Origin of the sequence: Azohydromonas aeria (assembly GCF_009760915.1) — a bacterium.
Classification (GTDB): domain Bacteria; phylum Pseudomonadota; class Gammaproteobacteria; order Burkholderiales; family Burkholderiaceae_C; genus Azohydromonas; species Azohydromonas aeria.
In genome coordinates this window covers 112,831-169,884 of record NZ_VIDQ01000002.1, presented here as the reverse complement: position 1 = coordinate 169,884, position 57,054 = coordinate 112,831, and the positions used below count along the sequence as shown (strand labels likewise).

The window sequence follows — 57,054 nt, the reverse complement described above, 5'->3', positions numbered from 1 at the left end:
AACAAGGTATCGAGGTCATCGAACGCCAGCCCGGGCCGACGTTGCAGATCAGCATTTGCCACTGCCGGGCCGGTGCCGCCGGGGCATTTGTCTGCATGAGCCGCGCCGGGCATCCCGCCTGAGGACGGGCTGCATTGCAATGTGAAGCGCGTGTGGCACGCTGACCATGGCCATGCTGGCTGAACCGCCTCCTGACTTTGACCGTGATGACCAAAGGCTTCAATTTGGCTGTTGCACGGTTCGGGAACTGCATCCCATCCGAGTCGGTGCACTTCAAGCTGTGTGCTACAGGCTTCACTCAGCCCATGAGCACCTGCAGCGGAGTGAACAAGCCATCGGAAGGTGGGGCCTCGTGCAGGGCCTCCGCGGCAATGGCTTGCAGACGCTGGCGCAGCCACATGTGCGCGGCATCCAGGTCGTGATGGCGATTCCACTGCATCACCAGCTGCAATTCCGGAATTGCAAAGGGCGGCGGCAGCACCCGCAGGGGAAGCATGCGGGCGTACATGCGCGCCAGCCGCGTGTGCATGGTGGCGATGCGCTGCGTGCCCACCACCAGCAATGGCAGTGCGTTGAACGTACTGGTTGTCGCCACCACGTTGCGTGCAACGCCATGCTTGGACAGGAACCAGCTCTCGAACGTGTTGACGCGCTGGTCGCCAAACTGCGCAGCGACATGGCGCGCTGCCATGTAGTCTTCGAACGATAACGTGTTCGAGCGTAGCTGGTATCCCGTCCAGACGACACAGCTGTAGGTTTCGTTGAGCAGAGGCTCCTGCGGATGGTCGGGGCTGGCGTTGACGGTGGGATAGATGGCGAAGTCGACTTCGCCGCGCTCCAGGCGCTGCAGGTTGTTGGAGCCCAAGCTCACGATGTCGAGAGAAATGCCTGGGGCTTCGGACTCAAGCAACTGTGCCAGCGGTGTCAACAGCACGGTAGTCGCGTAATCCGAGGCGTTGAAGATGAAGCGGCGCTGGGCGCTCGACGGATCGAACTCCGCACTGGCAGCCAGCGTAGCCTGCGCGCGCAGGAGGATGTCGCGCACGGGCTGGCGCAAGCTCTGCGCCAGCGGCGTGGGTTGCATGCGGCGCCCGACCTGCACCAGCAACTCGTCGCCGAACTGCTCGCGAAGCCGTCCCAGCGCGCTGCTGGTGGCCGACGCCCCGATGTGCAGGCGCTCGCTGGCTCGGCTGATGCTGCAGGTTTCCAGCAGCGCGTCCAGCGTGACGAGAAGGTTGAGGTCGAAGTGTCCCAATCGCATGTCGTCATTCTTGCAGCACGGCGCCTGGCTCGACGAAATAAGCTCGGAACTCCGATGACTTGGACGCCTCAGGCCGTCTCAACGGGCAAGAATTTAATCCTATTCGTGCAACGCGGCATCAGCTGATCTGCAGTGAGAAAGTTGCGCTTGCAATTTCTTTTGATGGAGATGTTTCGTTCATCGCTTCGGCTGCTACGGCCTGCAAACGCTGACGCAGCCACATGTGCGCTGCGTCCAGATCGTGATGGCGGTTCCACTGCATCACCAGCTGCAGGTCTGGAATTTCGAATGGAGGCGGCAGGATGCGCAACGGCAGCATTCGCGAATACATGCGGGCCAGCCGCGTGAACATGGTGGCGATGCGCTGCGTGCCCACGACAAGAAAAGGCAGCGCGTTGAACGAGCTCGCCGCCACCACCACATTGCGTCCTACGCCGTGCTTTGACATGAACCAGCTCTCGAACGAACTCACGCGCTGCTCGCCAAGCTGTGCCGCGACGTGGCGTGCAGCCATGTACTCGTCCAAGGTCAGCGCATCGCCCTTGAGGTGATACCCCGTCCACACGACGCAGCTGTAGCTTTCGCTGAAAAGTGGCTCCTGCGGGTGCTCGGGACTGGCAATGACGTTGGGATAGATGGCGAAGTCGACTTCGCCGCGCTCCAGGCGCTGCAGGTTGTTGGAGCCCAGGCTTACGATGTCGATGGTGATGCCTGGGGCCTCGCGTTCGAGCATCTGGGCCAGCGGCGTGAGCAGCACCGTCGTCGCGTAGTCCGACGCGTTGAAGACGAAACACCGCTTGGCCGACGTGGGGTCAAAGGCGTCGCTGGCAGCCAGCGTGGCTTGTGCGCGCAGCAGGATGTCGCGCACGGGCTGGCGCAGGCTCTGCGCGAGTGGCGTGAGTTGCATGCGCCGCCCGACCTGCACCAGCAGTTCGTCCCCGAACTGCTCCCGCAGCCGTCCCAGCGCGCTGCTGGTGGCCGAGGGACCGATGTGCAGTCGCTCGCTCGCGCGGCTGATGCTGCAGGTCTCCAGCAGCGCGTCCAGGGTGACAAAGAGGTTGAGGTCGAAGTGGCCGAGTCGCATCCTGCCATTTTGACAGTAGAAACCCTGATCTTACGATGCCATCGAAAGGTCGCATCAAGACAAACTGATTCCCAGCGGGTCCGTGCATTTTTAGGATTGCGCCACATCAAGGGAACAGGCAGTGCAGACATGACGCAAAGCAATTCTTCGTTCGGGTCTGGACGGCTGTTCTAAGCGGCGCAAAAGCCGATCTTCCTGACTTCGGGTGCGGACCGCGCACCCACCGTTTTCCCGTTGTCCCAGGGCGACCCTGAATAGGCCGCTTGGGCGAAGCCATGCCCGTGCCGATGTTCGGCCGGAATTCCCAGACGCCCAAGAGCGTCCTTTCAAAAAGCCGAGAAGGAGACACCAAGTGATGAACCATGTGCCGTGCCAAGGGGCCGGGCCCCAAGTCCCGCCTGTACGACCCCGCGCGCTGGCCCTGGCCGCGTTGATCGCCATCGCCGGCACGCCGGCGCTGGCCTTCGAGGTGGATACCGGCAATCCGGACCTCAAGGTGCTCTGGGACACCACGCTGAAGTACAGCAGCGGCTATCGCCTGGAAAACCCTTCCCAGTCGATCGTCGGTGGCCAGAACTACGACCCGGCCTCGCCCAACTACTTTCCCAATACCGACGACGGCAGCCGCAATTTCAAGCGCGGCCTGGTCTCCAACCGGCTCGACGTGCTCAGCGAGCTTGACGTCTCCTGGCGCAACCTCGGCTTCCGCATCTCCGGTGCAGGCTGGTACGACACGGTGTACCAGCGCGACCACAACGCCAACGACTCGCCCGGCACCGCGAACCCCTTCTCGGTTCCGTACAACCAGTTCACCGACGCCACGCGCCGTCTGCAAGGCGGCTATTCGGAGGTGCTCGACGCCTTCGTCTTCGGCAAGTTCAAGTTCGGCGACATGTCCAGCACCGTGCGTGCGGGCAAGCACACGGTGCTATACGGCGAGAGCCTGTTCTACGGCGCCAACGGCATCGCGGCGGCGCAGGCTTCGATCGACGTCATCAAGGCTGCGAGCGTGCCCAACGCGCAGTTCAAGGAATTCATGATGCCGGTCAACCAGCTCTCCGGGCAGTTGCAGATCAACCCGGACGTGACGGTGGGCGGCTACTACATGCTGGACTGGAAGCCTGACCGGCTTCCGGCCTCGGGCAGCTACTTCTCCGCCATGGATTCGCTCGCCACCGGCGGCGAGCGGCTGATCGTCGGCTCCTCGCCCGCGGGCAACGTCGCCTTCTACCGCCAGGGCGACCTGCGCGCGAAGAAGTCGGGCCAGTTCGGCCTGCAGATGCGTTTCCACGTCGGTGAGGTCGACTACGGCCTGTACGCCGTGCAGTGGAACGACCGCGGCCCCTCGGGGCTGTACCTGCATCCCTCCGCCGCGCCGGTGGCCAGCGCCGCCGGACTGCAGATCGGCAACTACCAGTGGGCTTTCCACGAAGGCATCCGGGCTGTGGGCGGCAGCTTCAACACCACGCTGGACAACGTGAACATCGCCGGCGAAGTGTCCCTGCGCAGCAACACGCCTCTGGACAGCGACGCGCAGCTCGATGTCGCAGGCGCCAACAACAGCAGCAATCCGCTGTACGCGGTGGGCCGCTCGGCGCATGCGCAGATCAACTGGATCGCCAGCCTGGGCCCGAGCTTCCTGGCGCGCGAGGCGGATTTCGTCGGCGAACTGGCCTGGAACCGGCGCCTTTCCATCACGAAGAATGCCGCGGCGCTCAACCCCAACGCCACGCGCGACGCCACCAACATCCGCTTCGTGTTCGAGCCCAAGTACCGCCAGGTGCTCCCCGGGCTGGACCTGAGCGTGCCCGTCGGCGTGGGTTATGGCATCGATGGCAACTCCTCCGTCGTGGGGCCGTTTCTGGGCAAGGGCACCGGCGACGTGAGCATCGGCATCAACGGCGCGTACCTCGGCGACTGGCGCTTCGGACTCAACGTCACGCACTACTTCGGCAGCGCCGGTCCCTTCATCGAAGCCGGACACCGCACGTTCAAGCAGGCATTTGCCGACCGCGACTACCTGTCGTTCTTCCTGCGTCGCACTTTCTGATCGCCCACAACCCCTACTGGAGACAAGCATGTTCAACATGAAGTTGCTGCCCCTGGCCGCCGCGCTGGTGGCTGCCGCCGCCACGCCTGCAGTGCTGGCCGCCGTCAGTGCGGAGGAAGCCGCCAAGCTCAAGACCGAGCTCACCCCACTTGGCGCCGAGAAGGCCGGCAACAAGGACGGCTCAATCCCGGCCTGGACGGGCGGCTACACCACGCCCATCCCGGGCTTCAAGAACGGTGGCAAGCGTCCTGATCCCTTCGCGGCCGACAAGGTGACCTATCAGGTCACGGCCAAGAACATGGACCAGTACGCCGACAAGCTCACCGAGGGCACCAAGGCGATGCTCAAGAAGTACCCGGATACCTTCCACCTGGACGTGTATCCCACGCGCCGCACCGCTGCGGCGCCGCAATGGGTGTACGACAACACCGCGCGCAACGCGGTGAAGGCCGAGCTCAAGGACCTGATCCCGGTCAACGCCTACGGCGGTATCCCGTTCCCTATCCCGAAAAACGGGGCCGAGGCCATCTGGAACCACACGCTGCGCTGGCGCGGTGAGGCCTGGCACGTGGCCGTCAAGGGCGTCCAGACGACGGGTGACGGCAAGCACGTGGTCACGGCCATCGCCTCGGGCGACTTCCAGATGCCGTACTACTTCAAGGACGGCAGCCCCGAGAAGTTCGACGGCCAGTACTGGTCCATCCGCCTCATCAATTCCGGGCCGCCGCTGCGCGCTGGCGAGGGCGTGGTGGGCCGGCAGAACGTCGATGGCGACAAGACGCAGGTGTGGACCTACATCACCGGCCAGCGCCGCGTGCGCAAGGTGCCCAACGCCTGCTGCGACACGCCGACACCGGCGAGTTCGGGCATCTCCATGTTCGACCAGACCGACGTCTTCGACGGCCGCCTGGACCGCTTCGACTGGAAGATCGTCGGCAAGAAGGAAATGCTCATTCCCTACAACGGCAACAAGCTGCTGACCACCAGTGAGGCCGATGCCCTGATGGCGCACCATATCAACCCCGCTGCCATGCGCTGGGAATTGCACCGGGTGTGGGAGATCGAGGCCACCGTTGCGCAGGGCAAGCGCCACCAGGCACCCAAGCGCCGTTACTACCTCGACGAGGACACCTGGACTGCCGTGCTGGCTGACCACTGGGATGCCAAGGGGCAGCTGTGGCAGGTGGGCTTCGCCAATCCGATCGTGATGCCGGACCTGCCGGCCACCACTTCGCCGCAGATGTTCGGCTTCTATGACCTGATCTCCGGCGCCTGGTACTTCGACTCCGCGCTCAACGACGCGGCTGAGCAGTACAAGATCGTTCCCCGCTACGCCGACGGCACCTTCACGCCCGAGGCGCTGATGGGCGAATCGGTCCGTTGAGCAGGCAACGGAGATCGATGGCATGAAGGAATCGACCAAAGCTAGGCGCCGGATGGTGGCGATGGCGGCGCAGGCCGCAGCGCTGCTGGCGCTGGCCAGCACGGCGGCTGTTGCAGCGTTGCCAGCGCCGCTGGAGCGTCCGGCACAAGCGTTGCGCCAGCCCGGGCGCGGCGTCACATTGGGGCTGGCGCAGGCCGGCAGCCGCATCGTGGCCGTGGGCGAGCATGGCGCAGTGCTGCTGTCGGACGACGCGGGCCGCCGCTGGCGCCAGGCTGCGGTCGTTCCAGTGGGCGTCACGCTCACGGCCGTGCAGTTCGTGAACGATCGCCTGGGTTGGGCCATCGGCCACCAGGGGGTGGTCCTGCGCACGACCGACGGCGGCGAGCACTGGACTCGGCAGCTCGACGGCGTGCAGGTGGCGCAACTGCTGCTGCAAGACGCCCAGACCCAGGGCGGCACCAAGGCCGTGGCCGACGCGCAGCGTGCGGTGGAGGAAGGCGCCGACAAGCCGTTGCTGGCGCTGCACTTCAGCAACGAGCGCGAAGGTCTGGTTGCCGGCGCGTTCGGTACGCTGCTGGCCACCCGGGACGGCGGCGCGACTTGGCACTCCCTGACGTCGCGGCTGGACAACCCCCGTGGTGCCCACCTCTATGCCATCGATCGTGCCGGCGACGACGTGCTGCTCGTTGGCGAGCAGGGCCTGGTGCTGCACTCCGTCGATGGCGCCCAGCGCTTCGAGCGCATCACCACGCCCTACGGCGGCAGCTTCTTCGGCGTGGGCCGCGACGCGCAGGGCGCGTGGTTGGTGGCCGGGCTGCGCGGCAATGTGCTGCGCAGCAGCGACAGCGGCCACAGCTGGAGCGCACTGCAAGCACCCGCGCCGGTGAGCGTGACGGCGCTCTCCCGCGACGCGCAGGGCGGACTGTGGCTGGCCAACCAGGCCGGCCAGCTTTTGCGGCCCGACGCTGCAGCGCCGCGGCTCAAGGCCGTGGCTGACACGGCGGCGCAGCAGCCTGCCTCGCTGCTGCTGCTGGCCGACGGCACGGTGCTGCTGGCCGGCTGGAGCGGCATCACCCGCGTCGAATCTCCTTCCCGCTGATTCTCATGAAACCGCCCATTCCTCTTGATGTCAGCGAGCAGACGATGACCTTCGACCGCCGGTCGGGATCCATTGTCGAGCGCGCCCTGTTCAACCACCGGCTGCTGGTGCTGGCGCTGTGTGCGCTCGTGACCCTGGTGCTGGGCTGGCAGGCCACGCGGCTGCAGCTCAACGCCAGCTACGAAAAGACCATTCCCACCAGCCATCCCTACATCGCCAATTGGCTGGCGCACCAGGGCGACCTCAAGGGCCTGGGCAACGCCGTGCGCGTGGCCGTGGCCAACCCCAAGGGCGACATCTACGACGCCGACTACCTCGAGACACTCAAGCAGCTCAACGACCGCGTCTTCCTCATTCCCGGCGTGGACCGCGCCGCGATGAAGTCGCTGTGGACGCCCAACGTGCGCTGGACGGGTGTCACCGAAGAGGGCCTGGAAGGCGGTCCCGTCATTCCGGACGACTACGACGGCCAGGCAAGCAGCCTGCAGCAGTTGCGCACCAACGTGCAGCGTTCCGGCGAGATCGGCCAGATCGTGGCACTCGACGGGCGCTCCAGCGTAATCTTCGTGCCGTTGCTTGCCCGTGACGCACAGGGTCAGTCGCTGGACTACGTCGCGCTGTCGAATGCGCTGGAGTCGCTGCGCACGGAGTTCGAGGGCAAGGGCGTCGAGATCCACATCACCGGGTTTGCCAAGATCGTGGGTGACCTCATCGGCGGCCTGCGCCAGGTGCTTGTGTTCTTTGCCGTGGCCATCGCCATTGCGGCGGCCATGGTGTTGGCCTACACGCACTGCGTGCGCTCCACGGCCCTGGTGGTGCTGAGCTCGCTCATTGCGGTGGTGTGGCAACTGGGGCTGTTGCCCACGCTGGGCTACGCGCTGGATCCGTATTCGATGCTCGTTCCGTTCCTGGTGTTCGCCATCGGCATGAGCCACGGTGCGCAGAAGATGAACGGGATCATGCAGGACATCGGTCGCGGCGTGCCGAAGTGGATCGCCGCACGCTACACGTTCCGCCGCCTCTTCCTGGCGGGCCTCACCGCGCTGGTGGCCGATGCCGTGGGCTTTGCGGTGCTGCTGGCCATCGATATCCGTGTGATCCAGGAACTCGCCATCGCCGCTTCCATCGGTGTGGCGGCGCTGATCTTCACCAACCTGATCGTGCTGCCGATCCTGCTGTCCTACACCGGCGTGAGCGCCAAGGCGGCCCAGCGCAGCCTGCGCGGCGAGAAGGCCTTCATCCAGGCCGACGGGCACGAGAGGAGCGGGCTGTGGCACACCCTGGAGCGCTTTACCGAGCGGCGCTGGGCGCTGCCGACACTGCTGGTGGCCGCCGTGCTGGGCGTGGCCGGCTGGGCCACGAGCCGCCACCTGGCCATCGGCGACCTGGACCCCGGTGCGCCCGAGTTGCGCGCGGACTCCCGCTACAACCGTGACGTTGCCTACGTCAACGCGCACTACGGCGCCAGCAGTGACGTGTTCGCGGTGATGGTCCAGACGCCCGACGGCGGCTGCGCCAGCTATGACACGCTCATGCGCGTGGATGCGCTGGAAGCCCAGCTGCAGCAGATCCCCGGCGTCGAGTCCACCAACTCGCTGGCCCGGCTGAACCGGCTGGTGCTCTCGGGGCTCAACGAAGGGCACCCGCGCTGGTACGAGCTGATCCCCAACCAGGCCATGCTCAACATGGTCACCGGCAACGCCCCGCGCGGTCTCTACAACGACACCTGCAGCCTTCTCACGGTCACGGCGTTCCTGCAGGACCACAAGGCCGCCACGCTCACCGGCGTCGTGGATGCCGTGCGTGCGTTCGCTGCCGACAACGACAGCGACAAGGCCCGGTTCCTGCTGGCTGCCGGCAGCGCCGGGGTCGAGGCCGCCACCAACATCGTGGTGCGCGACGCCTGGCAGCGCATGCTGCTGCTGGTCTATGCCGCTGTGGTGGCGCTGGCCTTCATCACCTTCCGCTCCTGGCGTGCGGTGGTGGTGGCGGTGCTGCCCCTGGTGCTGACCTCCGTACTCGCCGAGGCGCTGATGGTCGCGCTGGGCATGGGCGTGAAAGTCGCGACGCTGCCCGTCATCGCGCTGGGCGTGGGCATCGGCGTGGACTACGCGCTCTACATCCTGAGCGTGATGCTGGGCGAACTGCGCCGCGGCGCGACGCTGTCCGAGTCCTATCGCGTTGCGCTGCACTTCACCGGTCGCGTCGTGCTGCTCACCGGCCTGACGCTGTCCGTGGGCGTCGTGACCTGGGTGGCCTCGCCCATCAAGTTCCAGGCCGACATGGGTCTGCTGCTGGGCTTCATGTTCCTGTGGAACATGCTCGGCGCTCTGCTGCTGCTGCCGGCGCTGTCGCACTGGCTGCTGCGTCCGCTGGTGCAGCCCGAGGCCCGCGCCGCTTCCGCTGTCCCGGCTGTGCCGGCATCGGCTTGAACCGCAACATCAACGTCATGACTGAATCTCTGACCTGTGCCGTCGGTCCGTTGCGCCCTCACCATTTTGGGGTGAGCGTGCCGAACCTCGATGCGGCGCTTGCCTGGTACGAACGCATGCTTGGCTTCTGCGTCGAGCAGCGTCTCTTCATCGAAAAGATTCCGGCTCGTGTCGCGTTCGCGCGCCGGGGCGACTTTCGAATTGAGTTCTTCGAGGTCGAGGGTGCATCGCCGCTGCCAAGCGACCGGCGTACTCCCAACCAGGACGTTCGCACCCATGGCAACAAGCACCTGTGCTTCGAGGTCCCCGACGTTCCTGCCGCCGTGGCCGCACTGCGTGCGGCTGGAGCCGACATTGCCTTCGAGGCCCGCATCGACGGCAATCCCACGGCCTTCGTGCGCGACTGCGCCGGCAACCTCATCGAGTTTCTCCAGCCCTTCGAGTCCCGCGCCGCCTGACGACGGCAGATCCTGACTTTTCTTTCAACGACCCACACCAGGAGCAACCCATGGCTATCCAGTACATCAAGCAAGGCAAGCCCGCCGAGGTCAAGGCCGACCTTAACGCACAGGTGCGCAGCACCGTCGAGGGCATCCTCAAGGACATCGAGACCCGCGGCGACGCGGCGGTGCGCGAGTACAGCGCCAAGTTCGACAAGTGGTCTCCCGAGTCGTTCCGCCTGAGCCAGGCCGAAATCGAGGCCTGCATCGCCGAGGTTTCGCCCAAGGCACTGGAGGACATCAAGTTCGCGCAGACGCAGATCCGCCGCTTCGCGCAAGTGCAGCGCGACTCCATGAAGGACGTGGAAGTCGAGACGCTGCCCGGCGTGGTACTGGGTCACCGCAACATCCCGGTGAACTCGGTGGGCTGCTACATCCCCGGCGGCAAGTACCCGCTCATCGCCTCCGCGCACATGAGCGTGCTCACTGCCAAGGTCGCCGGCGTGCCCCGCGTCATCGCCTGCGCCCCGCCGTTCGAGGGCCGTCCCTGCCCGGAAATCGTGGCTGCGATGCACCTGGCCGGCGCCGACGAGATCTACTGCCTCGGCGGCGTGCAGGCCGTGGCCGCCATGGCCATCGGTACCGAGTCGATCACGGGTGTGGACATGATCGTCGGCCCGGGCAACGCCTACGTGGCCGAGGCCAAGCGCCAGCTCTTCGGCCGAGTGGGCATCGACCTCTTCGCAGGCCCCACCGAGACGATGGTGATCTGCGACGACACGGTAGATGCAGAGTTGGTGGCGGTGGACCTGATGGGTCAGGCCGAGCACGGCCCGACGTCGCCGGCCTACTGCATCACCTCCAGCAAAAAGATTGCTGAGGAACTGCCCGCGGCCATCGACAAGGTGCTCGCCCGCCTGGATACGGCACCGGTGGCCAGCGTCTCCTGGCGCGACTATGGCGAGGTGATCCTGTGCGACACGCAGGAAGAGATGCTGCAGGAGGCCGAGCGCCTGTGCTCCGAGCACGTGCAGGTGATGACGAAGGATCCGGACTGGTTCCTGCAGCGCATGACCCGCTACGGCGCCCTGTTCCTGGGCCACCGTACCAACGTCAGCTACGGCGACAAGGTCATCGGCACCAACCACACCCTGCCGACGCAAGGCGCGGGCCGCTACACGGGCGGCCTGTGGGTCGGCAAGTTCATCAAGACCCACACCTACCAGCGCGTGCTCACCGATGACGCAAGCGTCATGGTGGGCGAGTACTGCTCGCGGCTGTGTGGTTACGAGCACATGAGCGGCCATAAGGAACAGGCCGACATCCGGGTGCGCCGCCTGAAGTCGGCAGCCTGATACGAGAGGAAGCGGACCATGGCAAACCTGAACGGACACGTGGCGGTGGTCACCGGCGGCGCCGGTGGCATCGGCGAGGCCATCTGCATGGCCTTGGCCCAGGCCGGCTGCACGGTGGTGGTGGGCTACAACAGCTCCAGGGACGGAGCTGAGGCGCTGGTCAAGCGCCTGGCGCCCAACCCCGTGCCGCACGTCGCCCTGCGCGCCCCGGTCACGGACAGCGCCGCCATGGCTTCGCTGGCTCGCGAAGTGCAGCAGCGCTTCGGCTCCTGCGATGTCTTGGTCAACTGTGCCGGCACGACGCGCTTCGTGCCGCATGATGACCTCGATGCCCTGGACGATGCGCTCATCGACCAGATCCTGGCCACCAACGTGCGAGGTCCCTTTGCCGCAGTCCGAGCACTGCGGGCGCTGCTCCAGGCGCCGCGCGCGCCGGGCAAGACGGCGCTGGTGGTCAACATCTCCTCCATCGCTGCCGTGACGGCCATGGGCAGCAACGTCATGTACTGCGCGTCCAAGGCGGCGGTGGACAACATGACCAAATCGCTCGCTCGCGCGCTGGCACCTAGCGTCCGTGTGCTCTCGGTCTCGCCGGGCCTGGCCGACACGGAGTTCGTCAAGAGCATGGACCCCCTCTGGCGCGACGAACAGGCCGCGCGCACGCCGCTCAGGCGCCTTGCCATGCCCGAGGAGGTTGCCGCCGCGGTCGTGGCCGCGGCCACGCACCTGACTTTCACCACCGGAACGGTGATTCCGGTGGACGGCGGCCGCCCGCTGGCCTGACCGCCATAACGACACCGGAGACGATATTCATGAAGCTCGCTACTTACAAGGACGGCAGCCGCGACGGTCGCCTGGTGGTCGTCTCGCGCGATCTCGCCCGCGCCGTCGACGCCGGCGCATCGGCGGCCACCATGCAGTTCGCCATCGAGCACTGGCATCGGGTCGAGCCCGAGCTGCGCGCGCTCTACGACGCGCTAAACGAGGACCGCGCGCCCGGGGCCTTCGACTTCGACGCAGCGCGCTGCATGGCGCCGCTGCCGCGCACGTACCAGTTCGTCGATGCCTCGGCCTTTCTGAACCATGGCCACATCATGGAGCAGGCCTACAACTTGAGCGTGAAGAAGACGCCGGGCATACCGATCCTGGTACAGCGCCAGAGCGACGACTTTGCCGGCCCCTGCGACGACTATCCATTCCCCACCGAAGACGACAACGGCGACTTCGAAGGCGAGTACGCCGTCATCGTCGGTGACATCGCGATGGGCAGCAGCCCGGCGCAGTGCGAGGCGGCCATCCGCCTGGTCACGATCCTCAACGACGTGAGCATGCGCACGCACCTCTTTCGCGAACTGCAGATGGGTTTTGGCCTCATCAACGCCAAGCCCGCTACCGCCTTCGCGCCCGTGGCAGTCACCCCCGACGAGCTCGGCAGCGCTTGGTCCGATGGCCGTGTTCACCTGGACATGCGCGTGCAGCGCAACGGCGAGTGGTTCGGCAACCCCAACGGCCGCGAGATGGACTGGAGCTTCGGCGAGCTGCTGGCGCACCTGGCCTACAACCGCAACCTGCGTGCCGGCGCGATCCTGGGCTCGGGCACCGTCTCCAACCGAGGCCATCGCGAGGTCGGCTCCGCCTGCCTCGCCGAGCGCCGCGCGGTCGAGAAGATCGACACGGGCGACTCCAGCACGCCTTTCCTGCGTTTCGGCGACCGGCTGCGCTTCGAGGTGATCGATGCGCAAGGCCAGTCCGTCTTCGGAGCGGTGGACCACCGCTTCGTTCCCGTTTCCGAGAAGAACTGAAGTCATGAGCTACGACATCGTCGCAATGGGCGCAGGCCATAACGGCCTGACCGCCGCCGCTTACCTTGCCAAGGCCGGCAAGAAGGTCCTGGTCCTCGAGCGCAAGTCCTACCCCGGAGGTGGCGTGTCCACGCGCCAGCTCAACACGCCCGGCTACTGGCACGACGAGCACTCCAGCGTGCACATCATGATCCAGGGCAACCCGATGCTGCGCCAGGACGAGCTCGGACTGCTGAGCCAGCACGGGCTCAAGTATCACTACTCGCCGGTCCCGCACGCGACGATCTTTCCGGACCAGTCGGTGCTCTACACCTACAAGGATCTCGACAAGACCTGCGAGTGCTTTGCCAAGGTCTCGCCCAAGGATGCTGAAACCTACCGCGATTTCGTGAAGGTAAGCCAGCAGGTACTGCAGATGTTCATGCCGGGGCTCTACGCGCCGCCGCCGCCCCTGGGCGAGCTCGTCGCCATGCTGGACCGCAGCGAGGAAGGCCGGCTGATGCTGGACTACATGAACCGCGACTGCCTGGACCTGGTCAACCAGCTCTACGAGAGCGACAAGATCAAGATCCACCTGCTGCGGCTGGTGAGCGAGAACCTGCAATGCCCCAACGAGCTGGGCACGGGCATGGGCGTGCTGCTGATGCCCGGCATCATCCACACCTATGGCGTGTCGCAGCCCATCGGCGGTAGCGGCAAGCTCACAGAGGCGCTGGTGCGCTGCATCGAGTCCCACGGTGGTGAAGTGCGCTGCAGCGCCGAGGTCTCGAAGATCCTCACCCGGGACGGTCGCGCGATCGGTGTGCGCATGGCCGACGGCGAAGAGATCATCGCCAAGGACGCGGTCATCGGCGCCATCCATCCCCATGTCGTGCGCAAGTTCGTGGACGGCGTGCCCGAGCCGGTCCTCAAGCGCGCGGAGCGGGCCACCCTGGCCCCGTTCTCCATCATGGTCAGCCATTACGACCTCAAGGAGAACTGCAAGTTCTACGCGGGCGAGGAGGTTGGCTACGCCACGATGCTGGAGTTCATGGCCACGGACCGTCTGGACGACATGGTGGCCGACTTCGACGATCTCAAGCGCGGCCTGATCACGGAACGCCGGCTTTGCGCTGGGGGCGACGAGAGCATCGGCGACAAGACGCGCGTGCCGGCCGGTGCAGGCATGTTCCATGGCATCACGTTCGCGCCCTACAAGGTCACCGACCCGCGCTGGAAGGACCGGCACTGGGACGAGTTCAAGGAAGAGATCGGCGACCTGTCGCTGGCTCACTACCGCAGGTTCATCAGCAACCTCACGAGCGACAACATCATCGCGCGCACGATCGTGAGCCCGGTGGACCTGGAGCGCTCCAGCCCCAACAGCATGATGCGCGGCGACCTGCACGGGGTGGCGCCGTACTTCTACCAGAGTGCCGGGCACCGTCCCACGCCGGACCTGGGCCAGTTCACCGTGCCGGGCGTGGAGCGGCTGTACCTGGCGGGCCCGTCCCAGCATCCGGGCGGTGGCGTCTACGGTGCCGGCCGGGCCACGGCGATGAAAATGTTCGAGCAGCTCGGCATGGACTTCTCGTCGGTGGCAGCCGGAGCACGCCAGGACACCGGTGTGCCGGCAACCATTGCCGCAGCGCGCAAGGAAGGGCTGGTGCTGCGCGGTCCGGCCAACGAAGAGCTGATGCACGTCGAGTCGCTGGAGCGCCAGGGCACCGAGCTCGTCATCAAGGGCAAGAGCTTCGGCACCATGCCGATGGAGGCGCGCCTCGATGCGGCATCCGCCCGGGCGGGCTTGAAGATGCTGGGTGTCTCCAAGCTGGCGTTCCTGGCCTCGCTCCCGTTCCGCAAGGGAGGCGACGCATGAGGCGCGAGCAGTTCGACGATTACGTCCGCCGCTTCAATGCCCGCGACACCAGCGCCTTCGACGACTACCTGGCCCATGACGTGCGCGTGCAAAACGGCGGCCTGCACTACGAAGGCGTGCAGGCCATGAAGGACCACTACGGCCGGATCTGGTCGTCGATGAAGGAGACGCTCACCGTCAAGCGCTTCGTCGCGGACGAGGAAACGGCGGCGGTGGAGCTGCACACCCATTTCGAGGTCGAGCGCGACGATCCGGCGTCCGTCTTCGGGCCGGTGCTGGCGGGCGAGACCTTCGACTACACCGGCATCGTGATGTACCGCATCCGCGACCTGCGCTTCGCCGACATCCGCGTGTCGTACCTGGGCTTCGAGCGCACCCTCGACGGCGTACGCCGGTCGATGGGAATTCCGCACTGAGCAAGCGCCACAGACCACACAAGGATTTTCGATGACTCACGTTGTAGTGACGGGCGCCGAAGGCTTCGTCGGCCGGGCGCTGGTACAGCGCCTGCTGGCTCAAGGGCTGGCAGGCCAGCCGCTGTCGCGGCTGACGCTGCTGGACCTGGGCTTTGCCGGTCCGCATGCCGACTCCCGCGTGGTGCAGCTGCCCGGCAGCATCGCCGACGCCGCAGTGCGCCGCGAGGCGTATGCGGTGCCGGTGGACGCGGTGTTCCACCTGGCCAGCATTCCTGGCGGCGCGGCGGAGAAGGATTACGCCCTGGGGCGCAGCATCAACCTTGATGCCACGCTTGGGCTGCTGGAAGACCTGCGCGGGCAGCCCGTGCCGCCGCGCTTCGTGTTCGCCAGCACCGTGGCCGTGTACGGCGAGAAGCTGCCTGCGGTCGTGGACGAGGCCACGTTGCCGGCGCCGGGCCTGACGTACGGCGCCCACAAGCTCGCCGGGGAGTACCTGGTGGCCGATGCATCCCGCCTGGGCTGGGTGCAAGGCTGCTCGCTTCGCCTGCCCGGCGTGGTGGCGCGCCCGGGCGAGGGCACGGGAATGCTGTCGGCGTTCATGAGCCTGCTGTTCTGGCGGCTGGCCGCGGGCCACCCGCTGACGGTGCCCGTGTCGCGCGACGGCGTGGCATGGTGGATTTCGGTCGGCCGCTGCGTGGACAACCTGCTGCACGCCGCCACGGTCGATCCGGCGCGATTCACCGCGCGTCGCAGCTACCAGATGCCGGTGCTGCGGCTGACAGTGGGCGAGGTGGTGGACGCCCTGGCCGCACGCTTCGGCGCTGACCGCCAGGCGCTCGTCACCTACGCGCCCGACCCCTTCATCGAGCGCCTGTTCGCCAACTATCCGCCGCTGGCAACGCCGCAGGCGCTGGAGTTGGGCCTGCAGCACGACGGCAGCGTTGACGATCTTGTCGTGCGGGCTCTCGCCTGCTGAACACCTTTCATTGACTGGAGACGATTCATGAACATTCTCGGCCTGGAGCAACTGGTCTTCGCCGTCACCGACATGGCGGGGGCACGCCAGTACCTGCTGGACTATGGGCTCGACGAGGTCGAGTTCAACCCCGAGGTTGGCGGTGCATGGGCCGCGCTGGATGGCACGGGCATCGTGCTGCGCCATCCCGACGACCCGCAACTGCCGGCCAACGCGCTGCCCGCCCCGTGCCTGCGCGAGACGGTGTACGGTGTAGCGGACGACGCCACGCTGGCCGCCATCGAAGCCAACCTGCGTGCTGATCGCGAGGTGCGTGCGGATGCGGATGGCACGCTGCACTGCACGGATGACGGCGGCTTCGCGGTCGCTTTCCGTGTCAGTCGGCGTCGCCCGATCCAGGCGCGCTTCCTCGGCTTCAACGTGCCGGGCCAGCCTCCCGGGCGCGCCCCCAACGACTGCGCAGCCAATCCCGACGAGGTGATCAAGCCGCGCACCTTGTCGCACGTCGTCTACTTCGTGCCTGACGTGGCGAAGGCGGAAGCCTTCTATGCGCGGCTGGGCTTCGTCGTGACGGATCGCTTCAAGCACCTGGGGCCCTTCATGCGGCCCGCGGGCATGCAGGAGCACCACACGCTCTTCATGATCGAGAGCGCCAACGATCACATGGTGGGTTGCAACCACTTCACCTTCCACTTGGGGTCGGCCGCCGAGGTGTTGCAGCACGGCTGGAGGTTCGTGGCCAAGGGCTACAAGAGCTTCTGGGGCCCGGGGCGCCACATCATGGGCAGCAACTTCTTCTGGTACTTCAACAGCCCCTTCGGCGCCGTGATGGAGATCGACGCCGACATGGATCTGCATGACGAGCAGTGGATCGCGCGCGAGATGGAACCGGGTGCCGACAACTCGCAGATCTTCCTGTTCGAGGCCCGCCCGAAGTGGGCGCCGGGCGGCGAGTCGGAGTGATGTCCGCGGCCGAAGCTGCCACGCAGGTGCAGCAGGTCCTGTGCCGCCTGGACGAGATTCCTGACGGGGGCTCGCGCGGGCTGCTGCGCCAGGGGCTCGATGACCGGGTGTTCGTGGTTCGCCAGGGCGGAGAAGTGTTTGCCTGGCTCAACGACTGCCCGCACCAGCATCGCCCGCTGGAGTACCGGCAGGACCGGTTCCTCTCCGGCGACGGAAGCCGCATCGTGTGCTATGCGCACGGCGCGCACTTCGACATCCGCAGCGGCCACTGCTTCGCCGGTCCCTGTGAAGGTGAGCACCTCGTGCGGGTGCCGACGCAGGTCAAGGACGGCGTGGTGTGGCTGCTGAGCGACGTGCCCGCCGCCGGCGGCCGCGAACGAATCTGATGAAACAACGGGAGTTGTGATGTTCCAGTACTTTCCCACCAACTACGTGTGGAGCCTGTCCACCATGATCGCGCTGACGCACGGTGGCGTCATCGGCGAGGTGGACGCGATGTGCGCGCCGCTGCGCGACGCGGCGACGGCCGGGGACGATCCCGGCACGCTGGCCTTCTACGAGGCCTGGAAAGGCGGCGGCGACAAGCTCGTCGAGCTGGCCGAAGAAGACCGTCTGCGCGGTCACCATCTCTCGGCTGGCGAGAAATACGCCCGTGCGGCGCTGTACTACGGCATTGCCGAGCGCATGCAGGCTCACGGGTTCGAGCACCGTCTGGCGCTGTACAAGCGCTCGCTGGAGCTGTTCGCGCTGGGCCGGCAATACGGACGTGAGAACTGCGAGCGGGTGGAGATTCCCTATGGCGAGCAACACCTCGCCGGTCTGTTGGTGCGCGCCGAAGGACTGGCGCCGGGACAGCGCGCGCCGATCGTGCTGGTGATGAACGGTCTGGACTCCACCAAGGAGATGCTCCAGAAGAGCGTGATGGGCACGATGTTTGCGCGCCGGGGCCTGTCGGCGCTGTTCATCGACCAGCCCGGCACGGGTGAGGCGCTGCGCCTGCACGGGATGCCCGCGGTGTACGACACGGAGCGCTGGGCATCGAAGATCGTGGACTGGCTGCAGCGGCGCGAGGACGTCGATCCGCAGCGCATTGGCGCGCTGGGTGTTTCGCTGGGCGGCTACTACTGCCCGCGCGCGGTGGCCTTCGAGCCCCGCTTCGCCTGCGGCGCCGTCTGGGGTGCCAACCATGACTGGCGCGAGGTGCAGCAGGCGCGCCTCAAGCGCGAGGGCGAGAACCCGGTGCCCCACTATTGGAAGCACGTGCAGTGGGTGTTCGGTGCCAAGGACATGGACGAGTTCCTGGCCAAGGCCGAGCACATGCACCTCGACGGGGTGCTGGACCGCATCACTGTGCCGTTCCTGGTGACCCACGGCGAGAACGACCGCCAGATCCCGCTGAAGTACGCGCAGCGTACCTTCGAGCAGCTCACCCGCTGCCCCAAGAAGGATCTTTTCGTCTTCACCGAGCGCGAGGGCGGCGTGGAGCACAGCTCGCTGGACAACCCCTACAACGCCGGCAACCGCATTGCCGACTGGCTTGCCACCCAACTCGGCGGCTCGCTGGCCTAGGCGCCCCGCATCACATGAACAACCGGGGCCGCTGGCCCCTAGGGAGACACGTCACATGGCACTCGTCAACAAGGTACTGATCGTCGGCGGCGGCGTCGGCGGCATGTGCGCAGCGATCCAGCTGCGCAAGCAAGGCGTCGAAGTCGACCTCGTGGAGGTCAATCCCCACTGGGCGCCCGATGGCGCTGGCATCACGATCAGCGGTCCGTCGCTGCGTGCGCTGCGTGAAGTCGGTGTGGTGCAGGAGGTTCTGCGCCGCGGCGGGCACTGGACCCACATCGACATCTGCCAGGCCGACGGCACGGTCATGAAGACCGTGGAGATGGACCATGCCGTTGGCGCTGAGGACCTGCCACCGGCCGGCGGCATCATGCGCCCGGTGCTGGCCGACATCCTGGGCCGTGCCACGCAGGAGGCGGGCGCCCGTGTGAGGCTGGGCGTGAGCTTCAGCAGCATCGAGCAGGACGCCGAAGGCGTCGAAGTGGCATTCACCGACGGCAGCCACGGGCGCTATGACCTGGTCATTGGCGCGGACGGCGTGAACTCCCAGGTGCGCAAGCTCGTGCTGCCCGACTTTCCCGGTCCGAAGTTCAGCGGGCAGGGCTCGTGGCGCGCGGTGGTGCCGCGCATGCGGCGCAACTCGACCATCTTCATGGGCGAGACCACCAAGGCCGGTCTCAACCCGGTGAGCGAGACCGAGTGCTACCTGTTCGTGCTGGACCGGCGCGAGGGCATGGACTTCATCCCGCCGCAGCAGTGGCCGGCCATGCTGGCCGAGCTGATCGGCGAGTTCGGCGGCCAACTGGCGGAGATCCGGCGCACGCTGCTCGAAGGCGACGCCAGCGGGCTGAAGATCCTGTACCGGCCGCTGGCCGGGCACATGATCGGGGTGCCGTGGCATCGGGGCCGCATCGTGCTGCTGGGCGACACGGTGCACGCCACCACGCCGCACCTGGCCTCGGGTGCCGGCATCGCCATCGAAGGCGCATTGGTGCTGGCTGAAGAACTGGGCCGGCGCCACTCGCTCGAAGGGGCGCTGGTGGCCTACGCCGGGCGCCATTACGACCGAGCGAGGCTGGTCGTCAGTGCCTCTGGCCGCATGGGAGAGATCGAGGCGCAAGGCGGTTCCCGCGAGGAACACCAGCGCGTGATGATGCACGCCATGCAGGCGTTGCGCGCGCCGATCTGAACCGGTCTTCCACGGGCCGTGCCGCGCGGCGCGGCCTGTCACACGCGGGTTGCCAGCCTTCGCGATACGCCGTGGCCTTGCACTGACACGGCCCGGTCGCGCGAGCCGGGTTGCCGGCACCTGCAATTCAATTTCTGCACGGGAAATCTGTCCATGTCCCTCTCATCTTGCCGCGCCCGCGTGGCCCTGCTCACCGGTGCGGCCGGCGGTCTTGGCGAGGCGTTCGCGCTGCGCCTGGCCGCTGCAGGCCACACGCTGGTGCTCACCGACCGCACCAGTTGCGAGCCCCTGGCTCGCCGCATCACCGATGCCGGTGGGCAAGCCACGTCGGTGATCTGCGACCTCAGCGATCCGGCCGATGTGAGCCGCCTGGCGCTGCGAGCCACCGAGCAGGCCGGCCATGTCGACGTGCTGGTCAACAACGCCGCGTTCATGCCGATGGTGCCGCTGGACGAGCTCACGCACGAAGTGTGGCGCAAGATCATGATGGTCAACGTCGATGCGCCGCTGCTGCTCGCACAGGCCCTGGCACCGGCCATGGCCGAGCGGGGCTGGGGACGTATCGTCAACCTCGCTTCCAGCACGACCTGGGGTCCGCCGCCGGGCATGAGCGCCTACGCCACCAGCAAGATGGCCGTGATCGGCCTCACCCGAGCGCTGGCTGCCGAACTGGGCGGGCGGGGCATCACGGTCAACGCGATCTCGCCGGGCCTCACCCGTCATCCGGGCAGTGCCGCCAATCTGCCCGAGCAGGCGTTCGACGCCGTGCGTGCGCGCCAGTTCATCCCGCGCACCGAGCAGCCCGCGGACCTCGTGGGCGCGCTGGCCTTCCTGGCCTCCGACGAGGCGGGCTTCATCACCGGCCAGGTCCTGAACGTGGATGGCGGCGGCTTCGGCTTCTGACAACGCCTGCCATCGCCTTGCATCTCTTGCTTCATCGATTTGACATGACTGACACGCAAAACCCCCTGAAGGGCTGGCAGGTGGACCGCACGCAGCTGCGCACCCTCGGCCACGATCTGCAGCGCCCCGAATGCATCCTGGCCGAGCGCGACGGCACCGTGTGGACGGCCGATGCGCGCGGCGTGATGCGCATCGACTCCAACGGCAGCCAGACGCTCATCCGCCAACAGCAGGGCACGGAACGCACCCTTGACGCGCAGTCGCTCATCCTCGGCGGCAGCCTGCCCAACGGAATCGCCTTCAATCGAGACGGCGACATCGTCATTGCCAACTTCGGCACCGATGCCATCGAGCTGATGACCCGGGATGGCCAGTCCCGCACCCTCTACGACCGCATCGATGGCGAACCGCTGGGCAAGACCAATTTCGTGCTGACCGACTCGCGCGGCCGCATCTGGTTCACCGTGACCACGCGACTTCAGCCCTGGACGCGCTGCATCAACGAAAAGACGCCCGACGGCTACGTCGGCGTGATCGACGAGCGGGGCATCCGGATCGTGGCCGACGGCTTCGTGGGCACCAACGAGATCCGCTTCGACGCGAAGGAAGAGTGGCTCTATGTGGTCGAGTCCAACGCGCGGCGCATTTCGCGGCTGCGGGTGGCCGAAGACGGCTCCTGCACCGATCGCGAGATCTTCGGACCTTCCAACCTGGGCGGCATCCCGGACGGCTTTGCCTTCGACGCGTACGGCAACCTGTGGATCACCCTGATCATGGCCGAACGCCTGGTGGCGCTCACGCCCGAAGGAGAATTGCTGACGCTGCTGGACGATGGCAAGCCCGAAGCCATCAAGGTGTTCGACGAGCATTTCTATGCCGGCACGATGACGCCTGAGGTCATGGCCATCTGCAAGGGCGAGATCGCGCCGTGGATGGCCAGCCTGACCTTCGGCGGACCGGATCTGCGCACCGTCTATCTGGGCAGCCTGATGGGCACGACGCTGCCGTACTTCCGCTCGCCTGTACCCGGCTTGCCGATGTCCCACTGGACGCGTCGCTGACCTGGACCAGCAAGCGCACAGCCGCCACGACAACACGAGGAGACAGGCATGTACCACAGCGTGGGCCACACCGTCAGCACGCGGCCCTCGGGCCGGGCCGAACCGGGCTTCATCCAAGCACTGATCCTGCTGATCACCAGCGGGCTGACCGTGCTGGTGACTGCCATCCTGGGCCCGAGCCTGCCGGCCATGCAGGCGCACTTCGCGGGCGTCCCAGGCGCCGACTTCCTGGTGCCGCTGACCATGACGGCACCGATGCTCATGATGGCGCTGCTGAGCGTCTTTGCCGGGGAGCTGGCCGATCGCGTAGGGCGCAAGCGCCTGCTCATCGGTGCGACGGTGCTTTACGCCGCCATCGGCACGGCTCCCCTGTACCTGGAGTCGCTCACGACCATCATCGCCAGCCGCGTGGCGCTGGGCGCGCTCGAAGCGGTGCTAATGACCGTCAGTACCACGCTGATCGGCGATTACTACAGCGGCGCGCGGCGCGAGCGCTACATGGCGCTGCAGACCACTGTGGCTGCCACGTCGGCGTTCCTGCTCAACATGCTGGGCGGCCTGGTGGCGTCCTTCGGTTGGCGTGCGCCCTATGCCGTGTTCGCGGTCAGCTTGGTGCTTGCGCCGCTGATGGCGGCCTTCCTGTGGGAGCCGCCGGGCCGTGCCAGCATGAGTGCTGCGCAGTTCGCCCAGGACAGCATGAGCTTTCGGCCGCGCCGCCTGGCTCTGGTGTGCCTGCTGGCGGTGGTGCTGGGTATCGTCTTCCTGATGGTGCCGGTGCATTTCGGCTATCTGCACGAGGCCCTGGGCGAGCGCTCGCCCGCGCGTATCGGGCTGGCTTATGGCATCAACAGCCTGGGCGTGGTCACGGGCACCATGTTGTTCGGCTGGATCATCGCGCCGCGGCTGCGCCTGCCCCTGCAACTGGCCCTGGGTGCAGCCTTGGCCGCCGCCGGATTCCTGGCCATGAAGGCCGCCACTGGCTGGGGCAGTCTCACGGCAGCCGGCTTCGTCAATGGCCTGGGCGCCGGTGTCCTGTTGCCTGCCATGGTGACGTGGAACATGCGCGAGCTGCCGCTGTCGCGGCGCGGCATGGGCACTGGTGCCTTCCAGTCCTGCCTGTTCCTGGGCATGTTCGTGAACCCGCTGCTGGTGGTTGGCCTGGAGAAGCAGCTCATGGTGCCCAGAGTGCACGTCATCGGTCTGGCCGGCCTGGTGTTGATGGGCTTTGCCTTGCTGGCGCTGATGCTGTCCTGGCGGCGAGGGGATACGGCAGGTGCGACCTCGCGGCGGCGGGGGCAGTGAGTTGAGCGGGCACGGTATCAAGCCCGCTCTGCCGGGCCGCCCTGGCGACAGACTGCATGGCAAGGTAGCGGTGGTCACCGGTATTGGCGCGGGCATAGGCCGCGGCATTGCTCTCATGTTCGCCCAGCAAGGCGCCAGGGTGCTGGGCTGCGACATCGACGCTGAGGGTGCGCAGGCCACCGTCGAGGCGGCGGCCGCGCTGGGTGCACCTATCGAGAGTCTGCATCCGCTGAACCTGACGCAGCCGGCTGAAGTGCAAACGCTCATGGGGCATGCGATCGAGCGCCTCGGCGGTCTGGACATCCTGGTCAATGCCGCGGCGTTCGGCGCCTTCGAGTGGCTCGAAGCCATGGACTACGAGCGGCATTGGCGGCGTACCCTCACTGGAGAAATCGACGTCGTCTTTCTCGCCTGCCAGGCGGCGTGGCCGCATCTCAAGGCCCGAGGCGGCTCGGTCATCAACTTCGCCTCTGCCAATGCGCGCATGGCACTGCCCAGGTCGGCCGCGCTGGCGCACTGCGCCGGCAAGGGCGCAGTGTTGGCCATGAGCCGGCAGCTGGCGATGGAAGGGGCACCGCACGGTATCCGCGTCAACACCATCTCGCCGGCCCTCGTGGAGACGGCGGCCACCCGGCAGCCGCTTAAGGATGTCCCGGGCTTTCGGGAACAGGTGATGGAGAAGTTCATGCTCAAGCGGCTTGGCCAGCCGGAAGACATCGGGTGGCTGGCCGTCTACCTGGCCTCCGACGAATCCAGCTGGGTCACGGGCGCCGACTTCAATATCGACGCTGGCGCAACGGCTTGGTGAAGCACCGGACAGGCTCGGACTGAATGGCAGGCCGCAAAGCCGACGCGTTGGCTACTGTTGCTGGCCTCGCATGGGCACCCGGGCACGGCTATCCAATGAAGCAAATCAAAAGTCAGGAGGAAGATTCCATGAAGATCGTCATCTTTGGCGCCACCGGACGCATCGGCTCGCGCCTGCTGAGCGAAGCGCTGGCACGCGGCCACGAGGTCACTGTCATTGCCCGTGAGCCCGCCAGGCTGCAGATGCGCCAGGGGCTTACCGTGAAGAAGGGCGATCTTCGCGATGAAGCGGCATTGATTCCGCTGGTCGCTGGGCACGATGCCGTCTTGACGGCGGTCCACTTCACCGATGCCGACGCCGAGAAGTTTCTTCGCATCGTCAGGGGCGCCGGCGTTGCGCGGCTGCTGGTGACCGGAGGGGCCGGCAGCCTCTTGGTCGCCCCAGAACGGCAGCTTGTGGACAGTCCTGACTTTCCGGCTGCATTCCGCGCGGAAGCCGAGGCCGGACGGGCATTCCTGCAGTCGCTGCAGGCTTGCAGAGATGTCGAGTGGACATTCCTGAGCCCGTCGCTGGTCATCGTGCCAGGAGAGCGTACTGGCAGGTTTCGCCTGGGACGGGATGAATTGCTGCGTGACGACGCAGGGAACAGCCGCATTTCCATGGAGGACTTCGCCATGGCCATGCTCGACGAGCTGGAGCAGCCCCGCCACGCTCATGCCCGCTTCACGGTGGGCTACTGAGCGGCACGAATTCAACCGCCGGTTAGGTAGCTTGAATCGGCCTGTACGGCTCTGACAGCCGACAATGCCATTGATGCGGCCGGCGGCTGCGAAATCGTCAGGTGGCCCGGGCGATGTTGAGCCCGCCGGCTACCCAGAAAGGCTGGCCCGTGGTGTAGGGCATCTTGCCCGACGCCAGCACGGCGACGACGTCTGCCACGTCCTGCGGCGTGCCCCAGCGCGGCATCGGTACGCGGCCCTCCCTGATCCACTGGTCGATGACGTTGCTGCCGGCCGAGGCCGTCATGTCGGTCTGAATGAAGCCCGGACGGACCTCGTGCACCTGGATGCCGTGCGCCGCTAGCCGGGCGGCGAAGAGCCGGGCCACGGTCGACAGTGCCGACTTGCCAATGCAGTAAGGCGCGCGCTCCACAGAGACCAGCTCCGCGGCGATCGAAGTGATGACGACGATGCAGCGATGGAGCCCAGGCGCGGCCGGTGCGTCTAGCAGCCGCCGCGCAAAAGCCTGCGTCAGGAAGAAGGTGCCACGCAGGTTGATCGCCAGCGAGCGGTCAAAAGCTTTTGCATCGACCTCGAGCACATCGGTCAGCGGGCGGCTCGCGATGCCCGCGTTGTTGACCAAGCAGGCCAGCGGGCCGGTGAAATCCCGGGCGATGTACGACAGCACGCCGTCATGTGCCTGGATATCGGAAATGTCGAGCTGGTAGTAGCGAGCGCGGCCACCACTGGCAGGCAATGAGGTCAGCGTGTCGTCGGTGCTGTTTCCTGGCGCATCGAGGTCCACCAAGGCAAGGTCGAAACCTTCGGCAGCCAGGCGGTGAGCAATGGCGTGGCCGATGCCGCGCAGACCACCGGTGACGATGGCGACGGGTCGGGGCGGTGGAGGCGTGTGCATGCCGGTCTCCTGAAAGTGTGATCCGGATCAGTCGATGAAAGCGCTCATGTCGCGGGCTGTGGCCAGCAGCCGTGGAGCCAGGGCCTGGACGCGCTCGGGACTCAGGCGCTGCTCGACGGCCGATATGGACAGCGCCAGGTAGGGCGACTGCGTTCGCGAGGGCACAGGGGCAGCCATCCCGGCCACACCGGGCATGACGACGTTGGGGCCGGCGCAGTAGCCCAGCGCGGCGACCTCGGCCAGCTTCTCGCGAATGGCCCGTTCCACGCCCCAGCGGTTCTTGTCGATCCAGTCCGGTGGTGCGTCGAGCGCCATGCGCTGGATGCGAACGCGTTGCTCCTCCTCGCCCATCGCGGCCAGCAGCGCCAGGCCGGCGTAGCCGGCCGTGAGCGGCTTGGTGTCGCCCGCCGCCACCAGATGCGTGCGGATGGGGTAGTCGCCCTCGACGCGCAGCAGGTAGTGGACGCCGTCGAGCCGGCGCAGCGCGACGTACACGACGTCACCGCAATGGTCAGCCAGTGACTGCGCGAGCTGTCGCACGGACTGCAAGTCGCGTATCGGGCTGGGTGCTGTCAGCCCCAGGGAAAACAGCGCTGGGCCCAGCGTCCAGCGCCGGTCAGGCCGCTGCTGCACGTAGCCAACGGCCAGCAGCTCTCCCAGCAGGCGATGCACCGTTGGCCGTGCAATCCCTGTGTCCAGTGCAAGTTCCTTGAGCCGAGCGCCGCTCAGGCCCCGGTGCGAGACCGCTGCAAGCAATCGCGCCACGCGCTCCACGACCTGGGGCCGCTCCTGTGCGGGCTGTTGTTCGCCCATTGCCTCGCTCCTTGGTCCTTTGCCAAAAGTCCGTTTAACGGACTCTTTAGCCGCTGCTTGATTCTTGTCAGAGCAAATACTACGGCCGTAATGCAGCGGTCGGTCAACTTTCCATGACAACCAGAAATGCTACTTGGTCCGCCCAGTGGACTTTATGAATCGGAGACAAGCATCGTGAATTCAGCGCTACCCTTAGCAGATCAGGCGGCCATCGTCACAGGGGCCGGAGGCGGCATCGGCCGCGCGGTCTGCGTCAAGCTGGCGGCGCTGGGCGCTGCCGTGCTGGCTGCGGACATTGACGAGGCGCAGGCGCAACAGACGGCGGCTGCCGTGGAGGCTACGGGCGGTTGTGCCGTGGCCGTTGTGGGCAACGTCTGCGACGAGGCATTCAGCGGCCGGCTCCTGTCACTGGCGCTGGAGCGTTTGGGGCGCCTGGACATCCTGGTCAATAACGCCGGCCGAGGCAGCGCGATGGTGCCCCTCTGGGAAATCGATCCGGCGGCCTGGCGGCGCGACCTTGATCTCAATCTCACCAGCCAGTTCCTGATGTGCCGAGCCGTGGTGCCGCACATGAAGGCCACCGGTTACGGGCGCATCCTCAATGTCGCATCGGCTGCCGGCATGGAGGGCCATGCGATGTCAGGGGCCTACGCCGCGGCCAAGGCCGGCGTGGTGGCAATGACCAAGACGCTGGGCAAGGAGCTCGCACGCCACGGTGTGCTGGTCAACGCCATCGCACCGGCCTTGATCGACTCGCCGCTGCTGCGCAGCGAATGGTTCGATCCTGCGGTGAAGGAGGAGTTGTTGCGCCGCATTCCCATGGGCCGTCCCGGCCGGCCGGAAGAAGTGGCCGAGATGGTGGCTTTCCTGGTCAGCCCCGGGCTGAGTTTCTCCACCGGCGCCGTGTTCGACCTCTCCGGCGGCCGCGCCACCTACTGAGATCACGCCATGAACAGACCTCTTTCCAACGACAACGGTCGCAGCAGCGCCAGCGTGCGCGTGGACGGCACCGAGGTGCGCTACCACCAGGCCGGCGCGGCGCGCAACGGTCAGCCGCCGCTGGTGCTGGTGCAAGGCACCACCGGCAGCACCGACAGCCACTTCGGCTACCTGTTCCCGATGCTTGCCTTTGAGCGCCGCGTCATCTCCGTGGACCTGGCGCGCCCGGCGGATGGCGCTGCGCTGACCATTGAGCATTTGGCGCGGCAGGTGCAGGCCGTGATCGACTCGGCTGCGGGCTCCGAGCCGGTGGACCTGCTGGGCTACTCACTGGGTGCCGTCGTGGCGGCCAGCGTGGCCGCTGCGCAGCCGCAGGCCGTGCGCGCGCTGGTGCTGGTGGCGCCGTGGATGAAGACCGACGCCCACCAGCGGCTGCGCAACCGCATCTGGCGCGAGCTGCGCGAGGCCGGCGCCGAGGCGTTGCGCCCCTTCATGCTGTTCTGCGCCTTCAGCCCTGGCTTCATCGCCGCACGCACCGAGGAAGAGCTCGCCGCCATCGCCAGCCGCATCACGGTCGACGAGTTCGTGGACCTGCAGATGGTGCTCAACACCGGTATCGACATCGCGGCGCAGGTGCCGCGCATCCGTGCCGCCACGCTGGTGGTGGGCTGCACGCACGACCAGATGGTCCCTGTGCAGCATGCCCGCGGGATGTTCGGCGCCATCGACGACGCGCGCTATACGCAGATCGACTCCGGCCATGGGGTCGTGTTCGAGCGCGCGGCCGAACTGCTGTGCCAGGTCTCGCGCTTCCTGGGCGACCCGGCGGCCCACCCGGCCGGCACGCTCATCCCTGCCGTACAGCCATGAACGCGATGCAACCCCTTCTCACGAGGACAACCCCCATGGACTCACAAGACCTTGCGATGGACGGCGTGCAGGACACGCACCGCGACATCCTCATCGTCGGCTGCGGCTTTGCCGGGCTCGGCATGGGCATTCGGCTGCTGCAAAGCGGCCGCAGCTCGTTCCTGATCCTGGAGCGTGCGCAGGACGTGGGCGGCACCTGGCGCGACAACCACTATCCCGGCGTCGCGTGCGACGTGCCCTCGCACCTGTACTCCTTTTCCTTCCGTTCCAACCCGGCATGGTCGCGCGTGTTCTCGCCGGGAGGCGAGATCCAGCAATACCTGCGCGACTGTGCGCGTGACGAAGGATTGCTGCCCTACATCCGCTTCCAGACCGCGATGCTCGACGCACGATGGAGCGAAACGCAGCAACGCTGGACAGTGCACACCACGCGCGGGGACTTCTCCTGCCGGGTGCTGATTGCCTGTCCCGGCCACCTGGCCGACGAGCATCTGCCGGACATCGAAGGACTCTCCAGCTTCACGGGCGAGGTGTTCCACTCCGCGCGCTGGCGCCATGACGTGCCGCTGCAGGGCAAGCGCATCGGCGTGGTGGGTTCGGGCGCCTCGGCGATCCAGATCGTGCCGGAGATGGCCAAGGTGGCCAGCGAGCTGGTGGTGTTCCAGCGCAGCGCGCCCTACATGATCCCGCGCGCGGATCGAGCCTACACGCCGGCCGAGCAGCGCCTCTTCGAGCGCGACCCAGAAGCAGTGCGGCGTGCACGCGCGGACATCTTCTGGACTGGCGAGTACAACTTCATCCAGCGACGCAACGTGCCGCGCTTCGTGGAGGAAGCCAAGGCGCAGGCGCTCGGCCACCTGCACGCGCAAGTGCCTGAAGGGCCGCTGCGCCAGGCGCTTACGCCGGGCTACGAGATCGGCTGCAAGCGCGTGCTGATCTCCAACGACTACTACCCCGCGCTGCAGCAGCCGCACGTCACGCTGGAGCCGTCTGCGCTGGCACGCGTCGAAGGCAGCCACGCGGTGAGCGCAAGCGGCCGCCGCTTCGAGCTCGACGTGCTGGTGTGCGCCACCGGCTTCGAGGCCACGCGACCGCCTTTCGCCCGGCTGATCCACGGCCGCGACGGCACGAGCCTGGATGCGCACTGGTCGCAGGGCATGCAGGCCCACGACTCCATCGCGGTGCACGGCTGGCCCAACCTCTTCATCATCAACGGTCCCAACACCGGTCTGGGCCACAACTCGGTGGTCTACATCATCGAGGCCCAGGTGGACTACATCCTGGGCGCCCTGGCGCATGCCGAGCAGCACAGCATTGCCGTGCTGGAGGCCGACGCGCGGGCGCAGGAGCGCTACATGGCCGAGTTGGACGCGCGCAGCCAGGGCAGCGTGTGGCTGGCTGGAGGCTGCCGCAGCTGGTACGTGGACGAGCGCAGCGGCCGCCTGACGCTGGTCTGGCCCGGCTACGCCTGGGCCTTCCGCGACGCCAACAGCCGCTTCCATCCCGAGGACTACCTGCAGACACCGGTGGCCGTGACCGCCGGTGCACACCATCAAGAGGAGACCGCATGATCCGACACCGCCGCCACCTGCTGGCGCTGGCCGCCGCCAGCAGCCTGGGCCTGCCCGGCCTGCATGCCGCTGCCCAGGGAGGCGCCGCCCCGGCGCGCATCCTGGTCGGCTTCAGCGCCGGCGGCTCCTTCGATGCCACCGCACGGCTGCTGGCCGAGAAACTGCGCAGCGAGCTCAAGCGCCCGGTGCTGGTGGAGAACCGCCCCGGCGCCGGCGGCCGGCTGGCCATGGACGTGCTCAGGTCCGCGCCGCGCGACGGCAGCGTCGTGATGCTGGGCCCGGACGCGCTGGTGGCGCTCTACCCCTACACGCTGCGCAAGCTCAGCTACGACCCGAGAAAGGACCTGGTGCCCATCGGCACTGTCTCGGAGTTCCCGTTCTCGCTGGTCGTGGGTGCCACCGGCGGGCCGCGCACGCTGGCCGAGTACGTGAGCTGGGCGCGGGCCCATCCGGCCCAGGCCAACTACGGCGTGCCTGCGCGCGGCGCGCCGCACCACTTCTTCGGCATCACGCTGGGCCAGGGCATCGGCGTGGATCTGCAGGACGTGCCGTTCCAAGGCAGCGCGCCAATGCTCGTGGGCGTGATCGGCCAACAGGTCAGTGCTGGCATCGACGTGATGGGCAGCGTGCTGGAGCAGCACCGCAGCGGCAAGCTGCGCATGCTGGCCGTGTCGTCGCAGCAGCGCATGCCGCAGGCACCTGACGTGCCCACCTTCGCCGAGCTCGGCTACAAGGGCATCACCGGCATGGGCTTCAACGCGCTGTACGCACCCGCGGGCACGCCGGCCGAGGCGGTGGCTGCATGGAGCCGGGCGCTGGGCAACGTGCTGGCCATGCCGGACGTGCGCGAGCAGCTCGCCGCCATGGGGGTGCTGCCAGTGGGCAAGGGCCCGGAAGAGCTGGCCGCACGTGGCGCGGAGGCCGCTGCGCGCTGGGAGCCGGTGATCCGCGCATCAGGCTTCCAGGGCGACTGAGCCGCTATCGCTTCCTCAACCATGACTCCAGGAGACCACACCATGCTGCAAGGCAAGACTGTCGTCGTCACCGGTGCCGCCTCGGGCATCGGCGCGGCCACCGCGGCGCTGGCCGCCGAACACGGCGCCCGCGTCATCTCGGTGGACGTCAACACGCCGCAACGGTCCGTCGGGCGCTTCGTACGCGCCGACCTCTCCGACAAGGCCTCCATCGACCGCCTGGTGGCCGAGCTGCCGCCGGGCCTCGACGGCCTGGCCAACATCGCCGGCCTGCCGCCCACCCGCGCGGCCGCGTCGGTGCTCACGGTCAACCTCGTGGGATTGAAGTACCTGACCACGCAACTCGTGCCCAAGCTCTCCGACGGAGCGTCCATCGTCAATCTCGCCTCGCTGGCCGGGCTGGAGTGGGCTCAGTCACTGGACGCCATCCGCGCCAGCGAGTCGCTGGACTTCGACGGCGTGGAGGCTTTCTGCAGTCGCTTCGGCATCGAGGGCGCGCGCAGCTACTTTTTCTCCAAGGAGGCACTCATCGCCTGGACGATGCAGCACCGCTGGACCTGGCGCGCACGCGGCATCCGCATGAATGCCGTGAGCCCGGGCCCGGTGGACACGCCCATCCTGCCGGACTTCATCCAGACGCTGGGCGCGCGCGCCGAGGAGGACATGCGCACCATGGACCGTCCCGGCACTCCGGACGACATCGCGCCGGTGGTGGCCTTCCTGCTATCCAACGGCTCACGCTGGATCCGCGGCACCAACGTACCGGTGGACGGCGGCATGCATTCCAACATCCTGTGCCAGATCCACGGCCTGTGACCTCAACCTGCCGAGCTGCCATGACAACAACCATCTCGATGCTCATCAACGGCGAGGCCACGCAGGCGCGCGGCGGCGCCACCTTCGAGCGCCTCAATCCCCTGGACGGCGTCGTCGCCACTCAGGCCCCGGCCGCCACGGTGGAGGACGCGCTGGCGGCAGTAGAGGCTGCAGCGGCCGCGTTTCCGGCCTGGTCCGCCACGGGGCCCGGCGAGCGCCGCCGTTTGCTCGTCAAGGCGGCTGACGCGCTGGAAGCTCGGGACGACGCCTTCGGACAGGCGATGGCGGCGGAGACCGGGTCGTCGGCGCTGTGGGCCGCCTTCAACGTGCACCTGGCCGCCGACATGCTGCGCGAGGCCGCGGCCATCACCACCCAGATTTCGGGCGAGGTCATTCCCTCCAACGTGCCTGGCAGCGTGGCCATGGCCCTGCGCCAGCCCGCGGGCGTGGTGCTGGCGATCGCGCCGTGGAACGCGCCGGTGATCCTGTCCGTGCGTGCCATTGCCGTGGCGCTGGCCTGCGGCAACACGGTGGTGCTCAAGGGCAGCGAGATCTGCCCGGCCACGCATGGGTTGATCGTGCAGGCCTGCCAGGCGGCGGGCTTTCCGCGCGGGGTGGTCAATTTCGTGACCAACGCGCCGGCGGACGCGGGCGAGATCGTCGAGGCCATGGTGGCGCACCCGGCGGTGCGGCGTGTCAACTTCACGGGCTCGACGCGGGTCGGGAAGCTCATTGCCGCGACCTGCGCGAAGTACCTCAAACGCAGCGTGCTGGAACTGGGCGGCAAGGCGCCGCTGGTGGTGCTCGACGACGCCGACGTGGACGCGGCCGTGGCAGCCGCCACCTTCGGCGCCTTCGCCAATTCGGGGCAGATCTGCATGTCCACCGAGCGGTTGATCGTGGACGAGGCGGTGGCCGATGCGTTCGTGTCGAAGCTGGCCGAGCGCGCGAAAGCGCTGCCGCTGGGCGATCCGCGCAAAGGGCCGGTGGTGCTGGGCTCGGTGGTGGACATGGCCAGCGTGCACCGCTGCAACGAGCTCATCGACGACGCGGTGGCCAAGGGCGCTCGGCTGGTGTGCGGCGGCAAGGCCGACAGCACGCTCATGCCCGCGACGCTGCTGGACGGCGTGACGCGTGAGATGCGCCTCTACCACGAGGAAAGCTTCGCCCCGGTGAAGGCCATCGTGCGTGTGAAGGGCGTGGAGGCAGCGGTGGCCTGCGCCAACGACAACGACTACGGCCTGTCGGCCGCGGTGTTCGGGCGCGACGTGGCGCGCGCGCTGCAGGTGGCACAGCGCATCGAGAGCGGCATCTGCCACGTCAACGGCCCGACCGTGCACGACGAGGCGCAGATGCCGTTTGGCGGCGTCAAGGGCAGCGGCTGGGGGCGCTTCGGCGGCAAGGCCGGCATCGACGAGTTCACCGAGCTGCGCTGGATCACGGTGCAGACCGGGGCAAGGAAGTACCCCTTTTGACGGGTACCGGTCACTGGGATCTTTGTCCCGGGCAACACGCTGCTGGAAACGGCACGGATCCCACTTCGCCGGTGGAGCCCGGCACCTGCTCTCGCGCAGGTGCCTCGTGAATGGAACGGGACGAAGCACTGCGCCACCGTGCAAGGATCCGTCACCAATTCAAATAAGGACGCCGTCGTGGCATTTCTGATTTCAGGGACGCGCAGCTGCCAGACTCCAGCAATCGCCACGACATATTTGGCAGGTCCAATGCTTGCATGCAAAGCAGTAGCTTCAAACAATGATGAGTCTTGGAAAGCAGACATGGGCTGTTATTTGCGCGGCGGTCATGGCTTTGGCTGCGCAAGCTGAACCCGCCCCGGGCGGATTGCCGCCCATGCCTTTGTCGGTTCGACAGGCGGGCTTGCAGCCCGCTGTGGCTGACGTCGTCTATGGCAGCTTGTCGCCCGCGCAGCGCCTGGACCTTTACCGACCTGCCACGGGCAAGGGACCCTGGCCTGTCGTGGTCTACGTGCATGGTGGCGGCTTTCGTTTCGGCGAGCGCACGATGGCCAGCGCAGCCTTGGTGAAGTCGTTCTTGCAAGCCGGCTACGCCGTCGCCTCGGTGGACTACCGGCTTTCGGGGGAAGCCCCTTTCCCGGCGGCGGTGCAGGACGTGTTCTCCGCCGTGGCTCACATCAAGCGTCAGGCCACGGCGCTGCAACTCGACGCGAGCCGCTTGGTGATGTTCGGGGAGTCGGCCGGTGCCAACCTGGCTTCGCTCGTGGGCACCGCCCACGATGAACCGCTCTTCCGCCAGCTGGTTCCGACGCAGGATCTGGACTTGCGACCTACTGCAGTCGTTGCGCATTACCCACCCGTGGACTTCAGCCGCATTGACTCAATGCTGCGCGCGCAGGGCTGCAATCCCGCGCAGATCAACCACGACCGTGGGGACAGCTTCGAGTCGGCCTACCTGGGTGCCGCGTTGCCTACGGTGCCTGATCGCGTGGCCCGAGCCAATCCCGCGACGTATGCGTCAGCGGGCGATTCGCGCTTTCTCGTTCAAAATGGCGACAGCGACTGCAACGTCGGTTCCGGCCAAGCTGCCATCCTGGTCGATGCCTTGCGAAAGGCCGGCGTGACGGTGAGCCACGACGTGCTGCCGGGCGCTGGCCATGGAGGCCCACAGTTCGAAACTGAGGTCAACATCGCCAGAATCCTGGCGTTCCTGAGGTCCTGATCTGGTCTCGGCTACCAGCCGCAACCTTGATTGAAACCCTTTGGCAGCAGGCCCGCGATGGACAGGCGGACATTGCCAAGGACGTGACGCGGGTGATCGGGCCACAGGCCTTGACCGGTCTTGCCCAGCGGCAGAAGTTCACTGGCTCGTCCAACCACCAGGCGGTATCGCACGCGCACGCGCACGCGCACGCGCACGCGCACGCGCACGCGACACGAGCCTGTCAAGCATATCGCCATAGTCCTGGACAGCCGGTCGAATCCTGGTTCCCAGCGCCGGGCAGCACCGCTTTCCGTCATGTCCTTTGTCGCATGGCACGGCGCACGCGAGCCGACACCACAGCTTGGCCGCGATATGAATTCGTTATCGCGCCTCGCTTCATGTCATCTTATGCCCGTGATCAGCGGCTTCTAAAGTCGTGTCTCTCATGACATTGATCAACACAAGTCGGTGCTCCGGGAGTCAGTAGACAGCCGGCATCTGAAACAAGTTGATCAAGTAACGTCCAGAGACATTCAAGTGTCTCTGCTGACCGGCTATTGCCTTCACGACGATCGGCAGATCCTTTGCATTGCATGGCACAGCCACGCACCAGCATCCTGCCGACTTCCACATCCGCTTGATAGCTCAAGCCTATCCAGTCCATCGAGCGTGGCGGACTGCGATGCCAACGTTGTTGTGGTTACCTTGATGAACACCATGCCGAAGGAGTACGAAGTAGCGCTGTCCGATCTGGAGCGCCGTGCGGCGTGCGGAGAAATCTCGCTGGCACAGGCCAAGCAGGAAATTCTTGCGTTGCGAGACCGCTTCGCACCAGGCGGACTGCGGCAGGTCATGGAGTGGGCGGCCAACGCCGCCGTCGCCGATGGGGTCGCAGCCAAAGCCCAGACACCGCAAGCCTGAGGGCTTGCAAGCTTTTCCCGTATGCAAGCTCAGGAGGGCTGGGCTCTCCAGGTCAGTCCGCGCTAGCGGGCGATTGACGCATCGTCCACCATGCCAGCAGTGCGCATGTGGCGATGCCGACGCCCATGGCCAGCGGACCGGCTTCGCCAACCAGTCCCACGAGCGCACCGGCTACGGCCCCGCAGGCAAACTGCAGCGTGCCGAGCAGGCCGGAAGCCGTACCGCGCTGCTGCTGCTCGTGCCCGCTCATCGCCAGCGCAGTTGTGTTGGCCGTGACGAAGGCCAGGGCTGCCAGGAAAGTCACCAAGCCAGTCAACATGGCCCACAGGGCACCAATGTTCAGCAAGCCCAGCAGCGCCAGGAACAGCCCGGCTGCAGCCATCGCAGGCATGGACCAGCGCAAGATGTCGCGAGGGGCGTGGCGACGCACCAGCCTTGCATTGACCTGCGCTGCAACCACCAGCGTCAGTGCATTGGCCGCAAAGACGACGCCGAAGGATTGAGGACTGAGCCCGTAGTGGCGGATGAGCACGAAGGCGCTGGCACTGATGTAGACGAACATGCCCGCGCGGCTCATCGCGCCGGCCAGCGCCGGCACCACAAAGCGGCGTTGCCGCATCAGTCGCATGTACCCATCAAGCACGGCGCTCCAGCCCTGTGGTGGGCGTTGCCGAGCCGACACCGGCAGTGTCTCGGGCAGCGTGCGCCACACCAGAAGCCACGCCAGCGCGGCCACGAGGGCCAGCAGCACGAAGATGCCGCGCCAGCCTACCCATGCCTGTACAGCGCCTCCCAGGGATGGTGCAGCGATGGGCGCCAGGCCCAGCACCGCCATCAGGTGCGACATGACACGAGCCGTGTCGGCGTCGCTGCGCACCCGGTCGGCCACGATCGTCATGGGCATGACCACGCCGACGCAGCCGCCCAGCGCTTGCAGCAGCCGCCAGGTCAACAGCTCGCCCACACTATGAGCCTGCGCGCAGCCCAGCGCTGCCAGCGTGAACAGCGCCAGTCCCGCCAGCAGTGGAAGCCGGCGGCCGAAGCGGTCCGCCAGCGTGCCGTAGACCAGCTGGCCGCCAGCCATGCCGGCCAGGTAGGTTGCCAGCGTGGCTTGTACCGCGCCGCTGCTGGCATGCAGTTCTGCCGCGATGGCCGGCAGCGTCGGCAGATACATGTCGATGGCCAGCGGTGCTAACGCCATCAGCAGGCCCAGCAACAGCAACAGGCCTGCCCCAATACCCACAGCAGCGGGCGGTGCAGTTCTGGAAGAGGGGGAGCTGGGATTTGGCATCAGTCCAGGTTCTCGTGGTGGGCGGCAGCTCCACGCTGCCAATAGGCTGCCGCTCTAACCTGGCCTTTGGCCAAGCCGTGGTGGCCGGTCAACACCTCACGCACTGCGCGCACGGTGCGGCTTTCGGTCGCGGCAAAGGCATGGCCGCGGCCGCGCGGTGTAGGCAGCGCACGCACGGCGTCCACCAGCGGTGCGGCCAGCGCCATGGCGTCACCCGTGGCTGGCCGCGCCACGCGCAGCAGGCGCCGGGCGCCGGCAAGGTCCAGCGGCGGCAGCGCCTCGTCGAGCGTGGCGGTTTCAATGACCACCGTCACATCCACGTCCTTCGACAACTCCTCCAGGCGCCGCGCTATGGCAGGCAGTGCCGCCTCGTCACCGATGAGCCACTGCCACTCCAGGTCCGCAGGCACCACCATGGAGCCGCGGGGCCCGGCCACGTGCACGATGTCCCCCACCCGTGCTGAAGCGGCCCAGCGCGCGGCAGGCCCTTCGCCATGCAGATGGAAGTCGATTTCCAACGTGCGGGCGGCGTGATCCACCCTGCGTGGCGTGTAGTCGCGTGCCACCGGAGGCGGCAGTCCGGCTGCGGCAAAGTCTGGCCGGCCATCCGGGCCGGGTGGAGGCAACACGAGCTCGCCATGCCCGGCAGCGGGCAGCAAGAGCTTGAGATGGTCGTCGAAGCTCTCGCTCGCCAGGTCGGCCAGACTGTCACCGCCAAGCGTCAGGCGCCGCATGTGTGGCGACAGCTCCAGTACGGCTGCCACCACGAGCCTTCGAGCCCGGAGAGGGTGGCGCACGCGTCGAATGGCAAGGGCGGTGTTGTCAGGGACGGAAGAAGGTTGATGGTCCATAAGATCCAGTAACTTGATAAAGTCAACATATAGTCCGCTATAAACTTGATACTGTCAACCATGCCTGCAAGGACCCATGCCGCCGATGTGGCCGATGCCGTGGTGGAGCAGCTCGACGCGCTGCTACACATGTTTCACGCCGAAATGCACCGCGCCATGCGCGAAGCCCGGCTGCCCCTGGGGTCGATGGAACTGCGCGCGCTGCGCCACATCGCGGACCATCCTGGCTGTACGGCTGGCGACTTGGCGCGCCACAGCGGACGTGACAAGGGCCAGGTCACGCGGCTGCTGCAGCAGTTGGAGAAGGACGGCTACCTACGCCGTGATCCTCACCCCCAGGACGCGCGCGCTCAGTGTCTCCAGGTCACCCCGGCCGGCGCAGCCGTGCATGCTCGGCTGCGACAGGAGCGCCGGGCTCTGGCGCGGGCGCTGCTCTCGACACTGGAGACCCAGGAGCAGGCGCAGCTGGCCGTGCTGCTGCAGCGGCTGGCTGGGGGTGCATCGGCCGAATCGTCATGAGCCGGTTCCCATTCCAGAGAAGTCCCTCATGACGGATGCTGGCTGCGGTGGACTGCTGCACGTTCGTCGCCGAACACGAACACGAACAAGCCAAGGCGTTGCTCCTGTCGATGCTGTTGCTGCTGCATGGCGGCACCAACAAACAGGGAACTACGGCGCTGTCGCAGCGGCGTCGCCGTCAGCAGCCCGCAGGTAGAGGCAACGCGTGCCGTATTAGGTGTTCACCTTATATCGGCCGGTTATCGCGCTTCGTGTTTTGTCATCTTATGGGTACCGCCGGGCCTCCATAAAGTCGCGGCGCAGTGACGCAGATCAAACGGCCAGCGCGCCCGAAGTGCTTGCGCCAGCAGTCACGACGCACACCCCAAGGAGACGTTTTCCGTGCCGGCAACCCCGAAGTTCCACAGCCCGCTGACCCCGATTGCACTGGCCATCCCGCTGCTCGCCCTCGTAGCTTGTGGAGGCGACGGCGGCGACACAACGACGACCACCACGCCGACAACACCGACGACCACCACGCTGACCAGCATTGAGCAGAAGCTGCCCTGCGCCAACCTGGTGGGGCAGACTATCCCGAGCAGCGCCATCGGGCTGCCCACCACGGGCGCTGCCGTCATCACGGCCACCGACACCACGGACACCGACTCGGCCGGCCAGGCACGTAACTACTGTCTCGTCACGGGCAACATCTGGCCGGTGGACCCCACGGCGTCGCCGATCCGTTTCGAAGTCAACCTGCCCAAGTCCTGGAACCAGCGCGCGTTGCAGTACGGCGGCGGCGGCACCAACGGCTCGGTCGTCACGGGCCTGGCCCAGTTCAGCGAGGGTCCGGCCAACATCGCCACGCCGCTGGCTCGCGGCTACGTCACGCTGGGCAGCGACTCGGGCCACAGCTCCACCGGCAAGCCGCCCTTCGACACCAGCTTCGCCCTCAACCAGGAGGAACTGCTGAACTTCGGCCAGCAGCAGGTCAAGAAGACCGTGGACGTGGCGAAGGCCCTCACGCAACTGATGTACGGCCAGAAGCCGAAGTTCACCTACTTCGCCGGTGGCTCGCAGGGCGGCCACGAGGCCTTCGATGCGGCGCAGCGCTACCCCGACGATTACGAAGGCGTGATCGCCAACTACCCGGCCTACAACCCACAGAACATGTGGCAGGGCGCGCTGTCGCAGGCCAAGGCCATCTATGGCAACCAGTCGGGCGTGGCCAGCACGGCCTGGAGCAACCCGGCCAAGATAGCCACGCTCGTGGCCGCCGTGCGCACCGCCTGCGACGGCCTGGACGGCGTCAGCGACGGCATCATCAGCAACGTGCCGGCCTGCAACCAGGCCTTCACGCTCGACACGGTCAAGTCCACGCTGCGCTGCGCCGGCGGCGCCGACACCGGCGACAACTGCTTCTCCGACGCGCAGATCGCGGCCGTCGAAAAGATCGGCTCGCCGGTGCAGTACGGCTTCGCGTTCTACGGCGGCAGCACCACCTACCCGAAGTGGCCGATCCTCGAAGGGGCCACCTTCCTGGGCAATCACCTGGGCAAGACCAACACCGCCGACGCCAGCAAGATTCCGTTCGTGCCCGACGGCACGGCGTTCCAGTACTTCCCCGGCAAGGGCGCGGTCACGGGCTTCATCACCCAGAACCTGAGCGCCGACCCGCTGGCCTTCGACCCGAATCTCTGGGTCGGCCGCATCCAGCAGGTCTCGTTCTGGACCGATGCCGTCAGCACCGACCTCAGCCGCTTCGCGGCCAAGGGCGCCAAGATGCTGCTCACGCACGGCACCATCGACGACTCGATCACTCCTTACAACACCATCGCCTACTGGAACAAGCTCGTGGCGGCCAACGGCCAGTCCAAGGTGGACGAGTTCGCGCGCTTCTACCTGATCCCGGGCAAGGGCCATGGCCAAGGCATCTTCAACGCCAAGGCCGACCTGCTTTCCGCGCTGGAGGCCTGGGTCGAGAAGGCCCAGGCGCCGGGCCAGCTGGTCGCCGTCGAGGGCAACACCACCGATGCCGCTACTGCCGGCCGCACCCGTCCGCTGTGTCAGTACGGCAGCTACCCGAAGTACACCGGCCCGGCCAATCCGAGCCAGGCCCAGGCCAACGACGCGGCCAACTTCACCTGCACGGCGCTGTAATTCGCCGCTACGCCGCGGACAGCGGGTAGCCGCCCCGGCTTCGCGCTGTCCCGGCCCCATAGACCATTAAGCTCCAGGAGACACCCCATGAAGAATGCATTTTCCCTGCTGGCCGGCACGGCGCTGGCTGCCCTGTCGCTGCTTGGCGCCGGTACGGCGCATGCACAGGAATTCCCCACGAAGCCGGTGCGCATCCTCACGCCTTTCCCGGCCGGTGCCGGCCCTGAGGCGGTGTTGCGCCTGGTGGCCGAGCGGCTGCAGAAGAAGTGGGGCAAGCCGGTCGTCATCGAGAACAAGCCCGGCGCCAACGGCTTTATCGCCATTGACGCCTTCAAGCGCGGCGCCACTGATGGCCACGACCTGATACAGATTGACAACGTGCACCTCGCGGCCTATCCGCACCTGTTCAAGAAGCTGCCCTACGACGCAGCCAAGGACTTCGACGTCGCCGCGCCGCTGTTCCGCAACTACTTCTTCGTTGGCGTGGGCGCGGGCAGCAAGTACAAGACGGTTGGCGACATCGTGGCCGACGCCAAGGCGCGGCCGACGGCGCTGAACTACGGCTCCTGGTCGGTGGGCAATCCGGTGCACCTGGGATCGGCACTGCTGGAGTCGATGACCGGCACGCAGATGCAGCACGTGGTCTACAAGGAGACTTCGCAGCTCTACGCCGCGGTGGCTTCGGGCGAGCTCGACTGGTCGCTGGGCTCGCTGGCCACCGCCGGCCCGCTGCAACGAGCGGGCAAGGTGAAGTTCATTGCCGTGACCGCCCCAAAGCGCCTGGCCGCCTTCCCGGACGTGCCCACCGTGGCCGAGTCGGGCGGGCCGGCCGGCTACGAGGTCACGGGCTGGACCGTGATCGCCGCCCCGAAGGGCCTGCCCAAGCCGGTGGCCGAGAAGATCCAGAAGGACATCAACGAGGCGTTGGCCGACCCGGAGATCAAGCAGCGCTACGCCACCTTCGGCTACGAGCCTTTCCCGGCCACGCGCGAGCAGTTCAGCGCCTTCGTCGCCTCCGAGTCGGCCAAGTACGCCGACGTGATCAAGCGCGCAAAGGTGTCCTTGGATTGATCGAATGGCCGGCGACCGTAAGACGATACGAAGCCCCGACGAAAGGCCTCTGTCTCTTCATGTTCGCCGGCGCAAAGCCTGAATGCGCAGGCATTTCATCCATGTGTGGTCCAAGAGGGCTGGCACTGGATGGTGCCTGTTCGGCTTCATCGCCCGGTTGTCCCGAGTTGCCGGGCCGTGCAGTGCCGCTGTGGCCTGCAGCGTACTCGGCAACTCGGCTTTTTCGTTTCAGGCCCATCGTCAAGTTGCTCGTACAACTTTGTTGTGCGCCATGCGCAAATTGGTTGCAAGTCTCCATGCACCCATTGGTATCGTTGCGCAGGGCTTGGCTTGCATGTGCCATAGACAGTCTGCACCTTGGTCTGCAAGGCTGCGTGCCGTGCGGTGGCACGCTTCGTGGCGTCGCCCCGCATTTCGCCCGATCACTTCGCTGGACAGCTTCTACAAGTACGCACTGAAGTGCTTGGCCGAGAAGCTGCTGTTGGTCTCAAGGAACGTAGTTCTGGGAAACGGTTCATGAACATCATCACTCGACGACAGGCGCTTGTCGCCGCATTGGCCCTTGGCGCTGGCACGGCTGCGAGCGCCCAGGGCTTTCCCGTCAGGCCTGTTCGCATCCTGGTCGGCTATAGCCCGGGCGGCGCGGTGGACATCATTGCCCGGGCCGTGGGGCAGCACCTGCAGGCCAGTCTGGGGCAAACGGTCCTGGTAGAAAACAAGCCCGGGGCGGCAACCAACATCGCCATCAAGACGCTGATCGATAGCCCGGCCGATGGCTACAACCTGATGCTGGCCGCCAATGCGCTGGCGGCCAACGTGACGCTGTTCCAGCCCCCGCCTTATGACCTGAGCCGCGTCACGCCCATTGCGCAGGTCGGGCGCGTGCCCGTGGTGCTGGCAGCCAACGCGCAGGCGGGGATCGATTCGATCAAGGCGCTGATTGCACAGTCGAAGGCCAAGCCCGGGTCCATCAACTACGGCACGCCGGGCAACGGCGCCACGCCGCACCTTGCGGTCGAGCTGTTCCAACGGGCCGCTGGCATCGAGCTGACGCATGTGCCGTACAAGGGAGGCTCGCAGGCGATCACGGACGTCATCGCGGGTCACGTCCAGACGGTGGCGGTCAATGCCCTGGAAGTGCTGCCACACGTCAAGTCGGGCAAGCTGCGCGTGCTGGCCGTGCTCAGCGACAAGCGCTCGCCCATTTTCCCGGACGTGCCGACCATCGCCGAGTCCGGCTTCGCCGGCTTCGAGGCCTCGGTCTGGTACGGGCTCGTGGGCCCGGCGGGCCTGCCCAGCGCGGTGGTGACGCGGCTGCACCAGGAAGTGCAGAAGGCCCTGGCTACGCCCGAGATGCAGCAGCGGCTGGCTGCAGCCGGCGGCGAGGTGGTGCCCGGTTCCACGGCCCAGTTCGCCGACATGCTGCGCCGCGAACAGGAACGCTACGGCAAGCTGATCCGCGATGCGGGCATCAAGCCGGATTGAGCGCGGCGATGATGAGGATGGACATGGGCTTGCGGTTCTCGCGGCTGGTCGCGCCGCTGCTGTTGGGTGCCGCAGTGCTGACCGGCTGCCAAGCGCCGGGGCCTTCGGCCACCAGCCACTCGGTCGCAGCACCCGCCAGCGCCGAGGCGAGCCAAGTGCTGGCGCCCAGCGGTGTGCTGCGCGTGGCCGTGTATCCGGGCAGTCCCACTTCGCTCGTGCGCCGGCCCGGCAGCGACGAGGCGCGCGGATTGAGCGTGGAGATCGGTCGTGAACTGGCGCTGCGCCTGGGCGTGCCGGTGCAGCTTGTCGAGTTCGAGCGCGTGGAGCAGGTGGTGGAGGCGCTGAGGACGGCTCGGGCCGACATGACCATCACCAATGCCACGGCGTCCCGTGCCGCGCTGGTGGACATCACCGAGCCGCTGGTGGCCCTGGAGCTCGGCTACCTGGTGTTGCCGGGCTCCCCGGTGGCGTCACTGGCGGATGTGGACCGGTCTGGCATCCGTGTCGGCGTCAGCCAGGGCAGCAGTTCCCAGGCGGCCCTTGGTCGCACTTTCGTCCACGCCAGCCTGGTGCCGGCGCCTTCGCTGAAGGCGGCAACCGACATGCTCAAGGAGCGCCGCATCGACGCCTTTGCCACCAACAAGGGCATCCTGTTCCAGCTCGCCGATGGCTTGCCCGGCGCGCGCGTGCTCGAGGGCCGCTGGGGCACCGAGCTGCTGGCCATCGCAGTGCCCAAGGGGCGCGAAGGCGGCAAGCCCTATCTCGATCGCTTCGCCGCGTCGGTGCGCAGCCAGGGTCTGGTGCAGCGCGCCGCCGAGCGTGCCGGGCTCAGAGGCCTGGCCGAGCCGCAGGCCCGCTGAGTGGCCGTCAATGAAGATCAAGGAGACGACAATGACACACAAGGACCATGCCCGCATGCGCCGAGCGATCTTGCTGGGCGCCCTGGCGTCCGTAGCCGCGCCGGCGGTGCGGGCGCAGACGGCCAAGCAGTTGCGGCTGATCGTTCCCTTCCCGCCGGGGGGGTCCACCGACATCCTTGCGCGTGCCATCGGCGCCCATCTCGGCCCCGCACTGGGGCAGACGGTGGTGATCGACAACAAGGCCGGCGCCGGCGGTTCGCTGGGCGCGGGCGAGGCGGCGCGCGCGCAGGCGGACGGCAACACGCTGCTCATGGGCCATATCGGCACGCTGGCGGTCAACCCCGCGCTCTACCCCAAGCTGCCCTACGACCCGATCAAGAGCTTCGTGCCCGTGGCCTGGGTGGCACGCGTGCCCAACGTTCTGGTTGTGAACGCGAATTCGCCGATCAGGACGCTGGAAGACTTGGTAAAGACGGCGCGGTCCCAGCCGGGCAAGCTGACCTATTCTTCAGGCGGCAACGGCAGCGCCGCGAACATTGCCTTTGAGTACCTGAAGCTCAAGGCCAAGTTCCCCATGCTGCACATCCCCTACCGGGGCACGGCGCCGTCCATGAACGATCTGATCGCCGGGCAGGTGGATGCCACGTTCACGGGCGCGCCCGTGGTACTGCCGCAGGTACGCAACGGCCGGCTGCGCGCGCTGGCAGTCTCCAGCCTGCAGCGGTTGCCCTCGCTGCCGGACGTGCCGACCGTGGCGGAGCGCGGCTTTGCCGGCTTCGATGCCGACCAGTGGTACGGCATTGTCGCGCCGGCCGGGACGCCCGACGCGGTCGTGGTCCGGCTCAACGCGGAGATCAACAAGGCGCTGCAGACATCCTCGGTGGCCGAGCAAATGGCCAAGGAAGGCGCGATCCCCACGCCCACCGCCCCGAAGGCTTTCGGCGAGCTGATCGCGCGCGAGATCCCGCGCTGGGCCGAGGTGGTGAAGGCTGGGAACGTCAAACCGGACTGACCATCGCCTGCAGGAGACAGGCATGAACCGATTTAAGTGCCTCCTTGCGGCGTTGTCGTGCGCCGTGGCCGGCATGGCCTTTGCGCAGGTGCCCGCGCCGAAGGACAGAGTCGAAGTGGTGTGGCTCGGACAGTCGGCGTTCAAGATCACCTCGCCAGGGGGCAAGGTGATCGTGACGGATCCTTGGCTGCAGAAGAACCCGTTGACGCCGCCCGAGTACAAGCAGCTCGACAAGTTTGGCCGGATCGACGTGCTGCTGGTGTCGCATGGGCACTGGGACCATTTCGCGGATGCGGCCGCGCTGGCCCAACGCTACGACACACCGATCCGCGCACCGGGCGGGCTGAACCAGACGCTCACCACGCTGGGTGCGCTGCCGGACAAGCTGCTGCCGCGCATGAACAAGGGTGGAACCATCACGCCGGTGCCGGGCATCAAGGTGACGGCCCTGCACGCAGAGCATTCCTCCGAGTTGGTGTGGCACAACGCGGCCATCGACAAGGACGAGATGCATGTCGGCGGCGAACCGGTGGGCTGGATCACCGAGCTGGAAAACGGCTTCCGGATCTACCACGCGGGCGACACGGCCGTGTTCGGTGACATGCGCTTGATCGGAGAACGCTACAAGCCCGATCTCGCGCTGGTGCCCATTGGCGGGCACTTCACGATGGACCCTGCCGATGCAGCCTGGGCGGTGACGCAGATGATCAAGCCGCGTGCGGTGATCCCCATGCACTACGGCGCCAATCCGCTGGCCAAGGGCACCTCGAAGGAGTTCGTCGAGGCCCTGGGTAACGGCCCCGTGAAGGCCATCGTTGCCGTGCCCGGTCAGGCCGTCGAGTTCTAACACCTTTCCCTCGCAGCTTCCGCCGGCGCTTCAGTCAGCGTCCGACGGGGCTGCTGCATTCCGATAATCAACAAGGAGACACCCGTGAACAAACCCTTTCAAGGTCTTGCCGCCGCCGTAGGCGCTGCCGGCTTGCTTTGTGCAACGGCCGCGTCGGCGCAGTCGAACAGCGTCGTGATTTACGGCCTCATGGACGCGGCCGTGCGCCATGTCAACAACGCCGACGCCAACCGCGCCTCGCTCACCACCATGGAGGACGGCATCTTCACCGGCAGCCGGCTGGGCTTCCGTGGCCGGGAGGAACTGGGCAACGGCATGGCGGCCCTCTTCACGATGGAGGCCGGATTCGACCCGAGCTCCGGCACGTCGCTGCAGGGCTCACCCGCCGGCGACTACGGGCAGATCGCCACGCCGTCGCGCCTCTTCGGCCGCGAGGTCCACGTCGGCCTGCGCGGTGCCAGCTGGGGCCTGACCGTTGGTCGCCAGTACACCATTGGGCACACCATGACGGCGCGCTTCCAGCCCCAGGGCAACCCAAACAACAACGCGCTGTCCATCTTCAGCAGCCACCACGTCGCTCGGCAGGACAACGTGCTGCGAGTCGATGCCAGGCTCGGCGGCGTGGAGCTGGCCGTGGCCCACACCTTCGGCGAGACAGCGGATGCCGACGCTAACGGCACCTGGGCGGTGGGTGCGAGCTACAGCACGGGGCCCGTGTGGGCGGGTGCCTACGCGCAACGCATGAAGAACCTGGCCGATACCGAGACCCGCAAGATCGTGGGCCTGGGTGCCAGCTACAAGCTGCTGCCGGCGCTGACCCTATATGGCGGAACGATGCGGCGCACCCACGAAACCAGCCCGCAAGAGAACAAGGTCTACACGCTGGCCTTGAGCTACGACATCACTCCGGCAGTCAACCTCAGCTTCGCGCATCTGGCGGACGACCAGAGCGGCAGCGCGGTGCTGGACGGTTCGCGCAAGGTCAGCTACGTCACCGCCAGCTACCGCTTCTCGCGCCGCAGCGACGTCTATGGGGTGATGGACCGCAACAGCGTCAGGGGCGGCTATGCCAAGCCGGCCTTCATGGGCACCCTGGGCACGCAGAACGCCTTCACGGTCGGACTGAGGCACCGTTTCTGAGCCGCGAGCAAGAAGGGCCCTCCTTCGTCCTGTGCCCATCGTCATCAGGCGCTGGACGGGCAGGGCACTTGCGCTAAAACCTTCCTGGAGATTACAGCATGACCTTGCCGTTCCACCACGGGCTTCAGCCCGCCCGCCGCAGCCTGCTCGCGGCCCTGCTCCTGTTGCCGGCAGCTGTGCTGGCACAGTCGACACCGGCCTGGCCGACGAAGCCCATCACGATGGTCGTTCCCTTCGCCCCCGGCGGCATCGCCGACATCACGGCACGCACGGTGGCGCAGGCGATGTCCAAGTCGCTGGGCCAGACCATCGTGATCGAGAACAAGCCCAGCGCCGGCAGCATCGTTGCCTCGCAGACGGTGGCCAAGGCCGCGCCCGACGGCTACACCGTGCTGCTGATGAGCAACTCCAACGCCGTCAGCGAAGGCCTGTTCAAGAAGCTTCCCTTCGATTCGACGCGCGACTTTGCGCCCGTGGGCACGCTGGGCTTCTTCGACCTGGCGGCCTTCGTGGACAACGGCTCGCGCTTCAAGAGCCTGGCCGAGGTGGTGAGCTACGCCAAGGCCAATCCGGGCAAGCTGACCATCGGCACCATCTCGGTAGGCTCCACGCAGCACTTGGCAGCCGAGCTGTTCAAGACCGCCGCCGGCATCGACGCCGTGATCGTGCCGTACAAGGCTTCCGGCGCCGTGCTGACCGCGCTGCGCGCGGGCGAGATTGACGTCGGGTTTGAGATCCTCGGCCCCTTCCTGTCGCAGGTCAGCGCAAAAGCCGTGCGCGCGCTGGCCGTGACCTCGGACAAGCGATTCCCGACCTTGGCCGACGTGCCGACAGTGCAGGAATCGGGCGTGCGCGACTACAACGTCGCTTCCTGGAACGCGCTGGCGGTTCCGGCCAAGACGCCGCAGCCCATCATCGACCGCCTGAGTCAGGCAGCCAATGACGCGCTAAAGACGCCCGAGGTGCAACAGCAACTGCAGAAGCTCGGCGTGCGTCCCCAAGGCGGAACGCCGCAGCAGATGAAGGAGCTGTTGGCCTCGGAGATCAAGCGCTGGTCGGCCGTGATCACGGCGGCAAAGATCGAGCGGCAGTGATCCAAGGCTGGATCCGAGCTGTCCTTGGAACGCATCGTTCCTTGCTATTGTTCACGCGGCCGGTTGAGGATACCTGCCTGGACGTACGGCTCACTATTCCCATTACGGCGCGGCATTGGCCGCGCGAGAAAGGAAGGTCTCATGGCTAATCCGCATCCCGTGCCCAACTCCGCAGTGACTTCAGCCACGGAAGACACCGGCAAGCTGGTGTTGCGTGTAGCGCTTGGAGTACTGGTGCTGATGCATGGTATCGCCAAGGTCATCAGCGGGCCCGGGTCGGCCTTGGGACTGCTGGCCAAGGCTGGGCTGCCAACCGAGCTGGCCTACGGGGTCTATATTGGCGAAGTAGTAGCGCCAATGCTGCTGATCGCGGGACTGTTCACGCGGGCGGCGGCGTTGATTGTCGTGATCAACATGTTGTTCGCCATCGGTTTGGCACATATGGCGCAATTGGGGCAGCTGACCAAGACCGGTGGGTGGGCGCTGGAGCTGCAGGGCATGTACCTCTTCGGTGCCTTGGCCGTGGCGCTGCTGGGCGCAGGGCGCTACAGCGTGGGCGGCCTGCACGGGCGCTGGAACTGAAGCACGATTGCCGGCAGAGTGGCCGGCTCTGCCGTCCCTACAGCGCGAGCCGAGGGCGGTCCTGGGCACTCTGGAGCTGAGTGATTGCTTCCTCTCGAACACCCAACAGGATTGCTTGGTGTACCGGGATCTGCTCGGGGAGCCGACGTAGAGGCAGCAGTGGGCCTTATGCGGACGTGGACCACCGTAGGCGGCTCGGCCGCGTTGAACAGCGCCAGCGGCGTGCCATTGCTGGCTTGATATCAACGCGCGTCTCAAACGTCATGAAAGCTCCAAGGAAGGTGTTCCGCCGCCTGCAAAACGCGGCTTGCGAACCTGCGGAGTGCGAAACCCCGCTCACCGCAGCACCTGCTCCGAGTCTCCGAAGTGATGCGCTGCCCGGCTCAGGTGCGCGATGAAGTGGCGCACCGCCGGCACCAGCGCGCTTTCCGGGCGCGTCATGGCCGCCATCTCGGCGCGCAGCGAGCCTTCCTTCACCGGCACGACTCTCATGTAGGCCGCGGCCATCGGGTGCGATGCGATCTGCTGGGGCATCAGCCCGACGAACTCGCCGCCAGAGATCAGCGCCACCAGCCCCAGCGTCGAGTTGACCACCGCACTGGCGGGCGGCACCGGCAGGCCGTGCTCGGCGAAGAGATGGCGCGCATACCCGGCGTTGGCCGAGGTGCCGGTGAAGACCCAGCGCGCCTCGGCCAGCTCGGCCAGTGACTTCGCCCGCGCATGCGGCGAGGACTTGCCGGCCACGACCACCATCTGAATCGGCATCAGCGGCTCGATCACGAGCTCGCCTGCCGGCAGCCCGGCCGGCACGGGTCCGACGCACACCTCGACCTCGCCCGCACGCAGCCGCGTCAGCTGCGCCATGTAGAGCTCCTCGTCGATGCGCAGCCGGATGCCGGGGTAGCTGGCGCTGAAGGTGCGCAGCGCCTCGGGCACCAGCAGCATCAGCGCCAGCGGCACGGCCGCCACGTGCAGGCTGCCCACCATCTCCCCGCTGAGCTGACGGATCTGGTCCACCGCGGCGGCGAGCTCACGCTCAACCGTGCGCGAGCGCTCCACCAGCACGCGGCCCTGTGCCGTGGTGATCACGCCTGTGTTGGAGCGCAGCAGCAGCGGCGCGCCCAGCTCGATCTCCAGCTCACGGATGGCCTTGGTCAGCGCCGGCTGCGACACACCCAGGCGGCGCGCCGCGTTGCGCAGGCTGCCGGTTTCCACCGCTGCCAGCAGCGCGCGCAGTGACTGCAACTTCATTGTTTTCCCTTATACCGGCCGGTTATCGCGCCTTGGTTTTCGTCATCTTATGCACCTGCACCTGCGTCCCTAAAGTCCCGATCTTCCATGACGCAGATCAAGCAGTCGGCATTCATGCCCGCGCTCGATCCGTATGGCAAGCAACCCTCAACCCTCCGTCTTCATTCAGGGTTCCCACGATGAACAGCAAGGCCTGGAACAAAGGATTCGAAGCTGGACAAGCCTTTCGCAAGGCTTGTCCGTACTTGCCCGACACCGCGGAGGAGTGGGACTGGCATGCCGCATGGCTCGAAGGCGCGTCCAAGACGCTGGGCATGCGCTACTGCAAGACGTCCGGCGAACGGGAAGCACGCCATTTGTCCGCGTACACGCACTGTCGGGACCATGCCGCGGCTGCCAGACCTGTCGCCCCGGACCTCATCGGCCTGACCCTTGCGCTTTTCAGCATCCCGAAATCCGAATCATCGCGGCGCTGAACCAGGAGGCGTAGCCGCCGCCACCACGGCTGAGGTTCCTGCGCCGGCCTGAAATGGATTAACCCTACAGTTGTAGTTGCTGCAAAAGTGCGCGCCGGCGGTGGCATGCATTGGCGCAGGCCTGGTGATGCCGCCGCCAGTACGACCATGCCAGCGAGTGCTCCGGCGCAGGCCACCGAGGCCAGACCAGCGCGAGCAGGAGCCGTTGTACTTCCGGGACAGTCAATGGCAACAGTTCCTGCGGGCCTTGAAGGCCTGCAGCGAAGAGGACCCCTTGCGTTTGGTCCCCCCTTTTTCGATGTCCAGTTCGATTGCGTACGCACGCATCACGCCCAGGCATGCATGAGCCAGCAATGCCAATGTGATGTGGCGGTACCAACCATCCCATGAACGGACCTCGTACTGGTCCAACCCAACGAGTTGTTTGGCCGTCTCGAACCCCTCTTCAATGGCCCAGCGCCGACCTGCCACCCGGGCGAGTACCTCCAGTGGCGTGTGGAACGGCGCATAGACGGCGTAGTACTCCACATCGGTCTCGTCGCTCACGCTTCTTCGCACCAGCATGCCGCGCTGCATGCGCCGCCACCAGCTCAGCATGGGCATCCATGCCCAGTCGTACAAGCGCGGCCCCTTGGTGCCATCGCCGGCCGACAGCCGTTGCCATTGCGACGGTTGTATCTCCTTGGCAATCGTGGCCGCGTGCTGGCTGCGCGCGTTCTCGCGCCGCAGGTACTGGTTCGAACTGATGGCCATCACATAGGGCCGCTCGTTTTCCTCCAGCCAAATCCGTAAATTGCGGTCGTTGCCGTACACCTCGTCGCCCGTGACCCACAAGAACGGCACGCCGGCCTGCAGCGCACGCTCGATCATGCGGCGAGCGAGCTCGGGCTTGGTAGCGAAATCCTGCCCAGCCGGAACGCCGACCTTGTCACAGCGGGCCCGGTCGCACATCCAGCTGTCGGGCAGATAGAGCTCACGGTCGATGAATGCGCGATCCCCATCGGTGGCGTACGCCAGGAACACGCCGACCTGAGAGTTCTCGATGCGCCCGGCTGTGCCGGTGTACTGGCGCTGCACACCCACCGAATGCTCGCCCTTCTTCAGAAATCCCGTCTCGTCCACCACCAATACAGCATCACCCCGTCCCAGGTGCTCGACCACGTACTCCCGCAGGTCGTCCCGAACTGCATCAGCATCCCAGACCGCGCGCCCGAGCAGGTGCTGAATGGCCGTCGGCGTAGGGTCGCCTACTGCCTCAGCCAACTGCCAGCCGTTCTTGCGCTGCACCGGGCTGAGCAGCCCGCGCAAGTACGCATTGGCATGCACGCGCGCCTCCCGTCGTGCAAACCGGGGCGCGATCATGTCGGTCAGCTCCTCCAGCCGAGCAGTCCATTGGGCTGCTTCTCGCTGCGCGTGAGACGTCATGTCCTCGTGGGTCGTGCTTGCCATGGCAGTTCTCCAGGCGACAGGTCGCTGCTGACTATGCGCCAAATGCAATATCCACAACTACAACTGTAGGGTTAACCAGGGGCAGGGACAAGCAGCCCGGCGGAGCCGAGCATGCTGCAGCCTAGTCGAATGCCCATGCCGCCAGACAACTGGGGCCAACGGCTCCTCGCCAAAGCCTTCTAGCGGGCAGATCCGATCCCGCGCCACTGGCCAGCATCAGGGGCAACAGGTGCTCCTCCCTGGGATGTGAAGCGCGGCCGCCCGGGGCCTCATGCCAGCGGGACAGTTGCTGTGCACGCGCCTGGCGGTTCCCGGACAGTGCCTCATCGAGCCAGTCGTGGAACGCGTAGGAGGCTGGTGCTGCTGCCGTGAAGTCGCGCAAATTGTGATAGCTCATGCCCGCACCCACGATGAGCACCCCATCGTCGCGCAGGCTCTGCAGCGCAGCACCGACATCGCAGTGCAGCGCCGGATCCAGGCCGGCCTGCAGCGACATCGCCACCACCGGGATGTCAGCGTCCGGAAACATCACCTTCAGCGGGATGAAGGCGCCGTGGTCCCAACCATGATCTGGATCCACCACGGCGGCATGGCCTGCGTCGCGCAGCAGCGACGCGGCTCGGCGGGCCAAGGCCGGATGCCCAGGAGCGTCGTAACGCAGCGCGTAGGTCTCCGGCGGGAAGCCGTAATAGTCATAGATCAGCGCCGGCCTCTCGCCCCCAGTGAAGCTGGGCACCCTGGTTTCCCAATGCGCCGTCGCGATCAGGATGGCCGTGGGCGTCGCGGGCAGCAGGCCTCGCACGCTCCTGAGGAAGTCTTCCGTCGCCTGGTATCGCTGCCTGCGTTCACCGCTCATGAAGAACGAAGGGCCACCTCCGTGGGGCAAGTACATCGCAGGCATGCGCGAGGCGCTCATCAGGGACACTCCGATCAGGCGAGGGGAAACAAGAAGGGGAGGGTGCCACCCGGAAAGTTTTGCCTGGCCCTTCAGGACGCACATGTGATTGGACATTGCCAACACCGGCACCCAGTTCAGCGTGCCCAACCCAGGCCGGCATGGCGTGCGGCTCCGAAGGCACTCCGAGCTCTATGCTGACCGAGGTGCTCTCCTGGCTCGACACTTGCGCGACGGAGCCAGGATGGCGACGAACGATCAGTCGATGTACTTGAGTCCGGCCTTCTCCAGCGGGCCGCGCATGTTGTACATGTCCAGGCCCAGGATGCCCGAGGCCAGCTTGGCGCGCTTCTCGCCTTCGAAGCTCTCGCGCTTGGCGGCGGCCTCAGCGACTTCCACAACCTTGGCCTTGGGCACGCAGCAGATGCCGTCGTCGTCGGCGACGATCGCGTCGCCCGGATGGACCAGCATGCCCGCGCACACCACCGGGATGTTCACGGAGCCGAGCGTCGCCTTGATCGTGCCCTTGGACGACACGGCCTTGCTCCACACCGGGAAGCCCATCTCCTGCAGCACGCGCACGTCGCGCACGCCGGCGTCGATGATCAGCGCGCGCGCGCCGCGGGCCTGGAAGCTCGTGGCCAGCAGGTCGCCGAAGTAGCCGTCGGTGCAAGGCGCCGTGACGGCGGCCACGACGATGTCGCCGGGCTGGATCTGCTCCGCCGCGACGTGCATCATCCAGTTGTCGCCCGGCTGCAGCAGCACCGTGACGGCCGTGCCCGAGACCTGCGCGCCCGGGTAGATCGGCCGCATGTAGGGCTGCAGCAGCCCGACGCGCCCTTGCGCCTCGTGCACGGTGGCCGAGCCCAGCGCGGCCAGGCGGTCCGTGGCCTCGCGGTCGGCGCGGGTGATGTTGCGGTAGACGACACCGAGTTCGTACATGGCGGATTCCTTCTTCAATGCATCAGGGTGGGCTGGGCTCACAGGCCCTTGGCCTTGAGCGCCGCGTCCAGGCGCGGGAACACGCGCCGCGCGTTGCCCTCGTACACCATGTAGCGCTCCTCGTCGGTGAGGTTGGCCGTGGCCTCGACGTAGCGCTTGGTGTCGTCGTAGTAGTGGCCGGTCTCCGGGTCGATGCCGCGCACCGCGCCGATCATCTCGGAGGCGAACAGGATGTTCTTCACCGGGATGACCTTGGTGAGCAGGTCGATGCCGGGCTGGTGGTACACGCAGGTGTCGAAGAAGATGTTGTTGAGCAGGTGCTCGTCCAGCAGCGGCTTCTTGAGCTCCTGCGCCAGGCCGCGGAAGCGGCCCCAGTGGTAGGGCACTGCGCCGCCGCCGTGGGGAATGAGGAACTTCAGTGTCGGGAAGTCCTTGAACAGGTCGCTGGTGAGGCACTGCATGAAGGCGGTGGTGTCCGCGTTCAGGTAATGCGCGCCCGTGGTGTGGAAGCAGGCGTTGCAGCTGGTGGAGACGTGGATCATCGCCGGGATGTCCAGCTCGACCATCTTCTCGTAGATCGGGTACCAGTGCCGGTCCGACAGCGGCGGGCTGGTCCAGTGGCCGCCGGAGGGGTCCGGGTTCAGGTTGATGCCGACGAAGCCGTACTCCTTGACGCACTTCTCCAGCTCGGGAATGCAGGTTGCGGGATCAACGCCGGGCGACTGCGGCAGCATGGCCGCGCCGATGAAGTTGTCGGGGAAGAGCTGGGAGACGCGGTAGCAGAGCTCGTTGCAGATGGCGGCCCAGGTCGAGGAGGTCTCGAAGTCGCCGATGTGGTGCGCCATGAAGCTCGCACGCGGGCTGAAGACGGTCAGGTCCGAGCCGCGCTGCTTCATCAGCTTGAGCTGGTTGGTCTCGATGGACTCGCGCAGCTCGTCGTCGCTGATCCTCAGGCTCCTGGGGTCGGGCTTCTTGCTCGGGTCCTTGAGCGCGGCGATCTGCAGGTCGCGCCAGGCGCCCAGTGCCGCGGGCGCCGTGGTGTAGTGGCCGTGAACGTCGATGATCATGAAGGCGTCCTTCGATGTTGAAGTCTTGGGAGGGTCACTGCCGGCGTGGGTGCCGGCAGGTCGGTCAGGCCGGCGCCATGCCGTTGCGCCGCTTGGCTTCGGTTGCCTCGGGGGCTGCCAGGAAGGCCATCCAGGCGCGGGCCGCCTCAGGCTGGGTCGCCGCGGCCGCCAAGCCCGCGGAAAAGGTGGTGACGACCTGGATGGCGTCGGGCAGCGGACCCAGCACGTCGATGCCGTCGAGATGTATGAGCTCGCTGAGCTGTTGGAAGCCCAGCTCGACCTTGCCTTCGGCTACCAGCGTGCCCACGGGCACGCCAGGAGGCGCCTGCACAATGCGCTCACGCAGCGTGTCGGCGATGCCCCAGCGCTCGAACAGCTTCATGAGCGCCACGCCGCTCGGTCCGGTGGAGTAGCTGATGGAGCGGGCCGCCAGCACGGCCTGCTTCACGGCCTCCTCGTCGCCCAGATCGGGCCGCGGCGCGCCGGTGCGCACGGCCACCGCCACGCCGGAGCTCACCACGTCGATCCGGCTGCCCGCCACGACATGGCCGGCAGTGATGAGCTTGTCGATGGCGTTGGCAGCCAGCACCACTACGTCGAAGGCTTCACCGGCCTCGACACGCCGGGCGGCATCGACGCCACCCACCGACTCGACCGCCACTGGCTGTCCGGTGGCCTGCGCATACTGGTCCACCATATCGGCCAGCAACTGGCGCGTGGCCATGGAAGAAATCGCGGTGATGGGCGCGGTCACGGCGGCCTCCTCGTTCACTGCTTCGGCTTGTCGCCGTCCCAGGCGACGGCCGCATCCTTGCCCGCCACCGAGTACAGCGCACCCGGCGCGTTGCGCGTGGCCTGGAACTGCTCCAGCGTCTCACCACGCATGGCGGCGTAGATGTGCAGGTTCGACACGCCCACCACCGCACCCAGCTTCTCCAGCACGAAGAACGAGGCGCCGTACTGGATCAGCGCGCGCCAGTCGAGGCGGCGCACCATGTCACGCTCCTGCTCGCTCAAGGCGGCGTCTTCGAATGCAGCCTCGGGCTCGGCCAGGAAGCGAGCGCGTTGTTCCGGAATGATCAGGTCGTGCAGGAAGCGGTTGAGCCGGTAACCCTTGACGCTGCGCTCGATGGTGAAGGGGTACGTGCCCGTCAGCTTTTCCGCGCCCTGAAGCTGCTTGCCCATGGCGGCGCGATGGCGCTCCAGCAAGCTCTCGGGCAGCGGGCCCGCGGCGCACTCGAAGATGGCCGTGGCGATGCCCGTCATCGACGGCAGGTAGTAGCTGCGGTGCTTGCATTCCACCTTGGCGCCCAGGGCGCCGCGCATGGTCAGCCACATGATGACTTCCGCGCCCTCCATGCCGCCGAGCTCGGCGTACTCGGCATGCGTCATGTCGGCCAGCTGCTCGGGGTCATGCTCGAACAAGTCGAGGAAACGGTGGTCCCACTCGACGTTGTTGAAGCCCGCGCGCTCGCCGTGCACCTGGTGCGAGAGGCCGCCGGTGGCGACGATGGCCACGCGCAGGTTTTCCGGATAGCTCTCGATGGCGCGGCGCAGCGCCTGGCCCAGCTTGTAGAAGCGCCGTGCCGTGGGAATAGGGAACTGCAGCACGCCCATCTGCAGCGGCACGAGTTTCGCGGGCCAGTCGGGCTTGTGCTCGCACAGCATGGAGAGCGGCGAGAAGCAGCCGTGGTCCAGCGGCTTGCCCTGGAAGCACGAGAGGTCAAACTCCTCGCTCACCAGCGACTGCGCGATGTGCGCCGCGAACTGCGGGTGGCCCGCGATCGGCGGAAGATCACGCGCGCCGCCGCCCTCGTCGGCCACGCGCCACTCCTGGCCGATACCCAGCGCAAAGGCCGAGTAGTGGTCGAAGAAGAAGCTGGTGATGTGGTCGTTGTAGGTCAGCAGCAGCACGTCGGGGCGCTGGTCCTTGATCCACTGGCGCACCGGGTCGAAGGCGGCGAACACCGGCGCCCAGGCCGGGTCGTGGCGCTTGTCGCGGTCGAAGGCGAAGCCGATGGTGGGGGTGTGCGAGGCGGCGATGCCGCCAATGATGGTTGCCATGGCAGAAGTCTCCTTGGAGGGTTGATTCGAGGCGCGGCCGGTTTCAGACCGCCGCGCGGCGACGGCTCAGCAGCACGGCGGCTGCGGCCAGCGCGGCGGGAATGGCCAGCAGGCCGAGCACCGTGGCGAAGCCCTGGCCCATGCCCAGCACCACGCCGCCGATCATCGAGCCGAAGATGGAGCCGAAGCGGCCCATGCCCAGCATCCAGCTCACGCCCGTGGCGCGCGCCATGGTCGGGTAGCACGACGGGGCGTAGGCGTTGAGGCCGGTCTGCGCGCCGCTCATGCAAAAGCCCACCAGCGCCACCAGCACGCCCAGCGCCGCGGACATCGCGCCAGCGCCGGCCAGGGCAAGAACGCTCAGCGCGCCGCCCAGGTAGGCCAGGCTGATGACGCGCGTAGGCGCGCGCTTGTCCATGAGCCAGCCCACGAACACGCCGCCAGCGGTGCCGCCGATCTGGAACAGCGCCGTGATGCTCGCGGCCTGCGACACGGTGAGGCCCGCGTCCTTAAGCAGTGTGGGCAGCCAGCCGGTAAGCAGGTAGATCACCATCAGGCCCATGAAGTAAGTCACCCACAGCGCCACCGTCATCAGTCCGAAGCCCTGCGAAATCAGCAGCCGAACCGGCGTCCTGGCCTGCACCGGCGGCTCGGGCGAGATGAATTGCGTCTCCGCATCGAAGTTCGTGCCGCACACGCGACCCAGGGTACGGCCAATGCGCTCCTTCGACGCGCCGCGCACCGCGAGGAAGCGGGCCGACTCCGGCAGGAAGGCGATCAGCAGCGGTACCAGCGCCAGGGGGACCAGGCCGCCAATGATCAGCACGGTTCGCCAGCCGTAGGCCGGGA

Annotated in this window: 53 protein-coding genes (1 of these 53 only partly in view); 39 read left to right on the top strand and 14 right to left on the bottom strand. The window is 66.8% G+C overall.

Annotated features, from left to right (window positions below):
* Positions 1-298: 298 nt before the first annotated feature.
* Positions 299-1,261 carry a LysR family transcriptional regulator gene (locus tag FJ694_RS02565; protein ID WP_157264079.1) on the bottom strand — a complete coding sequence of 321 codons (963 nt, stop codon included), beginning with the start codon at positions 1,259-1,261 and terminating at the stop codon, positions 299-301.
* 118 nt (positions 1,262-1,379) lie between these two features.
* Entirely contained in the window at positions 1,380-2,345 is a 966-nt protein-coding gene (locus tag FJ694_RS02560; RefSeq protein WP_157264078.1) for a LysR family transcriptional regulator, read from the bottom strand.
* Positions 2,346-2,700: 355 nt separating this feature from the next.
* Between FJ694_RS02560 and FJ694_RS02555 the strand changes: the two genes are divergently transcribed.
* The 20 genes from FJ694_RS02555 to FJ694_RS02460 all read left to right on the top strand — a co-directional run bounded on the left by FJ694_RS02555 (position 2,701) and on the right by FJ694_RS02460 (position 24,692).
* On the top strand, positions 2,701-4,395 hold the full coding sequence (locus FJ694_RS02555) for a DUF1302 domain-containing protein (RefSeq protein ID WP_157264077.1): 1,695 nt from the start codon (positions 2,701-2,703) through the stop codon (positions 4,393-4,395).
* 28 nt (positions 4,396-4,423) lie between these two features.
* The gene (locus FJ694_RS02550; protein WP_232539867.1) at positions 4,424-5,779 is read left to right on the top strand and encodes a DUF1329 domain-containing protein; all 1,356 of its coding nucleotides are present in this window, start codon (positions 4,424-4,426) and stop codon (positions 5,777-5,779) included.
* A 22-nt stretch (positions 5,780-5,801) separates the two neighbouring features.
* Positions 5,802-6,878, top strand: coding sequence for a WD40/YVTN/BNR-like repeat-containing protein (locus FJ694_RS02545; protein ID WP_157264076.1), 1,077 nt, complete (start codon positions 5,802-5,804; stop codon positions 6,876-6,878).
* A gap of 5 nt (positions 6,879-6,883) precedes the next feature.
* On the top strand, positions 6,884-9,310 hold the full coding sequence (locus FJ694_RS02540; RefSeq protein ID WP_157264075.1) for an efflux RND transporter permease subunit: 2,427 nt from the start codon (positions 6,884-6,886) through the stop codon (positions 9,308-9,310).
* Complete coding sequence (locus FJ694_RS02535; RefSeq protein ID WP_232539866.1) at positions 9,307-9,768, top strand: VOC family protein; 462 nt, start codon at positions 9,307-9,309, stop codon at positions 9,766-9,768. The genes FJ694_RS02540 and FJ694_RS02535 overlap by 4 nt, the downstream gene beginning before the upstream one ends.
* 50 nt (positions 9,769-9,818) lie before the next feature.
* The gene (gene hisD, locus FJ694_RS02530) at positions 9,819-11,105 is read left to right on the top strand and encodes a histidinol dehydrogenase (RefSeq protein WP_157264074.1); all 1,287 of its coding nucleotides are present in this window, start codon (positions 9,819-9,821) and stop codon (positions 11,103-11,105) included.
* Positions 11,106-11,123: 18 nt separating this feature from the next.
* Complete coding sequence (locus tag FJ694_RS02525) at positions 11,124-11,888, top strand: SDR family NAD(P)-dependent oxidoreductase (RefSeq protein WP_157264073.1); 765 nt, start codon at positions 11,124-11,126, stop codon at positions 11,886-11,888.
* A gap of 29 nt (positions 11,889-11,917) precedes the next feature.
* Entirely contained in the window at positions 11,918-12,907 is a 990-nt protein-coding gene (locus tag FJ694_RS02520; protein ID WP_157264072.1) for a fumarylacetoacetate hydrolase family protein, read from the top strand.
* Positions 12,908-12,911: 4 nt separating this feature from the next.
* Positions 12,912-14,765, top strand: a complete 1,854-nt coding sequence (locus FJ694_RS02515; RefSeq protein ID WP_157264071.1) for a phytoene desaturase family protein — start codon at positions 12,912-12,914, stop codon at positions 14,763-14,765.
* Entirely contained in the window at positions 14,762-15,181 is a 420-nt protein-coding gene (locus FJ694_RS02510) for a nuclear transport factor 2 family protein (RefSeq protein ID WP_157264070.1), read from the top strand. The genes FJ694_RS02515 and FJ694_RS02510 overlap by 4 nt, the downstream gene beginning before the upstream one ends.
* A 31-nt stretch (positions 15,182-15,212) precedes the next feature.
* The gene (locus FJ694_RS02505; RefSeq protein WP_157264069.1) at positions 15,213-16,157 is read left to right on the top strand and encodes an NAD-dependent epimerase/dehydratase family protein; all 945 of its coding nucleotides are present in this window, start codon (positions 15,213-15,215) and stop codon (positions 16,155-16,157) included.
* A 27-nt stretch (positions 16,158-16,184) separates the two neighbouring features.
* Complete coding sequence (locus FJ694_RS02500; protein WP_157264068.1) at positions 16,185-17,120, top strand: VOC family protein; 936 nt, start codon at positions 16,185-16,187, stop codon at positions 17,118-17,120.
* A complete protein-coding gene (locus FJ694_RS02495) occupies positions 17,120-17,506 on the top strand; it encodes a Rieske (2Fe-2S) protein (protein WP_157264067.1) in 387 nt (128 codons plus the stop codon). The genes FJ694_RS02500 and FJ694_RS02495 overlap by 1 nt, the downstream gene beginning before the upstream one ends.
* A 19-nt stretch (positions 17,507-17,525) precedes the next feature.
* Positions 17,526-18,689 carry an alpha/beta hydrolase family protein gene (locus FJ694_RS02490; protein ID WP_157264066.1) on the top strand — a complete coding sequence of 388 codons (1,164 nt, stop codon included), beginning with the start codon at positions 17,526-17,528 and terminating at the stop codon, positions 18,687-18,689.
* A 55-nt stretch (positions 18,690-18,744) separates the two neighbouring features.
* Complete coding sequence (locus FJ694_RS02485; protein WP_157264065.1) at positions 18,745-19,878, top strand: FAD-dependent oxidoreductase; 1,134 nt, start codon at positions 18,745-18,747, stop codon at positions 19,876-19,878.
* 180 nt (positions 19,879-20,058) lie between these two features.
* Positions 20,059-20,781: an SDR family NAD(P)-dependent oxidoreductase gene (locus FJ694_RS02480; protein WP_232539865.1), complete on the top strand. Its 723-nt coding sequence runs from the start codon at positions 20,059-20,061 to the stop codon at positions 20,779-20,781.
* A gap of 44 nt (positions 20,782-20,825) precedes the next feature.
* Positions 20,826-21,842 (top strand): SMP-30/gluconolactonase/LRE family protein, encoded by a 1,017-nt coding sequence (locus tag FJ694_RS02475; RefSeq protein ID WP_157264063.1) that lies wholly within the window; start codon positions 20,826-20,828, stop codon positions 21,840-21,842.
* 48 nt (positions 21,843-21,890) lie between these two features.
* Entirely contained in the window at positions 21,891-23,144 is a 1,254-nt protein-coding gene (locus FJ694_RS02470) for an MFS transporter (RefSeq protein ID WP_157264062.1), read from the top strand.
* On the top strand, positions 23,116-23,952 hold the full coding sequence (locus FJ694_RS02465; protein WP_259373145.1) for an SDR family NAD(P)-dependent oxidoreductase: 837 nt from the start codon (positions 23,116-23,118) through the stop codon (positions 23,950-23,952). Before FJ694_RS02470 ends, FJ694_RS02465 begins: the two co-directional genes overlap by 29 nt.
* A gap of 128 nt (positions 23,953-24,080) precedes the next feature.
* Positions 24,081-24,692, top strand: a complete 612-nt coding sequence (locus FJ694_RS02460; protein WP_157264061.1) for an NAD(P)-dependent oxidoreductase — start codon at positions 24,081-24,083, stop codon at positions 24,690-24,692.
* Between the two features lie 97 nt (positions 24,693-24,789).
* On the opposite strand, the gene FJ694_RS02455 is transcribed toward FJ694_RS02460, so the two are convergent.
* Both FJ694_RS02455 and FJ694_RS02450 read right to left on the bottom strand, forming a co-directional pair.
* Positions 24,790-25,587 carry a 3-ketoacyl-ACP reductase gene (locus FJ694_RS02455; RefSeq protein ID WP_157264060.1) on the bottom strand — a complete coding sequence of 266 codons (798 nt, stop codon included), beginning with the start codon at positions 25,585-25,587 and terminating at the stop codon, positions 24,790-24,792.
* A 27-nt stretch (positions 25,588-25,614) separates the two neighbouring features.
* Positions 25,615-26,400: an IclR family transcriptional regulator gene (locus FJ694_RS02450; protein ID WP_157264059.1), complete on the bottom strand. Its 786-nt coding sequence runs from the start codon at positions 26,398-26,400 to the stop codon at positions 25,615-25,617.
* 126 nt (positions 26,401-26,526) lie between these two features.
* Here FJ694_RS02450 and FJ694_RS02445 point away from each other — a divergent pair, with 126 nt between their 5' ends.
* The 8 genes from FJ694_RS02445 (at position 26,527) to FJ694_RS02410 (ending at position 35,170) form a co-directional block, all read left to right on the top strand.
* On the top strand, positions 26,527-27,339 hold the full coding sequence (locus tag FJ694_RS02445) for an SDR family NAD(P)-dependent oxidoreductase (protein WP_157264058.1): 813 nt from the start codon (positions 26,527-26,529) through the stop codon (positions 27,337-27,339).
* A 9-nt stretch (positions 27,340-27,348) separates the two neighbouring features.
* The gene (locus FJ694_RS02440; protein WP_157264057.1) at positions 27,349-28,209 is read left to right on the top strand and encodes an alpha/beta fold hydrolase; all 861 of its coding nucleotides are present in this window, start codon (positions 27,349-27,351) and stop codon (positions 28,207-28,209) included.
* A 35-nt stretch (positions 28,210-28,244) separates the two neighbouring features.
* Entirely contained in the window at positions 28,245-29,780 is a 1,536-nt protein-coding gene (locus FJ694_RS02435; protein ID WP_198320695.1) for a flavin-containing monooxygenase, read from the top strand.
* Complete coding sequence (locus tag FJ694_RS02430) at positions 29,777-30,754, top strand: Bug family tripartite tricarboxylate transporter substrate binding protein (protein WP_157264056.1); 978 nt, start codon at positions 29,777-29,779, stop codon at positions 30,752-30,754. The genes FJ694_RS02435 and FJ694_RS02430 overlap by 4 nt, the downstream gene beginning before the upstream one ends.
* 42 nt (positions 30,755-30,796) lie before the next feature.
* Entirely contained in the window at positions 30,797-31,570 is a 774-nt protein-coding gene (locus FJ694_RS02425; RefSeq protein WP_157264055.1) for a coniferyl-alcohol dehydrogenase, read from the top strand.
* A 20-nt stretch (positions 31,571-31,590) separates the two neighbouring features.
* Entirely contained in the window at positions 31,591-33,045 is a 1,455-nt protein-coding gene (locus FJ694_RS02420) for an aldehyde dehydrogenase (RefSeq protein WP_157264054.1), read from the top strand.
* 415 nt (positions 33,046-33,460) lie between these two features.
* Complete coding sequence (locus FJ694_RS02415; protein ID WP_157264053.1) at positions 33,461-34,267, top strand: alpha/beta hydrolase; 807 nt, start codon at positions 33,461-33,463, stop codon at positions 34,265-34,267.
* A gap of 690 nt (positions 34,268-34,957) precedes the next feature.
* On the top strand, positions 34,958-35,170 hold the full coding sequence (locus tag FJ694_RS02410; RefSeq protein WP_157264052.1) for a hypothetical protein: 213 nt from the start codon (positions 34,958-34,960) through the stop codon (positions 35,168-35,170).
* Positions 35,171-35,222: 52 nt separating this feature from the next.
* Here the strand turns inward: FJ694_RS02410 and FJ694_RS02405 are convergent, their stop codons facing one another.
* Together FJ694_RS02405 and FJ694_RS02400 are read right to left on the bottom strand one after the other, a co-directional pair.
* The gene (locus tag FJ694_RS02405) at positions 35,223-36,386 is read right to left on the bottom strand and encodes a multidrug effflux MFS transporter (protein ID WP_157264051.1); all 1,164 of its coding nucleotides are present in this window, start codon (positions 36,384-36,386) and stop codon (positions 35,223-35,225) included.
* Positions 36,387-36,460: 74 nt separating this feature from the next.
* Positions 36,461-37,312 carry a siderophore-interacting protein gene (locus FJ694_RS02400; protein WP_157264050.1) on the bottom strand — a complete coding sequence of 284 codons (852 nt, stop codon included), beginning with the start codon at positions 37,310-37,312 and terminating at the stop codon, positions 36,461-36,463.
* Positions 37,313-37,372: 60 nt separating this feature from the next.
* On the opposite strand from FJ694_RS02400, the gene FJ694_RS02395 reads away from it, so the two are divergent.
* The 10 genes from FJ694_RS02395 to FJ694_RS02350 all read left to right on the top strand — a co-directional run bounded on the left by FJ694_RS02395 (position 37,373) and on the right by FJ694_RS02350 (position 48,061).
* The gene (locus FJ694_RS02395; protein ID WP_157264049.1) at positions 37,373-37,831 is read left to right on the top strand and encodes a MarR family winged helix-turn-helix transcriptional regulator; all 459 of its coding nucleotides are present in this window, start codon (positions 37,373-37,375) and stop codon (positions 37,829-37,831) included.
* Between the two features lie 381 nt (positions 37,832-38,212).
* Positions 38,213-39,970 (top strand): tannase/feruloyl esterase family alpha/beta hydrolase, encoded by a 1,758-nt coding sequence (locus tag FJ694_RS02390; RefSeq protein ID WP_157264048.1) that lies wholly within the window; start codon positions 38,213-38,215, stop codon positions 39,968-39,970.
* A gap of 87 nt (positions 39,971-40,057) precedes the next feature.
* Positions 40,058-41,041, top strand: coding sequence for a Bug family tripartite tricarboxylate transporter substrate binding protein (locus FJ694_RS02385; RefSeq protein WP_157264047.1), 984 nt, complete (start codon positions 40,058-40,060; stop codon positions 41,039-41,041).
* 516 nt (positions 41,042-41,557) lie between these two features.
* The gene (locus tag FJ694_RS02380) at positions 41,558-42,526 is read left to right on the top strand and encodes a Bug family tripartite tricarboxylate transporter substrate binding protein (RefSeq protein ID WP_157264046.1); all 969 of its coding nucleotides are present in this window, start codon (positions 41,558-41,560) and stop codon (positions 42,524-42,526) included.
* Positions 42,527-42,549: 23 nt separating this feature from the next.
* Positions 42,550-43,386 (top strand): transporter substrate-binding domain-containing protein, encoded by an 837-nt coding sequence (locus FJ694_RS02375; protein ID WP_232539863.1) that lies wholly within the window; start codon positions 42,550-42,552, stop codon positions 43,384-43,386.
* A gap of 10 nt (positions 43,387-43,396) precedes the next feature.
* A complete protein-coding gene (locus tag FJ694_RS02370; protein WP_198320694.1) occupies positions 43,397-44,398 on the top strand; it encodes a Bug family tripartite tricarboxylate transporter substrate binding protein in 1,002 nt (333 codons plus the stop codon).
* Between the two features lie 22 nt (positions 44,399-44,420).
* Positions 44,421-45,245, top strand: coding sequence for a metal-dependent hydrolase (locus FJ694_RS02365; RefSeq protein ID WP_157264044.1), 825 nt, complete (start codon positions 44,421-44,423; stop codon positions 45,243-45,245).
* Between the two features lie 84 nt (positions 45,246-45,329).
* Positions 45,330-46,385: a porin gene (locus FJ694_RS02360; RefSeq protein ID WP_157264043.1), complete on the top strand. Its 1,056-nt coding sequence runs from the start codon at positions 45,330-45,332 to the stop codon at positions 46,383-46,385.
* A 98-nt stretch (positions 46,386-46,483) separates the two neighbouring features.
* The gene (locus FJ694_RS02355; RefSeq protein ID WP_157264042.1) at positions 46,484-47,479 is read left to right on the top strand and encodes a Bug family tripartite tricarboxylate transporter substrate binding protein; all 996 of its coding nucleotides are present in this window, start codon (positions 46,484-46,486) and stop codon (positions 47,477-47,479) included.
* A gap of 141 nt (positions 47,480-47,620) precedes the next feature.
* Positions 47,621-48,061, top strand: a complete 441-nt coding sequence (locus FJ694_RS02350) for a DoxX family protein (RefSeq protein WP_157264041.1) — start codon at positions 47,621-47,623, stop codon at positions 48,059-48,061.
* Between the two features lie 336 nt (positions 48,062-48,397).
* On the opposite strand, the gene FJ694_RS02345 is transcribed toward FJ694_RS02350, so the two are convergent.
* Positions 48,398-49,312: a LysR family transcriptional regulator gene (locus FJ694_RS02345; protein ID WP_157264040.1), complete on the bottom strand. Its 915-nt coding sequence runs from the start codon at positions 49,310-49,312 to the stop codon at positions 48,398-48,400.
* 179 nt (positions 49,313-49,491) lie between these two features.
* On the opposite strand from FJ694_RS02345, the gene FJ694_RS02340 reads away from it, so the two are divergent.
* Complete coding sequence (locus tag FJ694_RS02340) at positions 49,492-49,788, top strand: hypothetical protein (protein WP_157264039.1); 297 nt, start codon at positions 49,492-49,494, stop codon at positions 49,786-49,788.
* Between the two features lie 222 nt (positions 49,789-50,010).
* Here the strand turns inward: FJ694_RS02340 and FJ694_RS02335 are convergent, their stop codons facing one another.
* The 7 genes from FJ694_RS02335 to FJ694_RS02305 all read right to left on the bottom strand — a co-directional run.
* Complete coding sequence (locus FJ694_RS02335) at positions 50,011-51,213, bottom strand: IS701 family transposase (RefSeq protein WP_375140190.1); 1,203 nt, start codon at positions 51,211-51,213, stop codon at positions 50,011-50,013.
* A gap of 145 nt (positions 51,214-51,358) precedes the next feature.
* Entirely contained in the window at positions 51,359-52,153 is a 795-nt protein-coding gene (locus tag FJ694_RS02330) for a DODA-type extradiol aromatic ring-opening family dioxygenase (protein ID WP_232539862.1), read from the bottom strand.
* A 237-nt stretch (positions 52,154-52,390) separates the two neighbouring features.
* Entirely contained in the window at positions 52,391-53,074 is a 684-nt protein-coding gene (gene ligK / locus FJ694_RS02325) for a 4-carboxy-4-hydroxy-2-oxoadipate aldolase/oxaloacetate decarboxylase (RefSeq protein WP_157264038.1), read from the bottom strand.
* 38 nt (positions 53,075-53,112) lie between these two features.
* Positions 53,113-54,141, bottom strand: a complete 1,029-nt coding sequence (locus FJ694_RS02320; RefSeq protein WP_157264037.1) for an amidohydrolase family protein — start codon at positions 54,139-54,141, stop codon at positions 53,113-53,115.
* A 64-nt stretch (positions 54,142-54,205) separates the two neighbouring features.
* Positions 54,206-54,895, bottom strand: coding sequence for a substrate-binding domain-containing protein (locus FJ694_RS02315; protein WP_259373144.1), 690 nt, complete (start codon positions 54,893-54,895; stop codon positions 54,206-54,208).
* 14 nt (positions 54,896-54,909) lie between these two features.
* A complete protein-coding gene (locus FJ694_RS02310) occupies positions 54,910-56,205 on the bottom strand; it encodes a gallate dioxygenase (RefSeq protein WP_157264036.1) in 1,296 nt (431 codons plus the stop codon).
* Between the two features lie 43 nt (positions 56,206-56,248).
* A protein-coding gene (locus FJ694_RS02305) for an MFS transporter (protein WP_157264259.1) crosses the window boundary here: on the bottom strand, positions 56,249-57,054 show its 3' portion. It continues 463 nt past the right edge of the window; the window shows 806 of its 1,269 coding nt (coding positions 464-1,269); its start codon lies beyond the right edge, outside the window; the stop codon is at positions 56,249-56,251.

Excerpts from the sequence above, each read along its gene's own strand:
- FJ694_RS02565 (WP_157264079.1), bottom strand. The coding sequence starts at position 1,261 with ATGCGATTGGGACACTTCGACCTCAACCTTCTCGTCACGCTGGACGCG.
- FJ694_RS02560 (WP_157264078.1), bottom strand. The coding sequence starts at position 2,345 with ATGCGACTCGGCCACTTCGACCTCAACCTCTTTGTCACCCTGGACGCG.
- FJ694_RS02555 (WP_157264077.1), top strand. The coding sequence starts at position 2,701 with ATGAACCATGTGCCGTGCCAAGGGGCCGGGCCCCAAGTCCCGCCTGTA.
- FJ694_RS02550 (WP_232539867.1), top strand. The coding sequence starts at position 4,424 with ATGTTCAACATGAAGTTGCTGCCCCTGGCCGCCGCGCTGGTGGCTGCC.
- FJ694_RS02545 (WP_157264076.1), top strand. The coding sequence starts at position 5,802 with ATGAAGGAATCGACCAAAGCTAGGCGCCGGATGGTGGCGATGGCGGCG.
- FJ694_RS02540 (WP_157264075.1), top strand. The coding sequence starts at position 6,884 with ATGAAACCGCCCATTCCTCTTGATGTCAGCGAGCAGACGATGACCTTC.
- hisD (WP_157264074.1), top strand. The coding sequence starts at position 9,819 with ATGGCTATCCAGTACATCAAGCAAGGCAAGCCCGCCGAGGTCAAGGCC.
- FJ694_RS02525 (WP_157264073.1), top strand. The coding sequence starts at position 11,124 with ATGGCAAACCTGAACGGACACGTGGCGGTGGTCACCGGCGGCGCCGGT.
- FJ694_RS02520 (WP_157264072.1), top strand. The coding sequence starts at position 11,918 with ATGAAGCTCGCTACTTACAAGGACGGCAGCCGCGACGGTCGCCTGGTG.
- FJ694_RS02515 (WP_157264071.1), top strand. The coding sequence starts at position 12,912 with ATGAGCTACGACATCGTCGCAATGGGCGCAGGCCATAACGGCCTGACC.
- FJ694_RS02510 (WP_157264070.1), top strand. The coding sequence starts at position 14,762 with ATGAGGCGCGAGCAGTTCGACGATTACGTCCGCCGCTTCAATGCCCGC.
- FJ694_RS02505 (WP_157264069.1), top strand. The coding sequence starts at position 15,213 with ATGACTCACGTTGTAGTGACGGGCGCCGAAGGCTTCGTCGGCCGGGCG.
- FJ694_RS02500 (WP_157264068.1), top strand. The coding sequence starts at position 16,185 with ATGAACATTCTCGGCCTGGAGCAACTGGTCTTCGCCGTCACCGACATG.
- FJ694_RS02495 (WP_157264067.1), top strand. The coding sequence starts at position 17,120 with ATGTCCGCGGCCGAAGCTGCCACGCAGGTGCAGCAGGTCCTGTGCCGC.
- FJ694_RS02490 (WP_157264066.1), top strand. The coding sequence starts at position 17,526 with ATGTTCCAGTACTTTCCCACCAACTACGTGTGGAGCCTGTCCACCATG.
- FJ694_RS02485 (WP_157264065.1), top strand. The coding sequence starts at position 18,745 with ATGGCACTCGTCAACAAGGTACTGATCGTCGGCGGCGGCGTCGGCGGC.
- FJ694_RS02475 (WP_157264063.1), top strand. The coding sequence starts at position 20,826 with ATGACTGACACGCAAAACCCCCTGAAGGGCTGGCAGGTGGACCGCACG.
- FJ694_RS02470 (WP_157264062.1), top strand. The coding sequence starts at position 21,891 with ATGTACCACAGCGTGGGCCACACCGTCAGCACGCGGCCCTCGGGCCGG.
- FJ694_RS02460 (WP_157264061.1), top strand. The coding sequence starts at position 24,081 with ATGAAGATCGTCATCTTTGGCGCCACCGGACGCATCGGCTCGCGCCTG.
- FJ694_RS02455 (WP_157264060.1), bottom strand. The coding sequence starts at position 25,587 with ATGCACACGCCTCCACCGCCCCGACCCGTCGCCATCGTCACCGGTGGT.
- FJ694_RS02450 (WP_157264059.1), bottom strand. The coding sequence starts at position 26,400 with ATGGGCGAACAACAGCCCGCACAGGAGCGGCCCCAGGTCGTGGAGCGC.
- FJ694_RS02445 (WP_157264058.1), top strand. The coding sequence starts at position 26,527 with ATGCTACTTGGTCCGCCCAGTGGACTTTATGAATCGGAGACAAGCATC.
- FJ694_RS02440 (WP_157264057.1), top strand. The coding sequence starts at position 27,349 with ATGAACAGACCTCTTTCCAACGACAACGGTCGCAGCAGCGCCAGCGTG.
- FJ694_RS02435 (WP_198320695.1), top strand. The coding sequence starts at position 28,245 with ATGGACTCACAAGACCTTGCGATGGACGGCGTGCAGGACACGCACCGC.
- FJ694_RS02430 (WP_157264056.1), top strand. The coding sequence starts at position 29,777 with ATGATCCGACACCGCCGCCACCTGCTGGCGCTGGCCGCCGCCAGCAGC.
- FJ694_RS02425 (WP_157264055.1), top strand. The coding sequence starts at position 30,797 with ATGCTGCAAGGCAAGACTGTCGTCGTCACCGGTGCCGCCTCGGGCATC.
- FJ694_RS02420 (WP_157264054.1), top strand. The coding sequence starts at position 31,591 with ATGACAACAACCATCTCGATGCTCATCAACGGCGAGGCCACGCAGGCG.
- FJ694_RS02410 (WP_157264052.1), top strand. The coding sequence starts at position 34,958 with ATGAACACCATGCCGAAGGAGTACGAAGTAGCGCTGTCCGATCTGGAG.
- FJ694_RS02400 (WP_157264050.1), bottom strand. The coding sequence starts at position 37,312 with ATGGACCATCAACCTTCTTCCGTCCCTGACAACACCGCCCTTGCCATT.
- FJ694_RS02395 (WP_157264049.1), top strand. The coding sequence starts at position 37,373 with ATGCCTGCAAGGACCCATGCCGCCGATGTGGCCGATGCCGTGGTGGAG.
- FJ694_RS02385 (WP_157264047.1), top strand. The coding sequence starts at position 40,058 with ATGAAGAATGCATTTTCCCTGCTGGCCGGCACGGCGCTGGCTGCCCTG.
- FJ694_RS02380 (WP_157264046.1), top strand. The coding sequence starts at position 41,558 with ATGAACATCATCACTCGACGACAGGCGCTTGTCGCCGCATTGGCCCTT.
- FJ694_RS02375 (WP_232539863.1), top strand. The coding sequence starts at position 42,550 with ATGGGCTTGCGGTTCTCGCGGCTGGTCGCGCCGCTGCTGTTGGGTGCC.
- FJ694_RS02370 (WP_198320694.1), top strand. The coding sequence starts at position 43,397 with ATGAAGATCAAGGAGACGACAATGACACACAAGGACCATGCCCGCATG.
- FJ694_RS02365 (WP_157264044.1), top strand. The coding sequence starts at position 44,421 with ATGAACCGATTTAAGTGCCTCCTTGCGGCGTTGTCGTGCGCCGTGGCC.
- FJ694_RS02355 (WP_157264042.1), top strand. The coding sequence starts at position 46,484 with ATGACCTTGCCGTTCCACCACGGGCTTCAGCCCGCCCGCCGCAGCCTG.
- FJ694_RS02350 (WP_157264041.1), top strand. The coding sequence starts at position 47,621 with ATGGCTAATCCGCATCCCGTGCCCAACTCCGCAGTGACTTCAGCCACG.
- FJ694_RS02345 (WP_157264040.1), bottom strand. The coding sequence starts at position 49,312 with ATGAAGTTGCAGTCACTGCGCGCGCTGCTGGCAGCGGTGGAAACCGGC.
- FJ694_RS02340 (WP_157264039.1), top strand. The coding sequence starts at position 49,492 with ATGAACAGCAAGGCCTGGAACAAAGGATTCGAAGCTGGACAAGCCTTT.
- FJ694_RS02335 (WP_375140190.1), bottom strand. The coding sequence starts at position 51,213 with ATGACGTCTCACGCGCAGCGAGAAGCAGCCCAATGGACTGCTCGGCTG.
- FJ694_RS02330 (WP_232539862.1), bottom strand. The coding sequence starts at position 52,153 with ATGAGCGCCTCGCGCATGCCTGCGATGTACTTGCCCCACGGAGGTGGC.
- ligK (WP_157264038.1), bottom strand. The coding sequence starts at position 53,074 with ATGTACGAACTCGGTGTCGTCTACCGCAACATCACCCGCGCCGACCGC.
- FJ694_RS02320 (WP_157264037.1), bottom strand. The coding sequence starts at position 54,141 with ATGATCATCGACGTTCACGGCCACTACACCACGGCGCCCGCGGCACTG.
- FJ694_RS02310 (WP_157264036.1), bottom strand. The coding sequence starts at position 56,205 with ATGGCAACCATCATTGGCGGCATCGCCGCCTCGCACACCCCCACCATC.